Here is a 57,082-nt window from a genome sequence, read left to right on the forward strand (position 1 = left end):
CCGTACGAACACGCTCAAGAAGGCTCCCTGGCCACGGCGGAACGGCGAGTGGTGCGCTCCAGACTTTCACGAGCCCGCCCCCCCCCGGGATCGGCTCTCCTGCGTCCGGGGCGCCGGCTCCTCCTGCCCCGGGGGAATCGGCTCTCGTGCATCCGGGGCGCCCGGCATACGATCCGGCCATGGCGAATGGTCAGTGGTACCCCCCGGAATGGCCCGACCGCATCCGCGCTCTCGCCGCGGGCGAGCTGGTTCCCGCGGCGCCCAGACGGGCCGCCACCGTCCTGCTGCTGCGGGACGGCGCCGAGGGGCAGGGGCCGAGCGTCCACATGCTGCGGCGGCGTACGTCCATGGCCTTCGCGGGCGGCGCGTACGCCTACCCCGGCGGCGGTGTCGATCCGCGTGACGAGCACCCCGTGCGCTGGGCCGGCCCGTCCCGGGAGACCTGGGCCGAGCGCCTCGGCCTGCCGGACCCGGCGCAGGCGCAGGCCGTCGTGTGCGCGGCCGTGCGCGAGACGTACGAGGAGGCGGGCGTGCTGCTCGCCGGGCCGACCGCGGACTCGGTCGTCGGGGACACGACGGGCGACGACTGGGAGAAGGACCGTGCGGCGCTGGTCGCCCGGGAGCTGTCCTTCTCCGACTTCCTCGACCGGCGCGGCCTGGTGCTGCGGTCCGACCTGCTCGGCGCGTGGGCGCGCTGGATCACGCCGGAGTTCGAGCCCCGGCGGTACGACACCTGGTTCTTCGTGGCCGTGCTGCCGGCCGGCCAGCGCACCCGTAACGCCTCGACCGAGGCGGACCGCACGGTGTGGATCCGCCCCGCGGACGCCGCGGCCGGCTATGACCGGGGCGAGCTGACGATGATGCCGCCGACGATCTCCACCCTGCGGGGCCTGGAGCGCTTCGGTACGGCCGCGGAGGCCCTGGCCGCCGCGGAGGACCAGGACCTGGCTCCCGTACTCGCCCAGGCGCGGCTGGAGGGGGACGAGCTGATCCTGAGCTGGCCGGGGCACGACGAGTTCACCAAGCACATCCCGAGCGGGGGCGGGGCCCGATGACGGACGCCGCCGCGCTGCCGGGGCAGCCCAGGGGAGGTGTCCTCTCCGGGCCCGCGACCACCCGGGCCTTCAACGTACTGGCACCCAACCCGTCCGCGATGACGCTCGACGGCACCAACACCTGGATCGTCTCGGAGCCCGACTCCGACCTCGCCGTCGTCATCGATCCCGGGCCGCTCGACGACGGCCATCTGCGGAGGGTCGTGGAGTGCGCCGAGAAGCTCGGCAAGCGGGTCGCCCTCACCCTGCTCACCCACGGCCACCCGGACCACGCCGAGGGGGCGAGCCGGTTCGGGGAGCTGACGGGGACCCATGTGCGGGCGCTGGACCCGGCGTTGCGGCTCGGTGACGAGGGGCTCGGGGCGGGGGACGTGGTCACGGTCGGCGGCCTGGAGCTGCGCGTGGTGCCGACGCCCGGCCACACCTCGGACTCGCTCTCCTTCCATCTGCCCGCCGACCGGGCCGTCCTGACGGGCGACACCATCCTGGGGCGCGGTACGACGATCGTCGCTCATCCCGACGGGCGGCTCGGCGACTATCTCGACTCCCTGCGCCGGCTGCGCTCGCTCACGGTCGACGACGGGGTCCGTACGGTGCTTCCGGGTCACGGACCGGTGCTTGAGGACGCGCAGGGGGTGGTGGAGTTCTATCTCGCCCACCGCGCCGGCCGGCTCGCGCAGGTCGAGACGGCCGTCGAGAACGGCCTGACGACCGCCTCGGAGGTCGTCGCCCATGTGTACGCCGACGTGGACCGCTCGCTGTGGCCGGCCGCCGAGCTTTCCGTGCGGGCGCAGTTGGAGTATCTGCGCGAGCACGGCCTGATCTGAGCGCCGGACGCGGGGGGTTGGGTATCCGGCGCGGGGGGGTAGGGCGTCGGGCGCGAGGGTGGAGCGCAGGGGGCGGGGAGCGGGGGGCCGAGCACCCCGAGCAGTGGATCTTTTGGCCCGTGCTTTACGCTCCGCTTACTTCTGACCGTAGTCCTTCGGGGGGCCGCCCATGTTCGTCCTGTCCATCCTGCTGCTCATCGCGGCGGTGGTGCTCTTCTTCGTCGCCCGCGCCAACGACACGCGCGGGCTGAAGCTGGGCGCCCTCGGTGCGCTCATCGCCGGTGTCTTCTCGCTGACGGGCTCCACGCTCTACATCATCAGCGCGTACGAGGTCGGAGTCCCGGTCGCGTTCGGCAAGGTCGGCTCTCCCATGACCTCCGGCATGCACTTCAAGTCGCCGTTCACGGACGTCACGACCTTCTCGACCCGCCCGGTCGACCTGAACCTCTCCGACAAGGACGTGGTCGAGGTCCGTTCCTCGCAGGGCGGTGTCATGTACGCCGAGGTGACCGTGAAGTGGGCGGTGACCCCGGCCAAGGCCGTCGAGCTCTACCGGCTCGCCGGCAGCGAGGACGCCATCCAGCAGCGGCTGGTCTACCCCGACAGCCGGGAGATCGTCCGCAACGTGTTCGCCCGTCACACGAGCGAGCAGGGCTACGCCAGTGACCGCGAGAAGATCAACGCCGAGATCGGTGACCTGATCAAGGAGCGTCTGGCGCCGCGCGGCATCGCCGTCACCACGGTCAACCTGCGCAACGTGAAGCCCTCGGACGCCCTGCAGGGCCAGATCGACCGCAAGATCCAGCAGCAGCAGGCGACCGAGCGCGCGACCGAGGCCGCCCGTACGGCCAAGGCCGAGGCGGACCGGCGCCGTATCGAGGCCGAGGGCATCGCCCGCGCCAACAAGATCCTCAACGACTCGCTGAGCGACAAGGTCCTGCTGAACCAGTGCATCGAGGCGTTCAAGGAGGCCTCGGCGAAGAACCCGGTCTACGCCGTGCCGTGCGGCGGTGGCAGCGGGAACCCGCTGATCGTCGACGGTACGAAGCGGTAGTCACGCCTGTCCGCATACGGAGAAGGGCCGCCCCGGTCGAGGCCGGGGCGGCCCTTCTCCGTACGTACGGATGCTTACCGCGAGCGCTTCGCGAGGCGCTCCACGTCCAGCAGGATCACGGCGCGGGCCTCCAGGCGCAGCCAGCCGCGCTGGGCGAAGTCCGCCAGGGCCTTGTTGACCGTCTCGCGGGAGGCGCCGACCAGCTGGGCCAGCTCCTCCTGGGTGAGGTCGTGGACGACGTGGATGCCCTCCTCGGACTGCACGCCGAAGCGGCGCGACAGGTCGAGGAGCGCGCGGGCGACACGGCCCGGCACGTCGGAGAAGACCAGGTCGGACATCTGGTCGTTGGTCTTGCGCAGCCGGCGCGCGACCGCGCGCAGCAGGGCGGTGGCCACCTCGGGGCGGGCGTTCAGCCAGGGCTGGAGGTCACCGTGGCCCAGGCCGAGGAGCTTGACCTCGGTCAGCGCCGTCGCGGTGGCGGTGCGCGGGCCCGGGTCGAAGAGGGACAGCTCACCGATGAGCTCGCCGGGGCCGAGGACCGCCAGCATGTTCTCCCGGCCGTCGGGCGAGGTGCGGTGGAGCTTCACCTTGCCCTCGGTGACCACGTACAGGCGGTCGCCGGGGTCTCCCTCGTGGAAGAGCGCGTCGCCACGGGCGAGCGTCGCTTCACTCATCGAGGCGCGCAGCTCCGCGGCCTGCTCGTCATCGAGCGCCGCGAAGAGCGGGGCGCGCCGCAGAACGTCGTCCACGAGTTCTCTCCTATGTCGACCTGCTCAGGGGACCTTGATCCCATGATGCCGGACGCACAAAACAGTGCGATCAATCACAACAAGTTTGACGTACCGAACCGCCCGTCCGTACGTCAGGGGCCCGATTGGGTCCTGATCGGCCGTGCCCGGGGCGGATGTCGGTGGTGCCCCTTAGGCTGGCCGGGTGTCCAACTCGCCGGTGAGAGCGCAGGCCAAGGGGGCTGGGAGAGTGTCCGCCAAGGGTGATTCCGCTGTGGGCGAACAGGGTGTGCCGAAGGCGGCAAATGCGGCAAAACGCCCGGCGGGAGGTGCGGTGAAGGCAGCGAAGAAGGCCCTCGGGACGGCGAAGAGCGCGGCGGCGAAGACCCCGAAGCCGACGACGAAGACGGCCGAAGCTCCGGCGGCGAAGACGACGAAGACGGCTGGGGCTCCGGCCGCGAAGACCTCGAAGACGGCCCGGAAGACCGCCGAGGCCCCGGCGACGAAGAGCCCGAAGCCCGCCCCGAAGGCCGCGAAACCGGAATCCCGGCTGGCCATGGTCCGCCGGGCCCGGAAGATCAACCGGGAGCTGGCCGACGTCTATCCGTACGCCCACCCCGAACTGGACTTCCGGAACCCCTTCGAGCTGCTCGTCGCCACGGTCCTGTCCGCCCAGACCACCGACCTGCGGGTCAACCAGACCACCCCCGCCCTCTTCGCGAGGTACCCGACGCCGGAGGACCTGGCCGCCGCCGTTCCGGAGGAGGTCGAGGAGCTCATCCGCCCGACAGGCTTCTTCCGCGCCAAGACCAAGTCGATCATGGGCCTCGCCGCGGCCCTGCGCGACGACTTCGGCGGCGAGGTCCCCGGCCGGCTCGACGACCTGGTGAAGCTGCCGGGCGTCGGCCGCAAGACCGCCTTCGTCGTCCTCGGCAACGCCTTCGGCGTTCCCGGCATCACGGTCGACACCCACTTCATGCGGCTCGCCCGCCGCTGGAAGTGGACCGACCGGGACGACCCGGTCAAGATCGAGGCGGAGATCGCCGAGATCTTCCCCCGGAGCGAGTGGACGATGCTCTCCCACCGGGTGATCTTCCACGGCCGCCGGATCTGCCACGCCCGCAAGCCCGCCTGCGGCGCCTGCCCGATCGCCCCGCTCTGCCCGGCGTACGGCGAGGGCGAGACCGACCCCGAGAAGGCCGCGAAGCTCCTGAAGTACGAGAAGGGCGGCTATCCGGGCCAGCGGCTCAACCCGCCCCCGGACTACCCGGGCCGCCCGGCGCCGCCGGCCGCGGGCGTGGCCCCGGGCGCGGGAGCGTGACGGGGCCGTGCGGGAACGAAGCCATGCTCCGATCGCGTTGTGAAACACGGGGGTGCCTATGACGCGCACTGACGAAGAGACAGCGGCCGGCACGACGCACGGCGTCGGCACCGGCGGCCTGCTCAGCCGGGCGGGACTGCCCGGCTGGCTGATCCCCGTCGACCGGGCCGCCCGCACCGTCCGGCCCGAGCAGCTCAGCCGCTTCCTGCCGCCCGCGAACGGCGCCGGACGCCAGTCCGCCGTGCTCATCCTCTTCGGTGAGGGCGAGCGCGGTCCCGAGCTGCTGCTGATGGAACGCGCCGGCAGCCTGCGCTCGCACGCCGGACAGCCCTCCTTCCCCGGCGGCGCCCTCGACCCGGAGGACGGTGATCCGGCCGACGGCGGCCTGCTGCGGGCCGCGCTGCGCGAGGCCGAGGAGGAGACCGGCCTCGACCCCTCCGGTGTCCAGATCTTCGGGGTGCTGCCCCAGCTCTACATCCCGGTCAGCGGCTTCGTCGTCACCCCCGTGCTCGGCTGGTGGCGCGTCCCCAGCCCGGTCGGAGTGGTCGACCCCGCCGAGACCGCCCGCGTCTTCACCGTCCCCGTGGCGGATCTCACGGATCCGGCCAACCGCGCGACCGCCGTCCATCCCAGCGGCCACCGAGGCCCCGCGTTCACGGTCGCTTCCGCTCTGGTCTGGGGTTTCACGGCCGGAGTGATCGACAGGATCCTGCACTACGCGGGCTGGGAGAGGCCGTGGGACCACGCGAAGCAGGTCCCGCTCGACTGGCGGTCATGACAGGCTGGCCCAGGGCGACCTAAGACGAATCTGCGAGGCTATTGACGGTGAACGTGCTGGACATCCTGCTGCTGCTCGCCGCCGTGTGGTTCGCGATCATCGGCTACCGCCAGGGATTCGTGGTCGGCATCCTGTCGGTGATCGGGTTCCTCGGCGGCGGCCTCGTGGCCGTCTTCCTGCTGCCGGTCCTCTGGAAGCAGCTGACGGACAATTCGGAGGTCACCACCACGGCGACCATCTTCTTCGTGATCGTCGTCATCGTCTGCGCCTCGGTCGGCCAGGCGTTCACCACCCACCTCGGCAACAAGCTGCGCCGGCACATCACCTGGTCACCCGCGCGCGCCCTGGACGCGACCGGCGGCGCGCTGGTCAACGTGGTGGCGATGCTGCTGGTCGCCTGGCTCCTCGGCTCCGCGCTCGCCCAGACGGCGATGCCCACGCTGGGCAAGGAGGTGCGGAGTTCCAAGGTGCTGCTCGGCGTCGAGCGGGTGATGCCCGATCAGGCGTCCGCGTGGTTCTCCGACTTCACCTCCACGCTCGCGCAGAACGGCTTCCCGCAGGTCTTCAGCCCCTTCGCCAACGAGCCCATCACCGAGGTGCGGCCGCCGGACCCGGCGCTCGTCGGCAGCCCGGTCGCCGCCCGCGCCCAGCGCTCCATCGTCAAGGTCGTGGGTACGGCCACCAGCTGCGGCAAGGTCCTCGAAGGCACCGGCTTCGTCTTCGCCGAGCGCCGGGTCATGACCAACGCCCACGTCGTCGGCGGTGTCGACGAGCCCACCGTCCAGATCGGCGGCGAGGGCAGGCTGTACGACGCGAAGGTCGTCCTCTACGACTGGCAGCGCGACATCGCCGTACTGGACGTGCCGGACCTGGACGCCGTGCCCCTGCGCTTCACCGACCAGGATGCCCGCAGCGGCGACAGCGCGATCGTCGCCGGCTTCCCGGAGAACGGCTCGTACGACGTGCGCTCGGCGCGCGTCCGGGGCCGAATCAACGCCAACGGACCGGACATCTACCACCACGGCCAGGTGCGCAGGGACGTGTACTCCCTGTACGCGACGGTCCGTCAGGGCAACTCCGGCGGCCCGCTGCTCACCGAGAACGGAGAGGTCTCCGGCGTGATCTTCGCCCGCTCGCTCGACGACCCGAACACCGGCTACGCACTGACGGTGGACGAGATCCGGGACGACATCGCCCAGGGCCGCACGGCCAACCAGCAGGTCGACAGCAGGGGCTGCGCGCTGTAGCCGGACGGGCGCGGACGGTCGGTCACGTCTGACGCCCACGGACGGTGGGGGGTCGCCGGACGACCGGACGCCGGGCGGGCGGAGGCGGGTGGCTCAGTCGCGGGTGTGCCGGAGCCGGGCCGACACCCAGCGGGCCCGGCGGCGCAGGATGCGCGGGATCCCCATGTCGTCCCGCGCGGCGGAATGGGAGCGGCCCGGGTCCTGAGGGCCACTCCTCTCCAGATAACCCGGCCCAGCGGCCGAGCGGCGGTTGCTTGCCGTGTCACCGTAGTCGTGCGTCCAGCCCATACCCCGACGTGTGCCCGGGGCCCAAGGTCGGTAACCGCCCCGGAGCCCGCCAATTGGAGTATGCGCGGGGCAATTGGCGTTCGGTGGACGGATGTACGTTCGCCGGATCAGCGGTCGGGCTCGGGGTCCTTGAGCCAGTTGATGAGCTCCGTCGAGAACGCCGCCGGGTCCTCTTCGTGCGGGAAGTGCCCCAGGCCGTCGAAGAGCCGCCAGCGGTAGGGAGCCTCCACGTACTCGCCGGACCCCGCCGCGCTGCGCGTCCGCATCACCGGGTCCATGGAACCGTGCAAATGCAGGGTGGGTACCCGCACCGGACGCTTCATACGCCGGTTGAACTGGATCCCGTCCGGCCGCGCCAGCGAGCGGACCATCCAGCGGTAGGGCTCGATCGAGCAGTGCGCCGTCGACGGGATGCACATCGCCCGCCGGTACACCTCGATCGCCTCCTCGTCGGGCAGTCCCGGGCCCGACCAGTCCTGGATCAGCCGCCCCACCAGCGCCCCCTCGTCCGCCACGAGCTGACGCTCCGGCAGCCACGGGCGCTGGAAGCCCCACACGTACGAACCGGCCCGCGACTGCGAGAAGTCCGAGAGCATCGCCGACCGCCAACGGCGCGGGTGCGGCATCGAGGAGACGGCGAGCCGGCGCACCAGCTTGGGGCGCATGACCGCCGCCGTCCAGGCGAGATAGCCGCCCAGGTCGTGCCCGACCAGCGCCGCGTCCGGCTCCCCGAGGGAGCGGATGACGCCGGTGATGTCGAGCGCCAGATTGGCGGGGTCGTAGCCCCTCGGCGTACGGTCGCTGCCGCCCACACCCCGCAGGTCCATCGCCACCGCCCGGAAGCCGGCGTCGGCCAGGGCGGGCAGCTGATGGCGCCAGGTCCACCAGAACTGCGGGAAGCCGTGCAGCAGCAACACGAGCGGGCCGTCGCCCATCTCCGCGATGTGGAAGCGCGCGCCGTTGGCGGCCACGTCCCGGTGGGTCCAGGGCCCATCGATGCGGACGGGGCTGCCGGTGGTGCCGCTGCCGTTGCTGCTCTCAGGGACGGTCATGCCGACGAGCGTCCCACAATCGCGGGCTTCTCCTGGACGGTGCCCGGCAGGACCGCTCGTTCGGGTCGGGGGTGCGGCTTGGCGTTCTGCAGGATCGCGGCCGTCTGCTTGGCCGAGGCGATCGACTTCTCCGGCGGCTTGACCTTCTTGAACTTGGCGTAGGCGATCAGCCCGAGCAGCCCCGCCAGCAGCACGTTCGCCGCGAAGGACAGCAGGAAGCAGACCGAGATGTGCCAGCCGCTCCACGCCTGGATGCCGTAGGCGAGCGCGAAACTCAGCATCGGCAGCGAGAACAGCAGCACCGCCGCCGCAGCCCCGCCGGCGGCGCCGCCGATGGCTCCGCGCTTGACGTCCTGTCGGATCTCGGCCTTCGCCAGCGCGATCTCGTCGTGCACCAGCGCGGACATCTCGGCGGTCGCCGAGGCGACCAGCTGGCCGAGGCTGCGCTCGGCTCCGTTGACCGGGTCGCTCATCGCTGCTCCCTTTTCTCTTCGACGGTCCGACCTCAGATCATGCCGGACTGTCGGCGTCATCGCGCGGTGCCCCCGCCAGTCGCGCCTTCTCGCGATGTTCGGCGGCCTTCCTCTCGTGGATCGCCGCCATCCTCAGGTGGTACTCCGGGTCGTGCTGCTCGTACACGTCCGGGATGCCGTCCTCGTCCTCGTCGCGCTCCTCTTCGGCGAGCAGCGCCTCGTACTTCCGTACCCGCAGCTTGAGCAGGAATGTGGCCAGTACGGCGGCGATCAGGGAGCCGATCAGGACGGCCGCCTTGACCTCGTCGGTCAGGGCCGCGTCGCCCTCGAAGGCCAGCTCGCCGATGAGCAGGGAGACGGTGAAGCCGATTCCGGCGAGGGTGGCGACGGCGAACACGTCCGGCCAGGCCAGGTCCGGGTTGAGCTCGGCCTTGGTGAAGCGGGCGGCGAGCCACGTGCCGCCGAAGATGCCGACCGCCTTGCCGACCACCAGGCCGAGGACGACACCGAGGGTGACCGGCTGGGTGAAGACGTCGCCGATCGACTTCCCGGTGACGGCGACCCCGGCCGAGAACAGCGCGAACAGCGGCACGGCCAGTCCGGCGGAGAGGGGGCGGACCAGATGCTCGATGTGCTCGCCGGGGGAGTGCCGCTCGCCGTCCCGCCGGCTGCAGCGCAGCATCAGGCCCATGGCGACGCCGGCGATGGTGGCGTGGACGCCGCTGTTGTACATCAGGCCCCAGACGACCAGGGCGAGCGGGACGTACACGCACCAGCCGCGGACTCCCGTGCGCAGCAGCACCCAGAAGACGACGAGTCCGGCGAAGGCGCCGCCGAGGGCGGCGAAGTTCAGGTCGCTGGTGAAGAAGACCGCGATGATCAGGATCGCGAACAGGTCGTCGACGACGGCGAGCGTCAGCAGGAACGCGCGGAGGGCGGACGGCAGGGAGGTGCCGATGACCGCGAGTACGGCGAGCGCGAAGGCGATGTCGGTGGCGGTGGGTACGGCCCAGCCGTCCATCGAGCCGCCGCCGGCGGCGTTCGTCAGGACGTAGACGAGTGCGGGCGCGGCCATGCCGCAGAGCGCGGCGATCACGGGGAGCGCGGCGGCCTTGGGGTCGCGCAACTCGCCCGCGACCAGCTCGCGCTTGAGCTCGATGCCGGCGACGAAGAAGAAGACCGCGAGGAGCCCGTCGGCCGCCCAGTGCTCGATGGACAGATCGAGGCCGAGGGCCGCGGGGCCGATGTGGAGATCCCGTACGGACTCGTAGCTGTCGCCGAAGGGGCTGTTGGCCCAGACGAGCGCCGCGACCGCGGCGAGGAGCAGCAGCACGCCACCGACGGTCTCGGCGCGCAGCGCGTCGGCGAGGAACGTCCGCTCCGGGAGCGGCAGCAGGCCGAGGAACTTGCGGTCGGTGGGGGTGCGGTCGGTGGTGGGTGCGGGCGCGGGCACGGTCGAAGGCCTCCGGTCGGTTGGGCAGCACGAAGCACATGCCGACCAGACTTCCCGGCGCACCTAGGTTCTCTTGTCGCGTCACTGACGCTTTCTTTACCTTACCTAAAGAGCCCGGGTGGTGTCCGGTGATCTTCACGGTAGGCGCCGGCGGCGCGTCCGGCCCGTTGTGGACGCACGAAGGCGCCCGCCCCAGGTGGCCTGGAGCGGGCGCCTTCGTGGCCTTTGTGGCTCAGTCCTCGCTGGAAGCGCTCGGCAGCTTCGTCTGGATGAGTGCCATGACGGACGAGTCCGTCAGAGTGGTGACGTCCCCCAGCTCCCGGTTCTCGGCGACGTCACGCAGCAGCCGCCGCATGATCTTGCCGGATCGCGTCTTGGGCAGCTCCTGCACCGGCAGGATCCGCTTCGGCTTCGCGATCGGCCCGAGCGTCGCGCCCACATGGTTGCGCAGCTCGGCGACCAGGCCGTCGGTCTCGCTCGCCGTACCGCGCAGGATGACGAAGGCGACGATGGCCTGTCCGGTCGTCTCGTCCGCGGCGCCGACCACCGCCGCCTCGGCGACGGACGGGTGGGAGACGAGCGCCGACTCGACCTCGGTGGTGGAGATGTTGTGCCCGGAGACGAGCATGACGTCGTCGACCCGGCCGAGCAGCCAGATGTCGCCGTCCTCGTCCTTCTTCGCGCCGTCGCCGGCGAAGTACTTGCCCTCGAAGCGCGACCAGTAGGTGTCGATGAACCGCTGGTCGTCGCCCCAGATGGTGCGGAGCATCGACGGCCACGGCTCGGTGAGGACCAGATAGCCGCCACCGCCGTTCGGCACCTCGTTCGCCTCGTCGTCGACGACGGTCGCGGAGATGCCGGGGAGGGCGCGCTGGGCCGAGCCCGGCTTGGTGTGAGTGACGCCCGGCAGCGGCGAGATCATCATCGCGCCGGTCTCGGTCTGCCACCAGGTGTCCACGATCGGGGTCTTGCCCGCGCCGATGTGCTCGCGGTACCAGATCCACGCCTCGGGGTTGATCGGCTCGCCGACCGAGCCGAGGACACGGAGGCTGGAGAGGTCGAACTTGGCGGGGATGTCGTCTCCCCACTTCATGAACGTACGGATCGCCGTCGGGGCGGTGTAGAGGATCGTCACGCCGTACTTCTGGACGATCTCCCAGAACCGACCCTGGTGCGGGGTGTCGGGCGTGCCCTCGTACATGACCTGCGTCGCGCCGTTGGCCAGCGGGCCGTAGACGATGTACGAGTGTCCGGTCACCCAGCCGATGTCGGCGGTGCACCAGTAGACGTCGGTCTCCGGCTTGAGGTCGAAGACGGCGTGGTGCGTGTACGCGGCCTGGGTCAGATAGCCGCCGGAGGTGTGCAGGATGCCCTTGGGCTTACCGGTCGTACCGGAGGTGTAGAGGATGAAGAGCGGGTGCTCCGCCTCGAACGGCTCCGGCGTGTGCTCGGCGGACTGGCGGGCGACGATGTCGTGCCACCACACGTCGCGGCCCTCGGTGAAGGTGCTTCCCGCCTCTTCGAGGGAGTGGCCGGTGCGGCGGACGACGAGTACGTGCTCGACCTGCGGGCACTTGGCGACGGCCTCGTCGATGGCGGGCTTGAGCGCGGACGGCTTGCCGCGGCGGTAGCCGCCGTCGGCGGTGACGACGAGCTTGGCGTCGGCGTCCTGGATGCGGGAGGCGACGGCGTCGGCGGAGAAGCCGCCGAAGACCACCGAGTGCGCGGCGCCGATGCGGGCGCAGGCCAGCATCGTGATGGCCGCCTCGGGGATCATCGGGAGGTAGACGGCGACCCGGTCGCCCTTGCGGACGCCCAGCTCGGTCAGGGCGTTGGCGGCGCGGGAGACCTCGTCCTTGAGCTCGGCGTAGGTGATGGCGCGGCTGTCGCCCGGCTCGCCCTCGAAGTGGATGGCGACGCGGTCGCCGTTGCCCGCCTCGACATGGCGGTCGACGCAGTTGTACGCCACGTTGAGCTCACCGTCGGCGAACCACTTGGCGAACGGCGGGTTCGACCAGTCGAGGGTCTCGGTCGGCTCGGTGGCCCAGGTGAGCCGCCTCGCCTGCTCGGCCCAGAAGCCAAGCCTGTCCGCCGCGGCCTGCTCGTACGCCTCCGCCGTCACGTTGGCGTGCGCGGCCAGCTCGGTCGGCGGCGCGAACCGCCGCTCTTCCTTGAGCAGGTTGGCCAGGCTTTCGTTGCTCACGACATCTCCCTTTCCCAGGGCGTCCTATGTGCCTATGTGTCCCGCGTCATACCTCATCAGTCCGGGGCCCGAGTGACAAGAGCCTCCAGGAAATTGGTTTAGACCTATAGGGTGGCGGGCGTGAGGTGGCCCCTTCTCCCCGGGCGGCGGGGAGAAGGGGCCACACACACTCACGGACGGGCGCCCGGGAAGGTTCACGGCGGTTCGGGACAGGTTCGGGGCCTCCTGGGACCAGGCCTGGGATCCGGGCTCGGGTCAGGAGCCGGCCCCGGGCTCAGGTCCCGGTCCCGGAGAGGTCACGACGCGCGGGCCTCCTCCAGGGCGGTGGGCGGGACCCGGTCGAACACGTCGTCGTAGCCGTGCGGCTCGTCCGAGTCGGCCAGCAGATACGCCTGCGCCTCCCCGACGTGGAAGTACATGCCGTGCAGGGTCAGGGTCCCGTCGGCCAGCCGCCGTGCCACCGGCTCGTACGCCCGCAGATGCTCCAGTTGCTGGACCACGTTGGTCAGGCAGAGCTGTTCGACGTCGTCGGCGGGCAGCCGTCCGGAGATCCGGGCCCAGGCGTGCCTGCGGCTCGCCATCCGCTCCAGGCTGGGCAGGCCGTGGCGCAGCCAGCGGCCCAGGGGGGTCTGCGGGGCGCCCGGCCCGCTGTTGAGGAGTGCCTGCATGGCGCCGCAGCCGGAGTGCCCGCACACGGTGATCGAGTCGACCCGCAGTACCTCCACCGCGTACTCGATGGCCGCCGCGACCGAGTCGTCCCCGCTCTCCTCGCCGGGCAGCGGGACGAGGTTGCCGACGTTCCGCACGGTGAACAGGTCACCGGGGCCGCTGGAGGTGATCATGCTCGTGACGAGCCGGGAGTCGGCGCAGGTGAGGAAGAGCTGCGAGGGACTCTGGCCCTCGCGGGCGAGCCGGGCGAGCTCGTCGCGCACCAGCGGGGCGGTGTTGCGCTGGAACTTGCCGATGCCGCTCGCCAGTTGGTGACCGGTCGGGCGCCGGGTCTCGTGGGCCGGCTGCTCTCCCTGGCCGCCGCAGTGGTGGTTGCGCCAGGGCATCCAGGGCCGGCAGCAGGAATGGGGCTCGGCTGCGGGTTCGGCGATACGGACCCCGGGCGGGCCGTTCATCTCGACGGTGCCGCCGTGCGCGAGGTGGCCGGCCTGCCAGTCGTGCAGCGCCTCGTACGCCGCGTGGTCCATGAACGACCCCTCCAGCTCCACCACGCAGGAGGAGCCGGGCGGCACCTGGTGCAGGACCCGGCTCAGCCGGGGCACGGCGAGGAAGGTCAACTGCCCGCGCGCGCGGACCCGGTGGACCCCGTCGGTCTCCTCGACGGTGATCCGGGTGCGGGTCAGCCGGTGCAGCGCCACCGTCACGGCGACCGCGATACCGATCGCCACTCCCTCCAGGACGCCGGCGAAGACGACGGCGACCAGGGTCGCCGCGTACACCAGCACCTCGCGATGGCGGCGCACGCTGCGCAGGTGGGTGATGTTGACCATCTGGACGCCGACGACGGTGACGAGCGCGGCGAGTGCGGCGAGCGGGATCAGATCGAGCACCGGGACCAGCAGTACGGCGGACAGGACCACCCACACGCCGTGCAGGATCGCGGAGTTGCGGCTCACGGCGCCGGCCGCGACATTGGCGGCGCTGCGGACCGCGACACCGGTGATGGGCAGCCCGCCGAGCGCTCCGGAGACCATGTTCGCCGCACCCTGTCCGGCCAGTTCGCGGTCGAGCCGCGCCCGGGGGATGCGGGGGCCCAGTGCCGTACGGGCGGCCACCAGTTTGTCCACGGCGACGGCCGAAAGCAGCGATTCCACGCTGCCGACCAGCATGATGGTGAGCACGGCGGCGAGCAGCCCGAGGAGCGGGCCCTCGGGCATTTCGGGGAGGGCGTGGCTGCGCCAGGACGGCAGATCGACCCGCGGCAGCCGCAGCCCGGCGAACGCGGCCACGGCCGTCGCCAGGGCCACCGCCGCGAGCGCGGCCGGGATCTTCCGCAGGGTCCGCCCGGCGCGGCCCGGGAGCTTCGGCCAGAGCAGCAGGACGGCGACGGTGAGGAGGCTGACCGACAGCGCCGCCGGATGGAGGCTGGCCAACTGGCCGGGCAGACCGAGGACGTTGGCCACGACGGAGCTCTGGGGGCTGCCGCCGAGCACGATGTGGAGCTGGGCGAGGGCGATGGTGACGCCGATGCCGGCGAGCATGCCGTGCACGATCGCGGGCGAGACGGCGAGGGCGGAGCGGGCCACCCGCAGTGCGGCGAGGCCCAGTTGGGCGAGGCCGGCGAGGACGGTGATGGCGCAGGTGGTGCGCCAGCCGTAGATCTGGATGAGTTCGGCGGTGACCACCGTGAGCCCGGCGGCGGGGCCGCTGACCTGGAGCGGCGCGCCTCCGAGGCGGCCGACGACGATGCCGCCGACGGCGGCGGCCACCAGCCCGGCCTGGAGGGGGGCTCCGGTGGCGAGTGCGATGCCCAGGGAGAGGGGCAGTGCGATCAGGAAGACGGAGATGGACGCCGACAGGTCGGCGCCCGCGATGCGGAAGCGGCGGCTGCCGCCCGGCGGGCTGTGGGGTCGCTTGAAGCGGGGGCTGGGCGCGGCCCGGTCGGGCGTGCGGTCAGGGGTGCGGTCGGGTGTGCAGAGGGTCATGTTTCCCGTCTCCTCCGGGGCGGCGCGGTCGCGGCTCGTGCGGGACGAACATGGGGGTCGCGGCCGTGGGGCACGGCGTGCAGCGGCGGGATGTGAGGCGCGGTTCCTCGGGCGAGTATCAACGCTGGGTAAATGGATCGTAATGCAGAGTAAAGACTGCGGCATTATTTTCGGGGCAAACAGGGCAATGATTCACCGGTTCCGGTGATAAGTCGGCGGAGTGCCGCTTGTCGTTTCATCTCTCCGGTGGCCGTGGTGCGACGTTGGCGTCGCTCGCACAGGACGCTCGCACGGACCGAGGAGAGGTGGGCGGATGAACGCCGCCGGGAGAACGACCGCCGGGAGAGGGACTGCCGGGAGCACCGTCAGGGCGGGGGGCACCATGCGCGGGAGAGTGCTCGCCGTCTGCGCCCTCGCCGTCGCCCTGATCGCCGGTCTCGCCGGATGCTCGGGTTCCGAGGAGGTCCCGAAGGGCGCTCCGGGCGCCAAGAAGGCCCCTGGGGCGGCGCCGCAGAACGCGGTGCGCCTGATCGGCGACGGATCGACCGCCTTCACCGGTGCCCAGCCCCACCAGCCGACCTGGCAGCGGCTGAAGCCGGGTCAGCAACCGCCGCAGTTCGTCGTGTTCTCGTGGGACGGCGCCGGCGAGGACAGCCAGCGGCTCTTCTCCCACTTCCGCAAGGTGGGCAAGAAGTACGACGCGACCATGACGTACTTCCTCAGCGGCGTGTACCTGCTGCCCGAGGAGAAGCGCAAGCTGTACGAACCGCCACAGCACGCCGCCGGACGCTCGGACATCGGCTTCAACGACACCGAGGGCATCCGTGCCACCGTCCGCGAACTGCGCGGCGCCTGGCTGGAGGGCAACGAGGTCGGCACGCACTTCAACGGCCACTTCTGCGGCAAGGAGGGCGGTGTCGGCAACTGGTCCGTAGAGGACTGGAAGAGCGAGATCCGGCAGGCCAAGTCCTTCGTGAAGAACTGGAAGACGAACTCCGGCCTGACCACCGAGCAGCCCCTGCCGTTCGACTACGACAAGGAGCTGGTCGGCGCCCGCACGCCGTGCCTGGAGGGGCGCGCGAACTTCGTCCAGGCGGCGAGCCAGCTGGGCTTCCGCTACGACACCAGCGGCGTCAACGACCAGATCTGGCCGAAGAAGGACCACGGCCTGTGGGACCTGTCGATGCAGCTGGTCCCCGTCCCGGGCCGCGCCTTCCAGACCCTGGCCATGGACTACAACTTCCTGGTCAACCAGTCCGGTACGACCCAGGGCGACCCGTCCAAGCACGCGTACTGGGGCAACCAGATGCGCGACGGACTGCTACAGGCGTTCAACCGCTCGTACCACGGCAACCGGGCGCCGCTGATCATCGGCAACCACTTCGAGTCGTGGAACGGCGGCACGTACATGCGCGCCATCGAGCAGACGATCGCCACGGTCTGCGTCCAGAAGGACGTGAAGTGCGTGTCCTTCCGGCAGCTCGCGGACTGGCTGGACGCCCAGGACCCGGCGGTCCTCGCCAAGCTGCGCACCCTGAAGGTCGGCGAGGCGCCGCGGGGCGGCTGGGCGGCCTTCCTGGCCCCCCAGCCGTCGGCCCCCTCGTCCTCGGCGCGGCCGGCCGCCAAGCGGAACTGACGCGGGTCCGGCCTGGTCGGCGAGACGCCCCCTAGGCGGGCTGAGTGGCGCTGAGTCCTTCGCTCAACACGAAATCGGGGTCGACCTGCGCGGCCAGGTCGGCCCCGGTCTTCGCATTGCCCCAGCTCTCGGCGTTCTTCAGGTGGAAGTGGACCATCTGCCGCGTGTAGCGCTCCCAGTCGCGGTGGGCGTACGAATCGTCCGCCGCGTCCTGGAGGGTCTGCAGGGCCATCCGGTTGTCCGCCTCCAGGAGTTCGAAGCGGGGCGGGCGGCCCTTCTCCATCGCGCGCACCCAGTCCGAGTGGCCGACCGCCACCAGCAGGTCGTCCCCCACCTCGGCGCGCAGGAAGTCCAGGTCGTCCTCGCACTGCACCTTGTTGCCGACCACCTTGAGCGCGACCCCGAAGTCCCGCGCGTACTCCTTGTACTGGCGGTAGACGGAGACGCCCTTGCGGGTCGGCTCGGCGACCAGGAAGGTCATGTCGAAGCGGGTGAACATCCCCGAGGCGAACGAGTCGGAGCCCGCCGTCATGTCGACGACGACGTACTCGTCCTGCCCGTCCACCAGGTGGTTCAGGCACAGCTCCACCGCGCCGACCTTCGAGTGGTAGCAGGCCACCCCGAGGTCCGACTCGGTGAACGGCCCCGTCGCCATCAACCGGATGTCACCGTCGTCCAGGCGTACGGTCCGGGCGCACGCCTCGTACACCGGGTTGTCCTCGCGGACCCGCAGCAGCCGCGAGCCCTCCCCGGGCGGCGTGGTCTTGATCATCGTGTCGGCGGAGAGGATCCGGGGGTTGGTGCCGCGCAAATACTCCTTGATCAGCGGCAGGTGCGCACCCAACGCCGGGAGCGCCGCCGCCTCCGTCTCATCGAGGCCGAGCGCGGCCCCCAAGTGCTGGTTGATGTCGGCGTCCACCGCGACGACATGGGCTTCATTGGCGGCCAGGTGACGGATGAAGAGCGAGGACAGCGTGGTCTTGCCGCTGCCGCCCTTCCCTACGAAAGCGATCTTCATGTTCACCTAGCGTAGTGCCATGATCGCGTGCCGTGGTCAAGGTGCGTGAAGAAGACCACTCCAACGTGGGGTGGCGGTCCTGGGCGCGTAGCCTCGCTACCTATGAGTACGCACGCCTCTGACCCCCTGGCCGCCCTCGGCTCCCTGCCGGGCGTCGCCGACTCGGTGGACTCCGTACGCAAGGCCGTGGACCGCGTCTACGGCCACCGAGTGATGCGCCGCCGCAGCAACGAGATCACCTCCGAGGCGGCCCTGCGCGGGGCGCGCGGCTCGGCCGCGCTGTCCGGAGCCGACTGGGCCCTCGAGGAGGTCCGCCGGCGCACCGACTTCAGCGGGGACGCCGAGGCGCGCACGGTGGGCGCGGCCTTGCGGCTGAGCGCCGAGGCGGGCCAGCTGCTCTCCATCTGGCGCCAGTCCCCGCTGCGCGTGCTCGCCCGGCTCCACCTGGTCGCGGCGGGGGAGCCCGGTCGCCCGGGGAGCGAGGCCGATTCCGTCGGCAGGCCGCGGCAGGCCGGTGAGACCGTCGACGAGCCGCTGATCGAGGCGCCGCTGCCGGACCCGGCGGAGGTCGCGGGCCGGCTCGACGGCCTCTCGGAGCTGATCATCGCGGGCGGTACGGCCCCGGCGCTGGTGACGGCGGCCGTGGTGCACGGCGAGCTGCTGGCACTGCGCCCCTTCACCTCGTACAACGGGCTGATCGCGCGGGCCGCCGAGCGGATCGTCCTGATCGGCAGCGGTCTGGACCCCAAGTCGATCTGCCCGGCCGAGGTGGGACACGCGGAGCAGGGCCGCGCCGCCTATGTCGCGGCGTTCGAGGGGTATCTGTCCGGGACGCCGGAGGGGATGGCCGCGTGGATCGCCCACTGCGGGCGGGCGGTCGAGCTTGGGGTCCGGGAGTCGACGGCGGTGTGCGAGGCGCTCCAGCGGGGCGCCGCCTGAGGCGGAGGCTCTCCGGAAACGGATGCTCTGCGGGAGCGGAAGCTCTCCGGAAAGGGTTGCGGCGGCACCAGCACTGGTGCCGCCGCTGGCACGTCTGCCGAGTTACCAAGCGTCCTCGATATGTGCCCATCAGGCGGGGATCTTCGCCCTTCGCCTGGTGCGGCTGGCCCGTAATCGACGGGTCGACGTCGCGTGGGTGCTCGGCTTCAGTGCTCGGTCCGTGGGGCCTTCTTGCTCAACAGGTGATCCTCTCGGATGTCCTAGGTCTCGCGGGCCTGATTCCTTTCTACTCCTGTCGGAGTCGAAGCGAAAGTGCTGGCTCCACTTCTTTTCTTTCAGCTCAAATGCGGGCAAAGCGATCGGCAAGAGCGGCGTGCCGCCGCCGGTTGGCGTACCAGACGAGACCGGCGGTCGCTGCGGCCGCGCCCACCGCCGCGGCGGCGACGAGTGCGGGACGCGGCGGCATCCTGAACCCGGGCAGCCGCTGCTTGAGACGGACCGGCTTCTCGAAGACCAGGATCGGCCAGTCCCGGGCGATGGCCTCGCGGCGCAGCGTCCGGTCGGGATTGACGGCGTAGGGGTGGCCGACCACGTCGAGCATCGGCACGTCGGTCGCCGAATCGCTGTAGGCGTAGCAGCGCGAGAGGTCGTACCCCTCGGACTCCGCGAGCTCCCGGATCGCCTCCGCCTTGGTGGGGCCGTAGGCGTAGTACTCCACCTCGCCGGTGAAGCAGCCGTCGTCGCCGACGACCATGCGGGTCGCGACGACCCGGTCCGCGCCCAGCATCTCGCCGATCGGCTCGACGACCTCGGCTCCGGAGGTCGAGACGATCACGACGTCACGGCCCGCGGCGTGGTGCTCCTCGATGAGGGAGGCCGCCTCGTCGTAGATGAGGGGGTCGATCAGGTCGTGCAGGGTCTCGGCGACGAGCTCCTTGACCTGTGAGACGTTCCAGCCTTTGCAGAGCGCGGAAAGATATTCGCGCATCCGCTCCATCTGGTCGTGGTCGGCGCCGCCCACGAGGTAGACGAACTGGATGTAGGCCGTCCGCAGGACGGCACGGCGGTTGATCAGTCCGCCTTGGTAGAAGGACTTGCTGAAGGTCAACGTCGAGGACTTCGCAATGACCGTCTTGTCCAGGTCAAAGAAGGCGGCTGTGCGCGGCAAGGAGTGGTTTTCCACGAGCCTGAGCATATGTGCCCGCCATTCGGCGTACGCTCGGGCGTGTGGGTTTGCCTGAGAGGCCTCTCGGGTACACCATGGAAGTCACGGATCGTTCGCGACCGTGCTAACCCGGTCCGGCTCCTCCCCCCCCGAGTCGGCCGGAGAGACGACCCCCGCTCTCCCCCCCGGCGGGGGTCGTCGCATGTCCGGACGCGTTTTCGTCCCTCGGGCACTCATTCCCTCTCCCTCGCGGTCGCTCGTGTCGGCCGTGCGGCCGTGAAGTCGCACCCCCTCGATTCGTCACTCACTGTAACTGTCGGGATGCTCTCCGGGAAGCACCGGTATGGGGGACGAAGTTATTCACAGCGCCTGAGTTATCCACAGTTTTAGAGGAAGATCCCCACGATTTCCCGTTCGGCCCCACGGTGATTCCTGCCGCGAAGTTCGCGGACAGCGGGAATCAGCGATCCCGTCCCCGCCACCGGCGCGGACGGGATCACACCGACAGGGGGCGTGTGCTGTGGCGGGATCCATGACGAACGGGACTTTCGGGTCCGCGCGGTCTTCCAGGTCTTGGCGGTCTTCGAGGCATTGGCGGTCCGCGGGGTCTTCGCGAGCCCCGGACGCCGGAGGCTCCTCGGCGCTCCCGGCCTCCACGGCTTTCACGGCCGCTGTGGCCTCCTCCAACCCCTCGGCCTCCTCCCGTACGGCCGGCGGCGGGAGCGTGGACGAGGGACGCCGGGCGGGGCCGCTGATCGTGACCGAGGACCTCGCGCTCCTCGACGACCTGCTCAGACTGTGCGCCGCGGCGGGGGCCGAGCCCGAGGTGCACCACACGGTGCCCGAGCGGCGGGCCGGCTGGGCCGAGGCCCCGCTCGTCCTGGTCGGCGACGATGCGGCGGTCCGCTGCCGAGGGGCCGTGCGCCGCCCGGGGGTGATCCTCGTCGGCCACGACCAGGACGACCCCGAGGTGTGGCGGCGGGCCGTCGAGATCGGCGCGGAGTGCGTGCTGCGGCTGCCCGACGCGGAGAGCTGGCTGGTCGACCGGATCGCCGACGGAGTCGAGGGCGTCGGGCGGCAGGCCCTGACCGTCGGCGTCATCGGCGGCCGCGGCGGGGCGGGCGCGTCGACGCTGGCCTGCGCCCTCGCCCTGGCGGCCGCCAGGATCGGCCGGCGCACCCTGCTGGTGGACGGAGACCCGCTCGGCGGGGGACTCGACGTCCTGCTCGGCGGCGAGCGGACGGAGGGCCGACGCTGGCCCGACTTCGCCGCCTCGCAAGGGCGGGTGGCCGGCGGCGCCCTGGAGGAATCCCTGCCGTCGGTGCGGGGGCTGCGCGTGCTCAGCTGGGACCGCGGCGACTCCGTCCTCGTGCCGCCGGAGGCGATGCGCTCGGTACTCGCCGCGGCGCGCAGACGGGGCGGCGTGGTCGTGGTCGATCTTCCCCGCAGGGTCGACGAGGCGGTGACGGAGGCCCTCGCCCAGCTCGACCTCGGCCTTCTCGTCGTACCGGGAGAGCTGCGGGCCGTCGCGGCGGCCCACCGGGTCGCTTCACTGGCGGGGATGGTGCTGCGGGATCTGCGCGTGGTCGTGCGCGGGCCGTACGCGGCGGGGCTCGACGAGCGCTGGGTCGCGGACGCGCTGCGGCTGCCGCTCGCCGGCGAGCTCCCGCACGACGCGGGCCTCCCGGCGGCCCTGGACGCGGGCTCGCCGCCGGGCGCCGAGGCGCGGGGACCGCTGGGCCGGTTCTGCGGCGAGTTCTGGGAGCGGGCGCTGGCCGCGGAGAGCGCGTCATGAGCGGCGCGGCGCGGGACACGGGTGGCGCCGGCATGCTGGAGGCCGTGCGGCAGCGGCTCGCGGAGAGCGGGGCCGAACCCACACCGGCGAGGGTGGCGGCGGCGCTGCGGGCGCAGGGGCGGCTCCTCGGCGACACCGAAGTCCTGGGCGCGGCCGAGGCGTTGCGCTGCGAGCTGGTCGGCACGGGGCCGCTGGAACCGCTGCTCGCCGACCCGGCGGTCACCGATGTACTGGTGTCGGCCCCCGACCGGGTCTGGGTCGACCGGGGTGGCGGCCTCGAACTCACCGGTGTCGCGTTCTCGGACGCGGCGGCGGTACGACGGCTGGCGCAGCGGCTCGCGGCGGTGGCGGGACGGCGCCTGGACGACGCCCGGCCGTGGGTGGACGCCCGGCTGCCGGACGGCACGCGGATGCACGCCGTGCTGCCGCCGGTCGCCGTCGGCTCCACCTGTCTGTCACTCCGGGTGGTGCGGCCGAGGGCCTTCTCCGTGGGGGAGTTGACGGCGGCGGGCACCGTCCCGCCGGGCGGGGAGCGCGTGCTGCGGGCGCTGATCGACGCCAGGGTCTCGTACGTGATCAGCGGCGGCACCGGCTCGGGCAAGACCACGCTCCTCTCCACCCTGCTCGGCCTGGTCGGCGACGGGGAGCGCATCGTGCTCGCCGAGGACTCGGCCGAGCTGCGGCCCGACCATCCGCATGTGGTGCGGCTGGAGGCCCGGCCGGCCAACCAGGAGGGCGCCGGCCTGGTGACCCTGCGGGATCTGGTCCGGCAGGCGTTGCGGATGCGCCCCGACCGGCTGGTGGTCGGCGAGGTACGCGGCGGGGAGGCGGTCGATCTGCTGGCGGCTCTCAATACGGGTCACGAAGGCGGCTGCGGGACCGTCCACGCCAACACGGCGGCGGACGTCCCGGCACGGCTCGAAGCGCTCGGCACGGCGGCGGGGCTCGACCGGGCGGCGCTGCACAGCCAGTTGGGGGCCGGGCTCTCGGTGGTGCTCCATCTCGTACGGGACCGGGCAGGCGGGCGGCGGATCGCCGAGGTTCATGTCCTCGAACGGGACCGGGACGGGCTGGTGGTGACGGTACCCGCGCTGCGGTGGGGAGCGGGCGGGTTCGAGCGGGAGCGGGGCTGGGAGCGGCTGCGGTCGCTGATCGGGGGTGAAGCGTGGTGAGGGAGCCATGGGTCGTGGCGCAGGGCGCGGCCGTCCTGTGCGCCGGGGCGGCGGCGTGGCGGCTGGCCGAGTACGAGCGGGGCCTGCGCAGGGCACGGGTGGTGCTCGCGGGCGTGGCGGCGCCGGGCGAGCCGGACCGTGAGCCGCCGTGGCGGACGGTCGTCGCGCGCTGGTGGGGCGTGGTGCGGGGCCGGCGCGAGTGGCTGTGCCTGCCGGTGGCGGTGGTGGTCGCACTCCTCGGGGAGTCGCCGCTGCCGCTGGCGGTGGGGGCCGTCGCGGTGCCGCTGGTGGGGCGGAGGCTGCGGACGGCGGCGCTGCGGGGGCGGCGGGAGCAGCGGGCCGGCGGCGTCGTGGCTCTGTGCGGTGCGGTCGCCGCCGAGCTGAGAGCCGGGCGGCAGCCCGCGCAGGCGCTGCTCTCCGCCCTCGCCGAGGCGGGGGCCGCCGGTGCCCTGGGGCCGCGTGAGGAGGCCGCGGTGCTCGCGGCCGCCCGGTTCGGCGGGGACGTGCCGGAGGCGCTGCGGCGGGCCGCCCGGCAGGACGGGGCCGACGGTCTGGCGGGGATGGCGGCCTGCTGGCAGGTGGCGGTGGACGGTGGGGCGGGCCTGGCCGCGGGGCTCGACCGGCTGGAGGCCGCGCTGCGGGAGCACCGCGACCAGCGGGAGCGGATGAAGGCCCAACTGGCCGGCGCCTGGGCGACCGTGGCCGTCCTGGCGGTGCTCCCGGTGGTGGGTCTGGCGCTCGGCACGGCGCTCGGCGCGCGTCCGCTGCACGTGCTGCTGCACACACCGATGGGTCTGGGCTGTCTGGTCGCGGGTGTGGCTCTGGAGGCGGCCGGCCTCGGCTGGGCCGCGCGGATCGTACGAGGGGAGCGGGTGTGACGGGGTCGGCGGGGGACACCGGGGCCCTGGGGGAGCTCTTCCGTGGACCGGGGTCGGTGGGCGTGGTGGTCGCTGCGATCGCGTGGGTGGCCTGGGCCGCTCGGGCGATGGCCGACCGGCGCGAGCGACGGACGCGGAAGCGGATCTCGGCCCTTCTGGAGCACGGGTCCACGGCTGGGCGGTCGCGGAGGGCGGAGTTCCCGGCCTGGTCGCGGACATGGGCCGCACCTTTGGCGGCCGCCGTCGCGGGCTGGGCGTTGTTCGGCGGGGTCGTCGGCCTTCTGGCGGGCGTCGGGGCGGCCTACGCCGTACGCAGGCGGTCCGTGCGACGGGCGGCGACGACGGGCGACGACGGGGAGGCGGCGCGCCAGTTGCCGCTCGCCGCCGATCTGCTGGCGGCCTGTGCCTCCGCCGGCGCCGGGCCGGGAGAGGCGGCGGAGGCGGTCGGACGGTCGCTGGGCGGGCCGGTGGGCGAGCGGCTGATACGGACGGCTGCCGAGCTACGCCTGGGCGGTGAACCGGCCGACGTGTGGCGGCGGTTCGGTGCGATACCGGGCGCCGAGGGTCTGGCCCGCTGTCTGGAGCGGGCCGGTTCCTCCGGGGCGCCCGCCGCGGAGGCGATCGCGAGGCACGCGGCGGGACTGCGGGCGGAGCGAGCCCGTCGGGCGGCCGCCCGAGCGCAACGAGCACAGGTGCTGATCACCGCGCCCGTGGGCCTGTGCTTCCTGCCCGCCTTCCTGGCGGTGGGGGTCGCCCCGGTCGTGATCGGTCTCGCGACCGGCCTGCTGGGGCGCTGAAAGCCGGAGACGACCGTGACGAACACGAACACGAACACGAACGCAAACACGAAACCTATGGGGGCTGGCATGAGGAACAGGAAGAGCGGGGCGGTCATGGCGTCCCTGCGAACGTGGTGGCGGGCTCGGACGACGGCCCGCTCCGACAAGGGCATGACCACGTCCGAGTACGCGATGGGCACGATCGCGGCCGCGGCCTTCGCCGCCGTGCTGTACAAGATCGTCACCAGTGGGACGGTGTCGGCGGCTCTGGAGTCGGTGATCGGGAAGGCTCTCGATGCGCCGTTCTGACCGGGGCTCCGTGACGGTGGAGGCGGCGTTGGCCCTGCCCGCCCTGGTGGTGTTCACCATGGCCCTGGTCTGGGCGCTCGCGGCGGCCGCCGCACAGATCCAGTGTGTGGACGCCGCGCGGGCTGGGGCGAGGGCGGCTGCCCGGTCCGAGCCGGTGGCGGCGGCCGAGGCGGCCGCCAGGGCGGCCGCGCCCGAGGACGCCACGGTCTCGGTGGAGCGTACGGGCGAGATGTGGCGGGTGACCGTGCGGGCGCAGGCTCCGGGGCCGGGCGGGATGGGCCTCACACTGCGCGCCGGGGCGGCCGCGCTCGCCGAGGACGGCATGGGGATGGTCGGGCCATGAGGAGCGATCGGGGGATGGCGACCGTGTGGACCGCGTTCGCGGCCTGCGTGCTCTGTGTGGTGTTCGGGGCCGTGCTGGCCCTGGGGCAGGCCGTGGCAGCCCGGCACAGAGCGGGGGGCGCAGCGGACCTGGCGGCCCTGGCCGCGGCCGACCGCGCCCTGTGGGGCGAGGAGGCCGCCTGCGCGGCGGCCGTGAGGGTGGCGGAGGCGCAGGGCGCCGCCATTGCGCGGTGCTCGGTGCGGGGGGACATCGCCGATGTGACGGCGGCGGTGCGCCTGGGCCCGTACACACCGGCGGTCAGGGCGCGGGCGGGGCCTCCTGGGGCGCTGCCGGGGCTTCCCGCAGCAGTTCCGTGAGAAGCCGGACGGCGCCGCGCTTGTGGAGCGGATCGTTGCCGTTGCCGCACTTCGGGGACTGGATGCAGGACGGGCAGCCCGCCTCGCACTCGCAGGAGGCGATGGCCTCGCGGGTGGCCGTCAGCCACGCGCGGGCCGTGTGGAAGGCCCGCTCGGCGAAGCCGGCGCCGCCCGGGTGGCCGTCGTAGACGAAGACGGTGGGCAGCAGGGTGTCGGGGTGGAGCGGGACGGAGACGCCGCCGATGTCCCAGCGGTCGCAGGTGGCGAAGAGCGGCAGCATGCCGATGGAGGCGTGCTCGGCGGCGTGCAGGGCGCCTCCGAGGATCTCCGGGTTGATCCGGGCAGCGTCCAGCTGGTCCTCGGTGACCGTCCACCACACGGCCCGGGTGCGCAGGGTGCGGGGTGGCAGGTCGAGCTTGGTCTCCCCGAGCACCTCGCCGCTGATCAGACGGCGGCGCAGGAAGGAGACGACCTGGTTGGTGACCTCGACGGAGCCGTAGCAGAGGCGGCCGGCACCCCAGGGAATCTCGGTGTCGGTCTCCAGGACGGAGATGGTGGTGGTGTCCCGGGCGGTGGTGGAGTACGGCGGGCTCGCCTCCTCGACCAGGGCGACCGAGTCCTTCAGGTCCAGCTGCTTCACCAGATAGGTGCGGCCCTGGTGGAGGTGGACAGCGCCGTCGTGGACGGCGGTGTGGGAGGCGGCCTCGTCGACCGTGCCGAGGAGGCGGCCGGTGGCGGCCTCGACGATCTGGACGGGGCTGCCGCCCCCGCCGCGGATGTCGGTCAGATCGGCGGCCCGCTCGCGGCGGGTCCAGAACCAGCCGCTGGAGCGCCGGCGCAGGAGTCCGGCGGCCTCCAGTTGCGGCAGCAGTTCTGGGACGGCCGGTCCGAAGAGGGCCAGGTCGGCTTCGGTGAGCGGGAGCTCCGCGGCGGCGGCGCAGAGATGGGGGGCGAGCACGTAGGGGTTGTCGGGATCCAGGACGGTCGACTCGACCGGTTGCCGGAAGAGCGCCTCGGGGTGGTGGACCAGGAAGGTGTCCAGCGGGTCGTCGCGGGCGACCAGGATCGCCAGGGCCCCTTCGCCGGAGCGGCCGGCCCGGCCGGCCTGCTGCCAGAGGGAGGCACGGGTGCCGGGGTAGCCGGCGATCACGACGGCGTCCAGACCGGAGACGTCGACGCCCAGCTCCAGGGCGGTCGTGGCGGCCAGGCCGAGGAGTTCGCCGGAGTGCAGGGCGCGCTCCAGGGCGCGGCGTTCCTCGGGCAGGTAGCCGCCGCGGTAGGCGGCCACCCGGCGGGCGAGTGAGCGGTCGACCTGTGCGAGCCGTTCCTGGGCGATGACCGAGATCAGCTCGGCGCCGCGCCGGGAGCGGACGAAGGCGACCGAGCGCACGCCCTGCACGGCCAGATCGGTCAGCAGGTCGGCCGTCTCGGCGGTGGCCGTGCGGCGTACCGGGGCGCCCTGCTCGCCGTGGAGCTCGGTCAGCGGCGGCTCCCAGAGGGCGAAGACCAGCTCGCCGCGCGGGGAGGCGTCGTCGGACACTTCCGAGACCGGCAGACCGGTCAGCCGGCCCGCGGCGACGGCGGGCTCGGCGGAGGTGGCGGAGGCGAGGAGGAAGACGGGGTCCGCGCCGTACCGGGCGCAGACGCGGCGCAGTCGGCGCAGCACCTGGGCGACGTGGGAGCCGAAGACGCCCCGGTAGGTGTGGCACTCGTCGATCACGACATAGCGCAGGGAGCGCAGGAAGGAGGCCCACCTGGGGTGGGAGGGCAGTATGCCGCGGTGCAGCATGTCGGGATTGGTCAGCACGTAGTTGGCGTACTGACGGACCCACTCGCGTTCCTCGACGGGCGTGTCGCCGTCGTAGACGGCGGGCCGGATCCGGTTGCCGAGCGGGGCGGCCAGCTCCCGTACGGCCCGCCGCTGGTCGGCGGCGAGCGCCTTGGTGGGGGCGAGGTACAGAGCCGTGGTGCCTCTGCCGTTGGCCGCCTCGGAGCCGTCCAGGAGCGTGGAGAGGACCGGGGCGAGATAGGCCAGCGACTTGCCCGAGGCCGTGCCGGTGGCGATCACCACGGATTCGCCGTCCAGGGCGCGCTCGGCGGCCTCCGCCTGGTGGGCCCAGGGGTGCTCGATCCCGGCCGACCGGATCGCGCTGATCACTTCCGTACGGATGCGATGCGGCCAGACGGCATGCCGACCCGCCCGGGCGGGCAAGTGCTCCGTATGAGTGATGCGCGCGGCCCGGCTCTCGCCCTGTGCGAGCCGGTCGAGGACCACGCTGGGGGACGGGCGGCTGCCCGTGCTTCCGGCGGGTCCACTGGGGCGGTGATTCTTGGCCATCGGCACCGAGTGTGTCACTGGCATGACGGACAATGCTCCCAAGGCGTCGTGCATGGCTGCAGGTAAGTGATTGAATGCCATCGCGGCTGGCGATGCCGTCCCCCGACTCCGCCCGGGAGACCCGAGGGGCGACCGCCCGATAGCAAGGTGCTGGAGGATCCGTGGACCTGTCCCTGTCGACTCGCAATGTGTCCGGCCCGAGCGGCGACCGTACGGTCGTCGAGGTCGGTGGCGAGATTGATGTGTATACCGCGCCCAAGCTGCGCGAGCAGTTGGTCGAGTTGGTGAACGACGGCAGTTACCACCTGGTCGTCGACATGGAGGGCGTGGACTTCCTCGACTCGACCGGTCTCGGCGTGCTCGTGGGTGGACTGAAGCGCGTGCGCGCGCATGAGGGTTCGCTGCGTCTGGTCTGCAACCAGGAGCGCATTCTCAAGATTTTCCGGATCACCGGTCTGACCAAGGTGTTCCCCATCCACACCACGGTCGACGAGGCCGTCAACGCCACCGACTGAGGTCGGAAGAAGGTCGAGGAGAGCCGGGCCTGCCAGGCCCGGTCCTCCGAGTTGCCCGCCCATCCTTCTCTGAGGGGGACCGCATGGCCACCGTCGAACTCCGCTTCAGCGCCCAGCCCGAGCACGTCCGCACGGCCCGCCTGGTGGCGGCTGCTGTGGCGCGCCGGGCCGGGGTCGACGAGGCGGTGCTCGACGAGGTCAGACTCGCCGTGGGTGAGGCGTGTTCCCGCGCGGTCGGGCTGCACCGCAGCCATGGTGTGACCACCCCGGTCCGGGTCGTGCTGACCGAGGAGGAGAAGACGTTCTCCATCGAGGTCGGCGACGAGGTGCCGGGCGCAGGGGTGGCGGCGGCCGATGCCGTCGGTGTGCCCGGGGCGCGGTCCGCGGCGCCGGCCGAGGAGTTCGACGACGCGGACGGTGAGGACGAGATGGGTCTCGCGGTGATCCGCGGGCTCGTCGACGACGTCGAGGTGAGCGCCGGCGAGGAAGGCGGAGTCCTCCGCATGACCTGGCCGACGTCCCCGGCGGCCGCCCTGCCCTGACGCGGACCCGACACGAAGATCCGACGTGACGGAAAGCGATAAGAGGCCCTGCCGAGCAGGGCCTCTTATCATTTCTCTAGATCATGGATCATGTGTCAATGCTTTTGCCCCATTACTGCGTCCGGTGGGGAAGAGTGAGACAATGGGGAATTCCATTTGCGGCGCCCTGTTTTGATCAGGTTCCGCTCCCTACAATCCGTCCACATCTTGAGCTCGCAACGTCAAGGAGGACGAATGGCGGGGCTCTTCAACCCAGAACTGGCCGGACACCCCACTTCTCTCGCCGCCGCGGTACTCACCGACGGAAACCGGACGATCGTGATCGTCATCGCCGCCGTCGCACTCGCGGCCCTGCTCGTCGCCCAGCTGCTGGTCCGTCAGGTGCTCGCCGCGGGCGAGGGAACCGACGCGATGAAGAAGATCGCGGCCGCCGTGCAGGAGGGCGCGAACGCCTATCTCGCCCGGCAGTTGCGCACTCTGGCGATCTTCGCCGTCGTCGTGTTCTTCCTGCTGATGCTGCTTCCGGCCGACAACTGGTCGCAGCGCGCGGGGCGTTCCCTCTTCTTCCTGGTGGGCGCGCTTTTCTCGGCGGCCACCGGATACATCGGAATGCGACTCGCCGTACGAGCGAATGTGCGAGTGGCCGCCGCCGCGCGGGAGGCGACCCCCGCCCTCGGTGAACCGGAAAAGGATCTGACGGCCGTCTCGCACAAGGCAATGAAGATCGCTTTCCGCACGGGCGGAGTGGTCGGCATGTTCACCGTCGGCCTCGGCCTGCTCGGTGCTTCCTGTGTCGTCCTCGTCTACGCCGCCGACGCCCCCAAGGTCCTGGAGGGCTTCGGCCTCGGCGCGGCGCTCATCGCCATGTTCATGCGGGTCGGCGGCGGCATCTTCACCAAGGCCGCCGATGTCGGCGCCGACCTCGTCGGCAAGGTCGAGCAGGGCATCCCGGAGGACGACCCGCGCAACGCCGCCACCATCGCGGACAACGTGGGCGACAACGTCGGCGACTGCGCCGGCATGGCCGCCGACCTCTTCGAGTCGTACGCCGTGACGCTCGTCGCCGCACTCATCCTCGGCAAGGCGGCCTTCGGCGACCTCGGGCTCGCCTTCCCCCTGATCGTGCCGGCGATCGGCGTGGTCACCGCGATGATCGGCATCTTCGCGGTCGCCCCGCGGCGCGCCGACCGCAGCGGGATGACCGCCATCAACCGCGGCTTCTTCATCTCCGCGGTGATCTCGCTCGCGCTCGTCGCCATCGCCGTCTACGCCTACCTGCCGTCGTCCTTCGCCGACCTCAAGGGCGTCACCGAGCCCGGCATCCAGGCCCACGCCGGCGACCCGCGGATCTTCGCCCTGGTCGCCGTCGCGATCGGCATCGTCCTGGCCGCACTGATCCAGCAGCTCACCGGCTACTTCACGGAGACCGACCGGCGTCCCGTCAGGGACATCGGAAAGTCCTCCCTCACCGGCCCCGCCACCGTCGTCCTCGCCGGTATCTCCATCGGCCTGGAGTCCGCCGTCTACACCGCCCTGCTGATCGGCCTCGGCGTCTACGGCGCGTTCCTGCTCGGCGGCACCTCCATCATGCTGGCGCTGTTCGCCGTCGCCCTGGCGGGCACCGGCCTTCTCACCACCGTCGGCGTGATCGTCGCCATGGACACCTTCGGCCCCGTCTCCGACAACGCCCAGGGCATCGCCGAGATGTCCGGCGACGTGCAGGGCGCGGGCGCGCAGGTCCTCACCGACCTCGACGCCGTCGGCAACACCACCAAGGCGATCACCAAGGGCATCGCCATCGCCACCGCCGTCCTGGCGGCCGCGGCCCTCTTCGGCTCCTACCGCGACGCGATCGCCACGGCGGTCGCGGACGTCGGCGCCAGGGCCACCGAGATGAACCTCACCATGGACATCTCACAGCCCAACAACCTCTTCGGACTGATCCTCGGCGCCGCGGTCGTCTTCCTCTTCTCGGGACTCGCGATCAACGCCGTGTCGCGGTCCGCCGGAGCCGTCGTCTACGAGGTGCGGCGCCAGTTCCGTGAACACCCCGGGATCATGGACTACACGGAGAAGCCCGAGTACGGGCGCGTCGTCGACATCTGCACCAAGGACGCGCTGCGCGAACTCGCCACGCCCGGGCTGCTCGCCGTGATGGCACCGATCGCGGTCGGCTTCTCGCTCGGCGTCGGCGCCCTCGGCGCGTATCTCGCCGGAGCCATCGGCACGGGCGCGCTGATGGCCGTGTTCCTCGCCAACTCCGGTGGAGCCTGGGACAACGCCAAGAAGCTCGTCGAGGACGGCCACCACGGCGGCAAGGGCAGCGACGCCCATGCCGCGACCGTCATCGGTGACACCGTCGGCGACCCGTTCAAGGACACCGCGGGCCCGGCGATCAACCCGCTCCTGAAGGTGATGAACCTGGTCGCGCTGCTGATCGCGCCGGCGGTGGTGCAGTTCAGCTTCGGCGACGACGCCAGCGCCGGACTGCGGGCGTTGATCGCGACCCTCGCGGTGGTCGTCATCATCGGCGCCGTCTACGTCTCCAAACGGCGCTCCGTGGCCGTGGGTGACGAAGACAACTCCGGTGCCCCCAGGGCCCCGGCGCCGGACGCGCCGGTGGCGCCGTAACGGCTGGTCAAAGGCGAGGCGGGCGGCGCGGTCTGACGCGCCGTCCGCTTTTCGCGTGGGTGGCGTGAGGCGTGTCTCCCTTGGTGCAAAAGGCTGCAATAAGTGATGAAACAGTCGTACGAAAGGTGGATCTCTCCCGCTTGGCGTGTATGTTCCGGGGCCGAGAGCCTTGGAAGGGACCGATCCGGTGAACAAGAAGCTTGCAGCCGCACTGTCCGGCGGCGCGGTACTGGTGCTCGCGCTGTCCGGGTGCGCCGACGAGGGCGACAAGGTAAACGACTGGGCCAAGACTGTCTGTGACCAGGCGAAGCCCCAGATCCAGAAGCGGGCCGACGCCCAGCAGCTGATCATCTCGACGGCCGCGGACGGAAAGCCCGCGGACATCCAGGCCGCCGACTCGAAGGCGTTCAAGGACATCGCCGACGCCGACCGGGCGCTCGCCAAGGCCATCGAAGGTGCCGGAGCGCCGCCCGTCGAGAACGGCGAGAAGATCCAGCAGGACGCGATCAAGGAGCTCAACGCGACCGCGGTGGCGTACGAGGGGCTGAAGAAGCAGGTCGACGCGCTCGACCCGGGCAATCAGCAGAAGTTCGCGGACGGGCTGCAGGGCGTCGCCGACGGCCTGAAGAAGATCGAGAAGATGGACCAGGACGCGCTGGCGAAGCTCCAGGGCGGCGAACTCGGCACGGCGATGGCGAAGCAGCCCGGCTGCCAGAAGGCGAAGCCCTCCAGCCCGGCCGCCAAGCCGGGCTCGACGCCCTCGAAGGACGCGGGGACGGCGAAGCCGACGCCGGCCGCCAGCAGGAGCGCGGAGTAGCACGCGGCACGCCGACGCGCGCGTGCGGCGAGGTTTTCGGGTTCCGCGCCAAAGCCCCTCGCCGACGCGCGCGTGCCGCGCGGTCTGTGCGCCGATGCCCCGGCCGTGGCCCCGCGCCGATGTCCCTCGCCGACGCGCGCGTGCGGCGCGGGCCTTGCGGTGACGGACTCAGGCCCCCGGCCTGGGCCGCTGGCCGCGACCGGCCGCGCCGCTGCGTCCGCCGTGGTCGGGTCGGGCGGGGAATGTCGGTGGGGGCCGTCACAATGGGCGGGTGAGTACGACCAGCTTGACCACCAGCCTTCCCGTGCCCGCGCACGCCGCCCGACTGCGCGAGGCGCTGCTCGCCGCCGACTTCACCGCCGACGGTCTGCTCGAACTCCTCGGCGCCCCCGCCTACGCCGCGCTCGCCCGCAGCGAGACCGTGCCCGCGCTGCGCGCCACCCGGGGCGACTCCCCGCTGGAGGTCCTCGTCCGGCTGTTCCTGCTCCAAGGGGCCGTCCCCATGGAGCGGGCCGCCGCCGCGCTGCCGCTGGAGGAGGCCCTGGCCGACGGCTGGGTACGGGAGTCGGAGGGCGAGGTCCGGGCCACCGTGGACGTACGGCCGTACGGCGGGCCCGAGGGGCAGGACTGGTTCATCGTCTCCGACCTGGGCTGCGCGGTCGGCGGAGCCGGCGGTATCGGCAGCAAGGACGAAGGCGTCGTCCTCGGCGTCGGCGGGGCCTCCACGACCCTCGCCGGCATCACCGTCCGTACGCCCGTGTCCTCCGCGCTCGACCTCGGCACCGGCTCCGGGATCCAGGCCCTGCACGCCGCCCAGCACGCCACCCTGGTGACCGCGACCGATCTCAACCCGCGTGCCCTGGACTTCACTCGGCTCACGCTCGCGCTCTCCGGCGCCCGCGAGGCCGAGCTGCTCCAGGGCTCGCTCTTCGAGCCCGTCGACGGCGACACGTACGACCTGATCGTCTCCAACCCGCCGTTCGTCATCTCCCCCGGCGCCCGGCTGACCTACCGCGACGGCGGGATGGGCGGGGACGACCTTTGCCGCACGCTCGTGCAGGAGGCCGGGGAGCGGCTCAACGACGGCGGATTCGCCCAGTTCCTCGCCAACTGGCAGCACGTGGAGGGCGAGGAGTGGCAGGACCGGCTGCGCTCCTGGGTGCCGCGCGGCTGCGACGCCTGGATCGTGCAGCGCGAGGTCCAGGACATCACCCAGTACACCGAGCTGTGGCTGCGCGACAGCGGTGACCACCGTGACGACCCGCGGCGCTACACCGAGCGGTACGAGGCGTGGCTGGACGAGTTCGAGGCCCGCGGGACCAAGGCCGTCGGCTTCGGCTGGATCACCCTCCGCAAGAACGCCGCCGTCGCCTCCGGCGCGGTCGAGCCGTCGATCGTGATCGAGGAGTGGCCCCACCCGGTCGAACAGCCGCTCGGGGACACCGTGCGGGCCCACTTCGAGCGACAGGACTATCTGCGGGCCCACGACGACGCCGCCCTGCTGGCCGAGCACTTCACCCTCGCGCCCGAGGTGGTGCAGGAGCAGGTCGGGCTGCCGGGCGCCGAGGACCCGGAACACGTGGTGCTGCGGCAGAACCGCGGGATGCGTCGCGCCACCAAGGTGGATCACATCGGGGCCGGTTTCGCGGGCGTGTGTGACGGGTCGCTCAGCGCGGGCCGCATCCTCGACGCGATCGGCCAGTTGATGGGCGAGGACCCGGTGCTGCTGCGGGACCGCACCCCGCAGGCGATCCGGCTCCTGGTGGAGGAGGGCTTCCTGCTGCCGGCCGGCGACGCGAGCGGCGCCTGACGCGGGGGGCGGTGGGCGAGACTGACCTGACGGGCAGGGACCTGACGGGCATGAACCCGACGGACAGGGACCTGACGAGCGGGGAACGAGCCCTCGACCGGGCTGGAACAGGCTCGCGCCCGAGCCCGGACGATGTTCCGTTTCCGGCCCGCCGCCCACCCCGTCGTGGTCGGCGAAGCCCCCTCCCGCCGTACCCGTCCCCGCCGGGGGACACCGCCCCTGTTCCTCGGAACGCCGCTGGTAGGGCCGCTGCTCAGGTCTTCGTCCCCGTCGTCCACGGCGGGGACGACGGCGTCCCCGCCGACCGGTTCACCCCGGGCCCGCGACGCCGTCCAGGCGGCTTCCGCCTCGCGGGTCCCCGACCGCGCCCGCAGGCCCGTCGCACCCGGTCCTTCGCCGGACAGGTCGTCGGTCCGTCCGTCGGTGAGTACCGGCCATCTTCGTGAAACCGACCGGCGCGCCCGGGCCGTTCACCCGGAATTCGCGCCCCCGACGCCGGAAGGTGCCAACCTCGGCCCCAGTGATGACCGGGGCATGACGGACGAACGGGGTGCGGACCATGGAGAGCGTGCCTGCGATCTTCGCGGGAACGGCGTTCGCGCTGTTCGGGGCCGCGCTGCTGCTGTGGACGGGAGTGCGCGTGATGCACCGCGAGCCCGTGGCCCTCGGCGTCGCGCCGGTGCCCGCGGCCGCCCTCACGACGCTCTTCGGCGCCGCCTCCCTCCTTCTCGGCCTCTGGTGCTTCGGACGTCTCTGACGAGATCATCCGCACCCCTCCGCCCCGCCCGACCCGGAGTCCGGGCGGCAGGAATGCCAGAAGTCGGGTTACCGTTCGAGTGGCCGTTGCGGGCTTTCACCGTTTGACACGGGGGCGGGTTGTACCGTCACACTCCGCAGCGACGGCAGCGTCACCGCACGTGCCGCTGCCATGAGTGCCAGGGCCAGTGCCGTACGTGACCACGTGCGTACGTGCCACCGAGCGTCGACCGGAGAGAAGAGCGAAGTTGTCCCCGACCAGCGAGACCGCACAGGGCGGCCGCCGACTCGTCATCGTCGAGTCGCCTGCCAAGGCGAAGACGATCAAGGGCTACCTCGGCCCCGGATACGTCGTCGAGGCGAGCGTCGGGCACATCCGCGACCTCCCCAGCGGCGCCGCCGAGGTGCCGGAGAAGTACACCGGCGAGGTGCGCCGGCTCGGCGTCGACGTCGAACACGACTTCCAGCCGATCTACGTCGTCAACGCCGACAAGAAGGCGCAGGTCAGGAAGCTCAAGGAGCAGCTGGCCGAGGCCGACGAACTCTTCCTCGCCACCGATGAGGACCGCGAGGGCGAAGCCATCGCGTGGCACCTCCTGGAGGTGTTGAAGCCCAAGGTCCCGGTCCACCGGATGGTCTTCCACGAGATCACCAAGGACGCGATCCGGGCCGCCGTCGAGAACCCGCGCGAGCTGAACAAGCGCATGGTCGACGCCCAGGAGACCCGCCGCATCCTGGACCGGCTCTACGGCTACGAGGTCTCGCCGGTCCTGTGGAAGAAGGTCATGCCCCGGCTGTCGGCCGGCCGCGTGCAGTCCGTCGCCACCCGTCTCGTCGTCGAGCGGGAGCGCGAGCGCATCGCGTTCCGCTCCGCCGAGTACTGGGACCTGACCGGCACCTTCTCCACGGGCCGCGCCGGTGACCCGTCCGACCCGTCGTCGCTGGTCGCGCGCCTCGCGACGGTCGACGGCCGGAGGGTCGCCCAGGGCCGTGACTTCGGCGCCGACGGACAGCTGAAGTCCGAGCAGGTGCTCCACCTCGACGAGGAGAACGCACGGGCGCTCGCCGCCGCGCTCGCCGACACCTCGTTCGCCGTCCGCTCGGTCGAGTCCAAGCCGTACCGCCGCTCCCCGTACGCCCCGTTCCGGACCACCACCCTCCAGCAGGAGGCGAGCCGCAAGCTGGGCTTCGGTGCGAAGGCGACGATGCAGGTCGCGCAGAAGCTTTACGAGAACGGCTTCATCACCTACATGCGTACGGACTCGACGATCCTGTCGGACACCGCCGTCTCGGCGGCCCGGGCGCAGGTCACGCAGCTGTACGGCGCCGACTACCTGCCGGAGAAGCCGCGGGTCTACGCGGGCAAGGTCAAGAACGCGCAGGAGGCGCACGAGGCGATTCGCCCTTCGGGTGATCGTTTCCGCACCCCGGCGGAGACCGGTCTGACCGGCGACCAGTTCCGGCTCTACGAGCTGATCTGGAAGCGGACCGTCGCCTCCCAGATGAAGGACGCGACCGGAAACTCGGTCACCGTGAAGATCGGCGGCCGGGCCTCCGACGGCCGGGACGCGGAGTTCAGCGCCTCCGGCAAGACGATCACCTTCCACGGCTTCATGAAGGCGTACGTGGAGGGGGCCGACGACCCCAACGCGGAGCTCGACGACCGTGAGCGCCGGCTGCCGCAGGTCGCCGAGGGCGACGCGCTGTCGGCCGAGGAGATCACCGTCGACGGCCATGCGACCAAGCCGCCGGCCCGCTACACCGAGGCCTCGCTGGTCAAGGAGCTGGAAGAGCGCGAGATCGGCCGCCCGTCGACGTACGCGTCGATCCTCGGCACGATCCTCGACCGCGGCTATGTGTTCAAGAAGGGCACGGCGCTCGTGCCGTCGTTCCTCTCCTTCGCCGTGGTCAACCTGCTGGAGAAGCACTTCGGCCGGCTCGTCGACTACGACTTCACCGCCAGGATGGAGGACGACCTCGACCGCATCGCGCGGGGCGAGGCCCAGGCCGTGCCGTGGCTGAAGCGCTTCTACTTCGGTGAGGCCGGGCCCGGTGGTGCCTCCGGCGGAGCCGCCGACGCGGGCAACGGCGACGGTGACCACCTCGGTGGTCTGAAGGAGCTGGTGACCGACCTCGGCGCGATCGACGCCCGGGAGATCTCCTCCTTCCCGGTCGGCGACGGCATCATGCTTCGCGTCGGCCGGTACGGCCCGTACGTCGAGCGCGGTGAGAAGGACTCCGACGAGCACCAGCGCGCCGACGTCCCGGACGACCTCGCCCCGGACGAGCTGACGGTCGCGTACGCGGAGGAGCTGCTCGCCAAGCCGAGCGGTGACTTCGAGCTCGGCACCGACCCGGTCAGCGGGAACCAGATCGTCGCCAAGGACGGCCGCTACGGCCCGTACGTCACCGAGATCCTGCCCGAGGGCACGCCGAAGACCGGCAAGAACGCGGTGAAGCCGCGGACGGCCTCGCTCTTCAAGTCGATGTCCCTGGACACGGTCACGCTGGAGGACGCGCTGAAGCTGATGTCCCTGCCGCGTGTGGTGGGCACGGACGCGGAAGGCGTCGAGATCACGGCGCAGAACGGCCGCTACGGCCCGTACCTGAAGAAGGGCACGGACTCCCGGTCGCTGACGGACGAGGAGCAGCTCTTCACGATCACGCTGGAGGAGGCGCTCGCGATCTACGCGCAGCCCAAGCAGCGTGGCCGGGCCGCGGCCAAGCCGCCGCTGAAGGAGCTGGGTGTCGACCCGGTCAGCGAGAAGCCGGTCGTCGTGAAGGACGGGCGTTTCGGTCCGTACGTCACCGACGGCGAGACGAACGCGACCCTGCGGACCGGCGACAGCGTGGAGACGATCACGCCGGAGCGCGGGTTCGAGCTGCTCGCGGAGAAGCGGGCCAAGGCTCCGGCGAAGAAGGCGGCCAAGAAGGCGCCCGCGAAGAAGACAGCCGCGAAGAAGACCGCCACGGCGAAGAAGGCCGCGCCCGCCAAGAAGACGGCGGCGAAGAAGACGGCCACGAAGACGGCCACGAAGAAGACGGCGACGGCGAAGACCGCCACGGCGAAGAAGACCACCGCCGCGAAGACGGCGGCGGCGAAGCCGGAGTAGTACGGCGGGAGCGGTGCCGTGCCGGAGTAGTACGGCGCGATCCGTGCAGGAGGTGCGTGAAGGGGCGGGGTGGGAAACCCCGCCCCTTCGGCGTTTCCCGGCCACCCGACGTTTGTTCGGGTGGAGGCCACGGGGAGTGAAGGGGTCCGGATAGGGTGGACGGATGACGCGAGCAGAGCAGCCGAACTCCGACGTCGCCCTTGTCGCGGACTCCCGCGAGCGTGCCGTACGCGCGCTTCTGCGCCATCAACCACTGCGACGCCTGTGGAGCGCGCAGTTCGCCGGGGGGACCGGGGACGCCCTCGGCCTCCTCGTCCTGGTGCTGTTGGGGTATCAGGTCGCCGCGTCCGAGGGGGCGCTCGGCGGCGGGTACCGGGGCGCCGCGCTCGCCGTCGCCGCCGTCGTCGGCGCGCGACTGCTCGCCGCCGTGCTCTTCGGCGCCGTACTCCTCGGCCCGCTCACCGCGCTGACCGGACCCGGCGGCCCGCTCGACCGGCGCTGGACGATGATCGGGGCCGACGGGCTGCGGCTCGCCCTGCTCGTGGTCGCGCCGCTGTGGATCGACTGGACGGCGGACAACGCCCTGTGGTTCCTGCTCGGCACCGTCTTCGTCGCGGGCGCCGCCGAACGGCTGTCGACCGTCGCCCGCGAGGGCGCCGCACCCGCGCTGCTGCCCGCGCCGCCCCTGGAGGGCGCCGCCGTCCGGCCCCTGCCGGACCATCTGGACGCGCTGCGCCGGCTCTCTCTGCGTACCGGATTCCTCGCGGTCCCGGCCGCGGCCGCCGTACTGCTGGTCGCCACGCTCATCGGGAACCTGATCGCCACCGGAATCGACTGGTTCTCGCTGCACCAGGCGGCGCTCGGCGCGTACGTCGCCGCCGGACTGTTCGCCGCCTCGATCTCCGTCCTGTACTTCATCGCGCTGCCCGGCGGACAGACGCCGCGGCCGCGCTCGCCCCTGGAGGGCCTGCGCCGTCCCGCCGCGGAGAAGGGGCGCACGGGGGTGGCCCCGCTGCTCGTCCTCGCCTGCGCCACCGTGGCGGGGGCCGTCGCGGCCGCCGCGGCCGTCGCCGTCCTGCACGCCCACGACCTCGGCGGCGGCCCCGTCACCTTCGCGCTGCTGATCCTCGCGCTGAGCGGCGCCACCGCCGTCGGGATCCGCACGGGCGGCTCCGTCCTCACCGCGCTCTCCCGCCGGCGCCTCCTCGCCCTCGCGATCACCCTCACCGGCATCGCGCTGCTCGCGATGGGCCTGGTGCCGGACACGGCAACGGTGCTGTTCCTGGCCGTCCTCGCCGGGTACGCGAGCGGGGTCGCCGCCCACACCGGCCACACCCTCCTCGACCAGGAGACCGAGGAGGCCCGCCGACCCCGGGTCACCGCGCACCTCCAGGCCGTCGTCCGGGTCGCCATGGCACTCGGCGCCCTCGCGGCGCCGCTGCTCGCCGCCGCCATCGGGCCGCACCGCCTCGCCTCCGGAAGCTTCGTCTTCGCCCACGGCGGCGCCGCGTTCACCCTCATGCTGGTCGGCGCGCTGCTGCTGCCGGTCGCCGCGCTCGTCCTCGCCAAGACCGACGACCGGGCCGGAGTACCGCTGCGCCGTGATCTGCTCGACGCGCTGCGCGGGGCCGACCCCGTCCAGGCGCCCGCGCCGACCGGCTTCTTCATCGCACTGGAGGGCGGCGACGGAGCCGGCAAGTCCACCCAGGCCGAGGCGCTCGCCGAGTGGATCCGCGCCAAGGGCCACGAGGTCGTCGTCACCCGTGAGCCCGGCGCGACGCCGATCGGCAAGCGGCTGCGCTCGATCCTGCTCGACGTCTCCTCGGCGGGGCTCTCGAACCGGGCGGAGGCGCTGCTGTACGCCGCCGACCGCGCCGAGCACGTCGACTCCCTGGTCAAGCCGGCCCTGGAGCGGGGCGCGGTGGTGATCTCCGACCGGTACATCGACTCGTCCGTGGCCTACCAGGGCGCAGGTCGCGACCTTTCGCCGACCGAGATCGCCCGGATCAACCGCTGGGCGACCGGCGGCCTCGTCCCGCACCTGACCGTCCTCCTGGACGTCGCTCCGGAGACCGCGCGGGAGCGGTTCACCGAGGCCCCGGACCGGCTGGAGTCGGAGCCGCCGGAGTTCCACGCGCGCGTGAGGGCCGGTTTCCTCGCGCTCGCCGCCGGGGACCCGGGCCGCTACCTGGTCGTCGACGCCGGCCAGGAGCCGGAGGCCGTCACCACCGTCGTACGCCACCGGCTCGACCGGATGCTGCCGCTGTCCGAGGCCGAGGTGAGGGCCCAGGAGGAGGCGCGCAGGAAGGCCGAGGAGGAGGCCCGGCTCCGCGCCGAGGAGGAGGCGCGCAGGAAGGCGGAGGAGGAGCGTCTGGAGCGCGAGCGCCAGGAGCAGCTCGCCCGGCTCCGTGCCGAGGAGGAGGAGCGCAAGCGCCGCGAGGAGGAAGAGGCGCGGCAGCGCGAGGCCGAGCGGCAGGCCGAGGAGGCCCGCCGCCGGGCCGAGGAGGCCAGGCTGGCCGCCGAGGAGGAGCGCAAGCGGCGCGAGGCCGAGGAGAAGGCCCGTCGCGCGGAGCAGGAACGGCTCCGTAAGCAGGCCGAGGAGGAGGCCCGGCTGCGCGCGGAGGCGGAGGAGCGCCGCCGCGAGAAGCAGCGCAAGGCCGAGGAGGCGCTGGTCAGGGCCGAGGAGGCACGGCGCGTCGCCGAGGCCGCGGCGGCGAAGGCCGCGGAGGAGGCGGCGAGCAAGGCCGCTGCCGAGGCGGCGGAGAAGGCGGCGGCGGAGCAGGCGGCCGCGCGGAAGGCCGCGGCGGAGAGGCAGGCCGCGGAGAAGGCCGCGGCGGAGAAAGCCGCATCGGAGAAGGCGGCCAAGGAGGCTGCCGAGGCGGAGGCTGCCAGGGCGGCGAAGACCGCCGGGGCCGCGGAGGTGTCGGCCAACGAGGTCACCGTCCCGACGCCGATCGTGAAGCCCGGCGAGGTGGCGCCGGACGACGTCACGCAGACCTTCCCGCGCGTGTCGCCGAACGAGATCACCGTCCCCACGCCGATCGTGCAGCCGGAGGACGCGCGCCCGTCCGAGGACGAGACGACGGTTCTGCCGCAGGTGCGCGAGGCGGACGAGACGGCCGTCCTGCCGCCCGTACGGGACGTGGACGAGACCGCCGTCCTGCCGGCCGTACGGGATGCCGCGCCGGCCGACCGGGTGCCGCCGGGCTTCTTCCGCGACGAGCGGCCCGCCGCCGAGCCGGAGGGCGCGAACGACATGACGCGCGAGCTGCCGCAGCTCGACGAGCAGGGCCGGCCGCGCCGCCGCTCCGACTGGGCGGAGGAGACACCGCTCGACGATCTGCCGACCCTGGCGGACGAGCTGCTCGGCCCCCACGACGAGGACGAGGACGGCGGGCGGCGGCGCCGCCGCTGACGCGGGGCCGGGGGAGAGGCCGGCGTAGGGCGGGAGTACGGCAGGCGGCAGCGCGGCGTACGCCGGGCTTGCGGCATGCGCCCCGGGCGCGTACCCAGGCGCCCGGCGCCCCGCGCGCGGCAGGCGCCTGGCCGGTCCCGGACCCACCTGTCCGGCGCGGACCCACCAGGCCGGCTCGGTCTGTTCGGTGCGGACCCACCTGTCCGGTGCGGACCCGCCAGGCCGGTCGCAAACTCGGCTGGCCGTTCCCGGACCCGCCTGGCCCGGCGCGGACCCGTCGGCCGGACCGGGGGCCGGACGTCGGTCTCCGGCGGGCCCCCGCGACGCGAGATCCGGTGTCAGTCAGGTACTCCACAATGGAGGGCGTACCTGAGGAGGGCACATGGCCGTATGGGACGACCTGATCGGACAGGCGCGGGTCGAGGAGCAGCTCGCCGCCGCCGCGCGGGACGCCGACGCGTTCGTGACCGCCCATGCCGCCGGGGAGCCGGCCCCCGAGGCGTCCAAGATGACGCACGCCTGGCTGTTCACCGGCCCTCCGGGGTCAGGCCGGGCGACCGCGGCGCGCGCGTTCGCCGCCGCGCTGCAGTGCGTGAGCCCCGACCGGGCGCTGGGCGGGGCCCCGGGATGCGGGTTCTGCGACGGCTGCCACACCGCCCTCGTGGGGACCCACGCCGACGTGGAGGTCGTCCGCACGGACCTGCTCTCCATCGGCGTGAAGGAGACCCGCGAGCTCGTCCGGCGCGCCCAGCTCTCGCCGGCGGGCGGCCGCTGGCAGGTGATCGTCCTTGAGGACGCCGACCGCCTCACCGAGGGCGCGGGCAACGTGCTCCTGAAGGCGGTCGAGGAGCCCGCGCCGCGCACGGTCTGGCTGCTCTGCGCGCCGTCCCTGGAGGACGTGCTGCCCACGATCCGCTCCCGCTGCCGCCACCTGACCCTGCGTACGCCGTCGGTCGAGGCGGTCGCCGACATGCTCGTACGCCGAGACGGCGTCGAACCGGCCGCCGCGCAGGCCGCCGCCCGCGCCACCCAGGGGCACATCGACCACGCCCGTCGGCTCGCGACCGACGAACGCGCTCGGGCCCGGCGCGCCGTGGTGCTCAAGCTGCCCATGCGGGTCGGTGACATCGGCGGCTGTCTGAAGGCCGCACAGGAGCTGGTCGACGCGGCGGGCGAGGACGCCAAGCAGGTCGCCGAGGAGGTCGACGTCAAGGAGACCGAGGAGCTGAAGGCCGCCCTCGGGGGCGGGCAGGGCGGGCGGATGCCGCGCGGTACGGCCGGTGCGATGAAGGAGCTGGAGGAGCGGCAGAAGCGGCGGAAGACCCGTACGCAGCGCGACAGCCTGGATCTCGCCCTCACCGACCTGACCGGCTTCTACCGCGACGTGCTGACGCTGCAGCTGCGGGCCGCTTCGGAGCTGGCCAACGAGGACGTACGCGACGCGGTGGAGAGGATCGCCCGGGAGACCACCCCCGAGCGGACCCTGCGCCGGATCGAGGCGGTGCTCGCCTGCCGCGAGGCCCTGGACCGGAACGTGGCCCCGCTGCTCGCGGTGGAGGCGATGACGATGGCCCTGCGCGACTGATGTCCCGGCAGGTGGGGCGCCGATTGGACACACTCCGTACCTGTTTGGATACGCTCGTGTGATGGACTCCAGGCGTTTGCTCCGTACGTCCGCCACCGCCCTGGCGGCGGCCGGGCTGATCCTCTCCGGCTGCACGGGCGGGAGCGACGCGGCCGCGCCCGGGTCGTCGCCCGCGGCCACGGCATCGACCGCCGGCCTGGAGGACTTCTACGCGCAGAAGCCGGTGTGGCGCGACTGCGGCATGCCGAAGTTCGAGTGCGCCACCTTCCGTGCCCCGCTCGACTACGCGAAGCCGGAGGGCGAGGAGATCCAGCTCGCGGTCTCCCGGGTCAGGGCCAGCGGTCCCGGCAAGCGCCTCGGGTCGCTGCTGGTCAACCCCGGCGGGCCGGGCGGTTCCGCCGTCGGCTACCTCCAGGGGTACGCGGGCATCGGTTACCCCGCCCCCGTCCGTGCCCGCTACGACATGGTGGCCGTCGACCCGCGAGGCGTGGCCCGCAGCGAACCCGTCGAGTGTCTGACGGGCCCGCGGATGGACGCGTACACGCAGGTCGACCCGACGCCGGACGACCCGCGGGAGACGGCCGCGCTCGCGGCCTCCTTCAAGGAGTTCGCGGCGAGCTGCGAGCAGCGCTCCGGGAAGGTCCTGCCGCATGTCTCCACGGTGGAGGCGGCCCGTGACATGGACATCGTGAGGGCGGTGCTCGGCGACCGGAAGCTGCACTACGTGGGCGCCTCCTACGGCACTTTCCTCGGTGCCACCTACGCCGAACTGTTCCCGGGGCGCACCGGCCGACTGGTCCTGGACGGGGCGATGGACCCGTCGCTGCCGGCAAGCGAGCTCAACCGCGACCAGACCGCCGGCTTCGAGACCGCCTTCCGGTCCTTCGCCGCGGACTGCGTCGAGAAGCGGGACTGCCCGCTCGGTACGGAGTCGGTCGCCGCCGCCGGTGACAGGCTGAAGGCCTTCTTCCGCGAGGTCGACGCCAAGCCCCTGCCGACCGGCGAGAGTCGACGACTGGGCGAGTCGCTGGCCACGACGGGGGTGATCGCCGCGATGTACGACGAGGCGGCCTGGCCGCAGCTGCGCGAGGCGCTGACGCGGGCCATCGGCGGCGAGGGGTCGGGCCTGCTCGCCCTGGCCGACAGCTACTACGAGCGCGACGCGAACGGCTCGTACTCGAACCTGATGTCCGCCAACGCCGCCGTGAACTGCCTGGACCTCCCGGCCTCCTTCACCGGCCCCGCCGAGGTGGAGAAGGCGGTGCCGTCCTTCGAGAAGGCGTCCCCCGTCTTCGGCACCGGCCTCGCCTGGGCCTCCCTGAACTGCACCTACTGGCCCACCCCCGCGACGGGCCGCCCCCACCGCGTCACGGCCCCCGGCGCCGCCCCGATCGTCGTCGTCGGCACCACCCGCGACCCGGCCACCCCCTACAAGTGGGCCCGCTCCCTCGCCGACCAGCTCTCCTCCGGAACCCTGCTGACCTACGAGGGCGACGGCCACACGGCGTACGGCCGCGGCAGTGACTGCGTGGACACCGCGATCAACGCCTACCTCCTGGAAGGCACGGTCCCCCAGGACGGAAAGCGCTGCTCATAGGGGTGGTCGGAGCACCCCCGGAAACTGTGTAGACTTGGCGAGGCCGCTGCGCCCAACATGGGAACGCACGGCATGCCGCCTTAGCTCAGTTGGCCAGAGCAACGCACTCGTAATGCGTAGGTCTCGGGTTCGAATCCCGAAGGCGGCTCCATGAAAGTCCCAGGCCAGATGTATCTGACCTGGGACTTTGTGGTTTAGGCGGCATTGCTCACGAGGCGGCGGCAGGGATGCCAGTTATCACCGGTCTCAGTTTTGGTCTCAGTAGACCCCGTGGTTCGGTTTGGACGATGCCGCTAGGCGTTGCCCCACGCTTCAAAGAACCTCTTCCGGTCATCCTCTGTGGCCCTTGACCGGTGCTGGGATACGAGGACGTGCCAGGCGGAAACTTCGGCGTCACGCATCCAGAGCTTGCCGAGGTACCGACTAGCTGAACCGATCTCGATGTCTCCTACGGCTCCGCCGATCACGTCGGCGACTGCGTCACGCTGCTGGTCGTCGAGTTCTCCTAGGAAGCTGAGAACGCGGCTAGCGATACCCCCCTCGTTGCCGTTGACCAAGCGGCTGAAGAACGGGCCTCCTGCATTGGCGGGGTCGACATAGAGAGTGGCGAGGCCACCTGCCTCCCGCAGTTCATCCCAGAAGTCACTCCCTTCGGGCGTGCCGGGCAGCGGCAGAAGGGCGAAGAGGTCCGCCAGGTGACCGTTGGCAGCCTGGTTGTAGGAGGCGTCGCACGCCGCCGCAGCAGCGATCTCGGCGACGCGCTCGGTGTTCAGCTCCGCATCCTTCGGCCAGTCCAGTGGAGTGTTGAGCTGCTTGCGGAGGTACTGTGCCAGCTCGTCATCCGCATCGAAGTAGCGCCGAACGATCATAAGTCCCCCAGATTGCTGATGGCTTGGTGCATGGAGACGATCTTTTCCACGGTAGGTGGGCTTCAACCTACGAGGGTGGCTCCACGAAGACTCAGATAAATGGCACCGGCCTACGGGTCGGTGACTAGCGGATCCGACGCCGAAGCCGGGAGCGCGTTGTGCGGCTGTCGGAGTTCTCGATCCGTTCTTGAGTCGGCTCCTGCGGGCGCGGTAGGAGCTGGGGGAGAAACGCGTTTCCCATGCGCTTCATGGCGTCCCGGGACTGCTCGGACCGCCCCTTCACGTACCGCCGCGTCTGGGTGACTTGGGTGTGCCGCAGGATCTCCATGATGGTGACCAGGGGCACCCCCAGCTCGTTCAGGATCGTCCCGGCGGTGTGGCGGCTCCCGTCGTACAGGCGGCGATCGTCGATCCCTGCCTCGGCAAGGAGCTCCTTGAACTCCTCCCAGTCCTGCCGGGGGTCGAGCGGCCGGCCGTCCGGACGCGCGAACACAACGCCGTGGTCCTGCCACAGGTTGCCTGCTGCGGCCCGCTCCTCCTCCTGGAGCGCCCGGAGATCCTTCAGCGGCGGGATGAACGGTGGCGGGATGGGCACCGGGTTCTGGCTCTTCTTGGTCTTCGGGCGGGTGAAGACCAAACCGCCGCCCTTCCGCTCGGGGCAGGCGCTCGCATGTCTTGTGCAGCCCTTCTCGCAGGGCTCCGGGCAACCACGCTTGTACCCCTGGTGGACGGTGCAGACCGGCGGGCACTTCTCGAACCGGTGCAACCGCTCCCCACAGGCATGCGGGGCGGCGCAGCCGTGCCTCCAGGTGAGCCGCTGGAGCTGCCAGCGCGGGTGGAACAGCTCCGCGTCCAGGTCGACGTACTTCCAGCGCATGCCGAGCGTCTCACCCTGCCGGAACCCCATCCCGACGCCGACCAGCCAGCGCATGAACGTGGGCCGCTTGGCCGCCGCCTCCAGAAAGGCTCGCGCCTCCTCCTGCGTGAACGGGTTCGCCTCGGTCTCGTCCACGGTCGGCGGATCGACCAGTGTCGCGACGTTCTCAACGATGATCCGGCGGCGGTGCGCGATCTTCAGCGCCCGCGACAGGATGCGATGAACCTTGAGCACGTGGGAGGGGGCGTGCCCCTCCTCCAGCATCGCCGCGTACATCGTCTCCAGGTGCTCCGGCTCCAACTTGTTCAGCCGGTGCTGACCGATCCCCGGGATGATGTCGTTGCGGGTCTTGGACCAGTAGTCGTCCAACGACCGAGGCTTGAGCTTCAGGCTCGCGATCGTCGTCAGGTACGTCTCCATCCACTGCTGCACGGTTGGCACCCGGCCCGCCTTCGGCGCCCGCTGCTCGTCACGCAGCTTCTCCAGCGCACGGACCTTACGGGCCACTTCGGCCTCGGTCTTGCCCGTCCGGTGGCGGCGGTCCGGGCTTCCGTCGGGCTTCACACCCATGGTCACGCGGCCGTGCCATCGGCCGTCGGTACCCAGGTAGATAGACGATTCCATGTTGGGCTTGCGGGGGCTCATCGCTTCCTCTCATGAGTGAGGCGGCCCCGGCGGAGGGCCGGGGCCGCCTCAAGTGGTTCGGAGGTTCAGGCGGTCTGCTGGGGGAGTGCGGCGGCGAACGCGTCCAGGTCGGTCCGCCGGACGCGGCGGGCGCGGCCGACCTTCACGTACGGCAGGGCGCCGGCGGCCATCAGCTCGTAGATGGTCGAGCGGCCGAGGGAGAGGTAGTCGGCGGCGTCCTTGACGGTGAACAACGCGCGACTGACGGTGGGCTTCACTGCGGTAGTCACCTCGAGCTCCTTCTGGGAACCCGTGGCTCTGCCCGGAGTTGGCAGTAGCCACGACGATGCGGGCGGACGGCGTCTGTCCGAGGTGGGGATTTCTGCGTCATTGCGTCATCAGCGTCACTCAGGGGTGCTGACCTGCGGGTTTGGGTGACGCGGTGGGTTGCGGGCTGTGTCACGGGTGACGGAGCCGTCCGTCATGTGGTGACACAGGTGACGAAGGGTGACGCAGAGATTCGGGTTCTGCGTCACCCTTGTTGGTGCAGGTCGGGAGCGGTTTTCGGGGCCGTGGTGACGCAGGTGACGCAGCGTCTTCCTACTTAGGAAAAAGAGGGGCCTGTGTCTGTTGTTGTGCGCGACTTCAGGCGTGAATGGGGAGCCGCAGATCGGCACGCCCTTTGGGCGGCGGCAAGCCGCCGAAGAGCAAGAGGAGCACCGCCCCGCCGGGGCGCGGGGTGCTCCTCTTGCTTGTGCGGCCGGGCCTAGGTGGCGCGGGGGGCTAGAAGACTTGGCCCTGCTCGTCCTGCGAGGGCTTGGGCCGGGCCATCTCGATGTAGCGGGCGGCGCGGGTGCGGCCCCAGTCGACGAGGACGCCGCGGGCGGCGAGGACGGGCTGGAGGCGCTTGAGACGGTCGGAGAGGACCTTGCCGGTGGTGGGCCACCCCTTGGGGAGAGGCCGGAACTCTCCCTCGCCGGTGTAGAGCTGGGTGAGGCCGTGCAGCCACTCCGCCGATGTCATACGGACCTCGGTGCCCGGCTCGATGTCGGCGGCGTGCTTGAGGACGGTCTGGGCGAGCAGGTCGCCCTCGATGACGTCGTCGTTGAGGTCGTCCAGGCTGGCCCGGTAGGCGTCCAGGGCGCCGAAGTTCCGGGCGGTGTCGAGCTGGGCGCACAGGTGGGCGAAGTCGGCCATCCGCAGGTCGGTGGGGATGTCGGCCTCGGCGGCGCGGACCTCGACGGCCAGGTCGAGGACGGAGCCGAGGATCACGGGGAGAACCTGGGTGAACTCGGCCCACAGCTCCGCCTCGGTCCGCCGCACCTTCGGCCGTTCCAGCCGGAGGGGCAGGAGGCGTTCGGCGAGGTCGGGGCGGATGACGCCGACGTCAATGCCGGTCAGCAGCATCGGCCGGCGGTAGCGGGAGCGGACGACGTCGCCGTCGGTGAACAGGGCCCGCTTGATGTTCTCCGCGCCGGTGACGATGCAGCACATAAGGTCGGACAGGTCCGGGCCGAGGTGGGAGAGGTTGTCCAGGCCGGTGACCCATCCGGCCGCGACGGCCGTGATCAGGTTCTCCTCGTCCTTCGGGGCGCGCCGCAGGTCGCCGCTCATGCCCTCGATGATCCGCACGAGCATTTTCCCGGCGGTGGACTTGCCCGCGCCCTGCGGACCGGTGAGGAACGGGGCGGGGACCGGGACGTCCGGGCCGAGGCAGCCGATCAGCCAGGCCAAGGCCAGGGACTCGGCGCGGGCGTCGGAGAAGTTGCACAGCCGCATGAGCAGGTCGATGCCCTTGCCGTCGGTGTCCTTGACCGGCAGCGGGAGTTCGCCGGTGAGCTGGGTGCGGCGCCAGCAGACCTCGCGCGGGTCGGGGGTGGTGATGTCCCAGCCGGTGGGGTGGATGCGGACGGACTGGCCGTCGTCGCGGCCCAGGTCCAGCCAGGTCGCGCCGTCGAAGCCGGGAGCGACGCGGATGTGGACGGGTTGGACGTCCTCGGTGAGCGCGAATGCTTCGATCAAGTCGAGTGCCTCCTTCAAGGCGGTTCCGTTGAAGACGCCGAGCCCGTCGCGGAACAGGCCGACCATGAGTTCCTGGCGGTGGCTGCCGGTGGTGCCCTGGGAGCGGATCGGGCGGGCGACGGGGTGCCCGTTGCGCTGGGCATAGACAGTGCCGTCGACGGTGCGGAAGTACCGGAAGTTCGCCTGCGCGTAGTCGGTGATGACCTCGCGGGCCGGGTTCTTCTCCTCCTCGGACACGGTCACATCCCCAGAGCCGTGCGGGCGTTGGCCCAGGCGTCCGTGCAGTGCCGCGGGGTCTCCCCCTTGGACTGCGCGGCGGTGAACAGGCGGCCGATGTGGGCCTCGGTGAGGCAGCCGCACCGGCCGTGGGCGGACAGCACCGCCAGGAACGTCCGGTACACCGTGGCGTGCACCGCACTGGCCGCGTCGGTGATGCGCTGCTCCGCCATGGCGATGCCACGTTCCAGGAAGACTGGGGAGCGGTGAGGGCACTGCCCGCCACCGGCCGGAGCGGACACGGTGCGACGCACGCGGCGGACGGCAGCAGGCGCCTTGACGACCAGGGCACGGACGGCTGGCGGCAGTTCCGTGATGGTGCCGGTTCCGCGGCCGAGCCAGCGGGCGTAGGACATGGACGACTTGACGTCCACGCCCGGCCTCACGCCGTTGGCGGACTGCATGGCGCCCCGGTAGATCCAGTGCTCCCCGCGCGTCGTCGCCACGGTCGTGGTCGCCGGCAGGTTCTCACGAGCCCAGGCGATCGCGTCAGCGTCGTCCAGGTCGAGGACCGTCACCCCGGCGCCTCCGGGGTGGTAGGCGACGGCCCCGGCACGGTGCCAGGCGGCCGTCCACGGGTCGGAGGACAGCACGGCGGGGTCGGTGGTGGCGGCGGCCCATCCGTGGCAGGGACGCGGGCACTGGCACGGTCCGGGGGTCTTCATGTTCGGCCGTCCGCCGCAGCGGTTGTCGCGGCAGTCGGGGCAGTTGCCGAACGGCCGCTTGTCGGCGCTCAGCGGAAGGACTGGCAGACCGTTGGCGGCGAGGGTGAGCGCGCTGTCTCGCCGGATCAGTACGGGATGGGTCATGCTGGGTGTCTCCAGTTCTCTTACTCAGTACTGGACATGAGGGCGGCCCCAGACTTTGGCGAGACGGGGGCCGCCCTCGGTGCTGCTACAGGTTGCTGATCGCGGTGATCAGGTCGGTGGTGAGCTGGTTGATGGGGCCGGCGGCCCCAGTCGCGGCGAGGAAGAAGCCGAACCCGGCGGCGGTGAACGCGGAGCCGTAGCCGAGCTCTTTGGAGCGCAGGAGGAAGAACAGGACGAGTCCGAAGACGGCGACGAGCGAGACCGTGACGGCCATGGCGGGGTGTCTCCCGGAACGGTGGGCAGGCCCCAGATCCGGGGCTCCGAGGGGTCCCGGCAGGGGGCGCAAAGGCCCCCTCTACCGGCCTTACCTTGCAGGTCAGAGGCCCTTACCTGCCCCTTGACCGGGGTAAAGGGCCCCCTCTACTTGGCCGACCCCTGAGCGATGGGCGGAGGGGCGGCGGTGGGGGTGGTGATCGTGGGGTGGGGTAGAGGGGACCCCCTCTACCAGTCCATGGAGCGGTAGAAGGGCAACCACTACCTGCCGGCCGAGAGCAGGATTTCGGCGGGGACGGCGGCCTCGATGTCGCGGCGCTGGTAGCCCGCACCGTTGGAGCCGCTGATCTTGACTTGCTTGCTGGTGCGCTTCACCCCGGCGGCCTCCAGCTCGGAGGCGAGCTGTTCGGCGTTGAAGTCGCCGTAGGTGTCCTCGTCGATGTTCACGAGACCTGCGATGAGGTCGATGGTGAACATGCGCGGGGAGTGCCGCATCACTTCGAGGACGTCGGAGACGATCGCGGGCACGGTGATGCCGGCCGCGTCGGCTGCCGCGGTGACATCCCCGGCCGCCTCGCCGGTGAGCTGCCCCGCCTGCTCGCGCAGGGTGCGGCCCTTGCGGCACAGGGACGCGAACGTGGGCCCGTCGAGGTAGTCGGCCCTCACCGTCACGTACGAGGCCGGTCCTGTGACGAGCACGCCGACGCCCTTGTGCTCCTCGGAGAGGACCGAGGCGTCGGCGCCCTGGGCGGCCTTCCCCTTGCCCAACACCATGTCGCTGGAGGCGCGGTCCACGACCTGGGTCGAGTACCGGATGGTGATGATCTCCCGCAGCTTGGTCGGCACGGAGTCCGCATCCGGGCGCTGGGAGGCGTAGTTGGAGATGAACCCGGCAGCCGGTCCCCGGCGGGCGATCCGGCACAGGTCGTTGATGACCTGCTCGCGGTCCTCCCGCTCCATGGCGGTGAAGTACTCCTGCAGCTCGTCGATGGTCAGGAAGATGACCGGCAGGTTGTACTTGACCATGATGTCCGGCGTCAGCTTGCCCTCCGGGCACACCGACGTCGGCAGGTCGCGGAGCAGGGCGAAGCGCCGTTCCATCTCGGTGAGGAGTTCAGCGAGCATCGCCTTCAGCGCCTCGATCGCGTCGTCCTCGGCGCCCATGACGAGCCGGTGGGCGACCGCCTTCATGGGCATCCAGTCGGCGCCGCCCTTGCCGTCGGCGACGTAGTGCCGCACGTACGCATCGAGCAGGCCGGCCGCCGTCAGCAGCCGCTGAGTGAACGTCTTGCCGCGACGGGGCAGGCCGCCGAAGAACATCGACTGCCACATGACCGGCACGTTGATCCGGGTTCCCCGGGCGTCCTGCCCGAACGGCACCGGCTCCCAGATCGAGAACCGCTCGGCCTTCTCCAGCGGCGAGGGGTTCGGCGTGCCCAGGTAGGGGTCGTCGTCGGCAACCCACATGCTGACGCGGCCGGCGTTCCCTCCCTTCGCGGCACGGACGCGGGACATGATGACCTGGATCTCGTCCACGCCGAGTTCCTGCGCGATGACCTCCCGCTTCGCGAGCACGTCGGAAGCGGTCTTGCCGCCACCGCGCGGCAGGTCGAAGATCACCGACCAGCCACGGCCGTCCCGGACGGGGCCCATCGTGCACGACACGCGCGGAAGGTCCTTCTCGTCCTTGCCGCTGCCGCTTTTCAGGAGGCCGGCGGCCCGCAGCGCGTCGTTGAGCTGCTGCGCGGACATGTCCACCCGGATCGGCGGGGCGGCCTGGTCGAGCAGCCGGGTCTCCTCCCCGCGCCCGAGGTGGGCGAGCGGGATGGTGACGGCGGCGGCGACACCGGCCTGAAGCAGCGGGTCGGCGAGCATGACGCCGGTCGCAGCGGCGGCGACACCGGCGGCGGCGACACCGAAGCGCCACTTGCGGGAGCGGGTCCGCTCGGCGTAGGCGGCCTGGTGACGGGCCGCCAGGTCGATGTCCTCGGGGCGGAGCTTGGACTGTGCACGCAGGGCCTTGACGGTGGCGGACTGCTCCTCCGCGGACATCCACGGCCACACGCCTGCCAGTGCGCGGTAGAAGCCGCGGGCGGCGAGCAGCACGGTCTTGAACAGGTACTTCGGGGTGCGCACCGCGTGGTAGCGGGTGTGCCACCACGAAAGGCGGCCGAGCGCGGTGACGTTCTCGCGGATCGATGTCCACGAGCGGGCCCACACCGGCAGGACGGGGGTGTCGGGCACGGTCAGCCAGTCCGCCAGCGGGTTGCCGGGCAGGTCGACCACGTCCACGCCGGCGCCGTCCCCGGCCTCCGTGTCGGCGGGCGGGTTGGGCTTGGTCAGGTCTATGGGCGCCGGTTCGGTACGGGCGGCGCGGTGCTCGTCGAGACTGACCACGGTCGCCTCGGGCAGGGGCTCGGTCATGATGGATGTCTCCTGCTGCTCGTGAGGGTGGTGGGCAGGGCCCGGGGCGGTCGGGATGCTTGGCGGCTGTCGGCCGCCCCGGGGCATCGCTACTTGCGGCTGTGCTTGGCGTTCTTCTCGGCGCGCTTGCGGGCGCCGTCGATGATCCGGTCGACCTTGCGCTCCAGGTCGCCCTGGTAGACCGTCTCGCTCGCGATCGAGCGCTTTGCCATACGGGCGACGTTCCACGCGATCCGGGCGTGCTCACCGGCGGTGAGCTTGGGGTGGTTCGGGTCCTGCTCGTTCTTCTCGCTGACCACGACGGGCCCCCTCTCCGGGGCCGGGGCTGTCCCGACTCCCCTCACCACCCGCACACGTGTCGGGCGGATCGGGCAGCCGTCAGCGGCGGCGCTTGCGGGGCCTGGCCAGGGTCTTGGCAGCGGCCTTGCCGTCCGGGCTACCGACCGACTTCACGACCGTGGTGACACCCCAGGAGAGGGCGACGGCGAGGAACGCGAGAAGTGCGAGGTTGGCGGCGATCGCGGTCAGCGCCCCCACGAGAAGGGGGCCGAAGTAGACACCGGCGGCCACCGCGCCGGCACCCATGCCGGAGCCGAGCGCGACCCTCTGCACCGTCCGGTCAGGCGGCGCCTGGTGGATGTGCTGATGCACGACCTGCGGGGCGGTGGGCTGGTGGATGGTGGGCAGGTGGTCGGTGTAGGCGTGGGTGCCGTCCGGGAGCTGCACCACGGGTGGGGGCTCGGGGAGGTTGTTCATGTGGTTCACGTCCTTTCGTGGCTGCTCAGGCAGCGAGGGAGGGCGTGCCGATGGAGGGTTCGGTGCGGGCGGTCAGCGCGTGGAGGGCGGCTTGGGCCTGTTGGGGTACGACGCCGTTGCCGAGGGCTTTGAGTTGGGCGTTGCGGTCGAGGCCGGGAACGGCGGTGACGTGGCCGGCGGGGAGCCCCATGAGCCATTCGACAAACGGCGGGTTCAGGCGATGTCGATCGTCAGTTGCCCAGGGAGCGGGTCGGCCGAGGACCGTTTCCCAGCGTTCGACGGCGGGAGTGAAGCGGCCCCAATCACGTTCACCACGACCTCGTTGAGCGGCCTGGCGTTGGTGCCGATCAGGTTGGATTCGCCGGACTTCCAGTCCCGGGCGGCTGGGGTGGGCAGCAGGCTGACCGTGGTGCGCAGGTCCATGCCCCCCTCGCCGTGCAGGCCGGGGCCGTTGGTGTCGGAGGTCCGTGGTGTCGGCAGCAGTGGCGAGGAGGAAGAGCCGGTTACGCGGGTGGGGAGCGCCGACCTCCGACGCGCGGACACAGCACCACTCCGCATCGAACCCGAGGCGGGCAAGGTCGGCGAGGACGTCGGCAAACCCAAGTCGAAGGTGGTTTGCGACGTTCTCAAAGACCGCGTAGCGGGGTCGTAGAACGCGAAGGGTGTTCGCGATGTGCGGCCAGAGGTGCCGGGCATCGGCGGTTCCTTTCATGTGTCCGGCCAGGGAGAACGGCTGGCACGGGTACCCGCCGCAGAGGATGTCGACGGGCTCCACGTCGGCCCAGTCGGTTCGGGTGAGATCGCCCAGGTTCACCACCCCGGGGTGGTGGTGGGCCAGGATGCGGGACGCTCCGGGGTCGTTGTCCGCGACCCATGCGAGCGTCCCGCCCATGACGGCCTGGACTGCCATGTCCAGGCCGCCGTATCCGGTGCACAGCGAACCGATCCGCAGCCCGCTCATGCCGCCGCTTGGCGCTCGTCCTTGAGGGTGTCGCGCAGCCACCGGCCCTTCTCCGGCGACGTACGCACCGCCCGCCGGATGCGGTCGGCGGTCAACTGCTCGACCGACCACGACTCCGTGAACTGCCGCGCCTCGGCCAGCAGTTCATCCTTCGTCCGGCGCGGCCGTACCGACTTCGCAGCGGCCGGGACCCGACCGGTCGCCCGACGGCGCGGCGCCAGCTCGGCCGCGACCGCCCGCACCACGACCCGACCGGTCGACTCGACACCGGCAGCGGGCGGGGTGGACTCTTCACCCTCGAACAGGTCGTACGAACTGTGGTCAACCGGCACGGGCTCCAGAGCCGGTACGGGCAGGTCAGAGGTAGACCGTTCCATAACGATCTGGGTGGATTCCTCCGCATTCGCGGAGTCGACCGGTCGGGTGGATCGGTCGACCTCCAGCTCCACCACCGACTCGACCGACTCGGCCATGTTCGGGGCGACAGTCGACGCACCGAACATGGCAGCCAGGGCCGCGTCGGCTCCGGCGGTGACCCGCTCGCGTTGGACGTCGAGCAGCCGATCGCCGAGCGAGAGATCCCCGGTGCCGACCTTCCGAGCGAGCTTCCAAGACTCCAGTTCCGACTTCCGCCGGACCTTCTCGTCGGGGTGCCTGGCGGCCCTGCCCTGGTGGTAGGCGAGGGCCTGCACGATCGCCGCCGCATGGGCCTCGGCCTCGGCGTCGCGGCCGTCGCGGTAGACGACGATCCGCCGGGCCAGGAACGCGGCGCCCTCCGCCGAGGCGGTCATGCCCATCGGGGTCAGTGCGTAGATGACCACCTCGCCGGGACTGGTCGCTGCGGTGGCCGACATGGCCGATGCGGCGGCGGGAAGAGCCCACAGCCCCGCCCGGATCACCTTTGGCGAGGACTGCCCGAGCATCGTCAGCCCGAGCAGCACGATCGCCAGCACGGCGGTCGCCCCCTCACCGGCCGCGACCGCACCGACCGCCGTGCCCGACCCGAACGCCGTCGAGATGTTGGAGTAGGTTCCGACACCGCCGGCCACCCCCGTGCCGACCATCGGCACGAACGCGGCACCCAGCACGATCTTCTGCGCCCTGCTCAGGGCCTTGCCGGTGGCGTTCACTCCGCCCCTCCATCCCGGTGGGCGCGGATGAGGATGTTGTGGACAGCGATGATGCCGAGAGCGGCGATGGCGCCGGCGTAGTGGATGTCCCGGCGGTCGATGACCAGCCCCAGGACCTCTACGGCGACGCACAGGAGCCCGAGGCTCCAGAAGGTGAGGCGGCTCATGCGGCATCGCCCCGCAGCGTCGTGCCAACGCGGTTGGTCAGGGCACGGCGGGCCGCCATGACCTTGTTGCGGGCCCGGCGGAAACGCCGCTCGTCCAGTACCGTGGCCGGCCGGTCGATGGTCATGATCTGCGCGTCGAGCAGGTCGACCTCCGCCAGGATCAGCGGCATCTCGCTCTCGATCGCGTCCAGCTCCGCATTCGACGGCTCACCGTCGAACGCGGTGGCCGTAACAACGGCCTGAAGTGCAGCGATGGACTTCATTGGGTCGTGCTCCCTTCGAGAAGGAACGGCCCGAACGAGGCCCCGGAGGTGCAACTTCGGGGCCTCTCGCCGTTAGAACCAGGGATCTCCGGCTCCCCTCAGCCCCGCCCGTACGAGACGGGCGGAGGAGGCAACCGGCCGCAGGCGAGCGGCTGCGGCGAGATGAGTACTGCGATGTCCCCTTCAGGTCTGCGGCTCCCGTGTCAGGTAGAGCCGCCATGCCTGGCGAAGGCGTATGGGGATGTGACCTTTCGGTCTAAGCCCTCCCGAATGACCAGGGTCGGGTGCGCCCTCGGCCCGCTCTGTCCCGGGCCCCTTTCGGTGTCGCCCAAGGGCAACACCTGCACTCTTACACTCATGTGCAGGAGTGGTGTCCATGAGAGTGCCCAACTCCTGTACATGAGTCAACCCGCCGCGCGATGCTCTGCGGGCGGGTTGGCCTTCATAGCGACACTATTCAGTCACCGGCAGGGATGCGGTATTCCAAAACGAACTGGTCAGCCGCCATGAAGGTGTCGCAGACCTCCACTACTCGGCCATTTGAGGATTCCGCGTTCCGGGTCAAGTGGATGATGGGCGATCCGGGGCTCAGACTTAGCGCCGTGACCTCCTGCTTGGTGGCCAGGCGTACCCGGACCGTCTCGGTGAACTCGACCAGCGAGTGGCCGTGTTCCTCCAGTCGTGCGTAGATGCCTCCGCCGCCCGGGTTCTCCTCGAAGAGCTGTGGGATGTCCTTGGCGACGTCCCACGGCAGGTACGAAATTGCCTCCTCGGTGGGGATGCCATCGCTGAAGTACAGACGGCGCCGAGCGAGGATCTTGGAGCCAGCGGGCACCGACAGTCGCTCGGCGATATCGGCCGGCGCGTCGACTGGGCCGACGTACAGCACACTGACGCTCGGCTTGCTGCCGGACTGCTCGGCCTCGGCCAAGTAGGCGGCCTTGCCTGCTGTTCGATGGGACCGCCTGAAGCGGTCGGACGACTTACGG

At 71.6% G+C, this 57,082-nt stretch carries 50 protein-coding genes, 1 tRNA gene and 1 pseudogene (1 of these 52 cut by a window edge); 26 read left to right on the forward strand and 26 right to left on the reverse strand.

The window, feature by feature from the left end; all coding sequences use genetic code 11:
* Positions 1 to 179: 179 nt before the first annotated feature.
* The 3 genes from ACIRB4_RS22370 (at position 180) to ACIRB4_RS22380 (ending at position 2,936) form a co-directional block, all read left to right on the forward strand.
* Positions 180 to 1,055: an NUDIX hydrolase gene (locus ACIRB4_RS22370; RefSeq protein ID WP_403293700.1), complete on the forward strand. Its 876-nt coding sequence runs from the start codon at positions 180 to 182 to the stop codon at positions 1,053 to 1,055.
* The gene (locus tag ACIRB4_RS22375; RefSeq protein ID WP_403293702.1) at positions 1,052 to 1,882 is read left to right on the forward strand and encodes an MBL fold metallo-hydrolase; all 831 of its coding nucleotides are present in this window, start codon (positions 1,052 to 1,054) and stop codon (positions 1,880 to 1,882) included. The genes ACIRB4_RS22370 and ACIRB4_RS22375 overlap by 4 nt, the downstream gene beginning before the upstream one ends.
* Before the next feature lie 169 nt (positions 1,883 to 2,051).
* Positions 2,052 to 2,936: a prohibitin family protein gene (locus tag ACIRB4_RS22380; RefSeq protein ID WP_403293704.1), complete on the forward strand. Its 885-nt coding sequence runs from the start codon at positions 2,052 to 2,054 to the stop codon at positions 2,934 to 2,936.
* Positions 2,937 to 3,010: 74 nt separating this feature from the next.
* On the opposite strand, the gene ACIRB4_RS22385 is transcribed toward ACIRB4_RS22380, so the two are convergent.
* Entirely contained in the window at positions 3,011 to 3,685 is a 675-nt protein-coding gene (locus ACIRB4_RS22385; RefSeq protein ID WP_015034542.1) for a Crp/Fnr family transcriptional regulator, read from the reverse strand.
* A 229-nt stretch (positions 3,686 to 3,914) separates the two neighbouring features.
* Between ACIRB4_RS22385 and nth the strand changes: the two genes are divergently transcribed.
* From nth to ACIRB4_RS22400, 3 genes are read left to right on the forward strand one after another with little or no spacing between them, the layout of a single operon-like run.
* Positions 3,915 to 4,985, forward strand: a complete 1,071-nt coding sequence (gene nth, locus ACIRB4_RS22390; protein WP_403293707.1) for an endonuclease III — start codon at positions 3,915 to 3,917, stop codon at positions 4,983 to 4,985.
* 58 nt (positions 4,986 to 5,043) lie between these two features.
* Positions 5,044 to 5,763, forward strand: coding sequence for an NUDIX hydrolase (locus ACIRB4_RS22395; protein WP_403293708.1), 720 nt, complete (start codon positions 5,044 to 5,046; stop codon positions 5,761 to 5,763).
* Positions 5,764 to 5,810: 47 nt separating this feature from the next.
* A complete protein-coding gene (locus ACIRB4_RS22400) occupies positions 5,811 to 7,010 on the forward strand; it encodes a MarP family serine protease (RefSeq protein WP_403293710.1) in 1,200 nt (399 codons plus the stop codon).
* Positions 7,011 to 7,103: 93 nt separating this feature from the next.
* Here ACIRB4_RS22400 and ACIRB4_RS22405 read toward each other — a convergent pair whose 3' ends face one another.
* From ACIRB4_RS22405 to ACIRB4_RS22430, 6 genes are all read right to left on the reverse strand, one after another.
* Complete coding sequence (locus tag ACIRB4_RS22405; protein ID WP_403293712.1) at positions 7,104 to 7,298, reverse strand: hypothetical protein; 195 nt, start codon at positions 7,296 to 7,298, stop codon at positions 7,104 to 7,106.
* Between the two features lie 107 nt (positions 7,299 to 7,405).
* Positions 7,406 to 8,350 (reverse strand): alpha/beta fold hydrolase, encoded by a 945-nt coding sequence (locus tag ACIRB4_RS22410; protein WP_403293713.1) that lies wholly within the window; start codon positions 8,348 to 8,350, stop codon positions 7,406 to 7,408.
* Positions 8,347 to 8,823, reverse strand: coding sequence for a phage holin family protein (locus tag ACIRB4_RS22415; RefSeq protein ID WP_403293715.1), 477 nt, complete (start codon positions 8,821 to 8,823; stop codon positions 8,347 to 8,349). The genes ACIRB4_RS22410 and ACIRB4_RS22415 overlap by 4 nt, the downstream gene beginning before the upstream one ends.
* A gap of 37 nt (positions 8,824 to 8,860) precedes the next feature.
* A complete protein-coding gene (nhaA, locus tag ACIRB4_RS22420; RefSeq protein WP_403293716.1) occupies positions 8,861 to 10,276 on the reverse strand; it encodes a Na+/H+ antiporter NhaA in 1,416 nt (471 codons plus the stop codon).
* Positions 10,277 to 10,508: 232 nt separating this feature from the next.
* Entirely contained in the window at positions 10,509 to 12,479 is a 1,971-nt protein-coding gene (acs, locus tag ACIRB4_RS22425; RefSeq protein ID WP_403293718.1) for an acetate--CoA ligase, read from the reverse strand.
* A 296-nt stretch (positions 12,480 to 12,775) separates the two neighbouring features.
* Positions 12,776 to 15,133 carry a bifunctional SulP family inorganic anion transporter/carbonic anhydrase gene (locus ACIRB4_RS22430; RefSeq protein ID WP_403293719.1) on the reverse strand — a complete coding sequence of 786 codons (2,358 nt, stop codon included), beginning with the start codon at positions 15,131 to 15,133 and terminating at the stop codon, positions 12,776 to 12,778.
* Positions 15,134 to 15,515: 382 nt separating this feature from the next.
* Between ACIRB4_RS22430 and ACIRB4_RS22435 the strand changes: the two genes are divergently transcribed.
* On the forward strand, positions 15,516 to 16,769 hold the full coding sequence (locus ACIRB4_RS22435) for a hypothetical protein (protein WP_403293720.1): 1,254 nt from the start codon (positions 15,516 to 15,518) through the stop codon (positions 16,767 to 16,769).
* Positions 16,770 to 16,800: 31 nt separating this feature from the next.
* On the opposite strand, the gene ACIRB4_RS22440 is transcribed toward ACIRB4_RS22435, so the two are convergent.
* Positions 16,801 to 17,787, reverse strand: coding sequence for an ATP-binding protein (locus ACIRB4_RS22440; protein ID WP_403293722.1), 987 nt, complete (start codon positions 17,785 to 17,787; stop codon positions 16,801 to 16,803).
* Positions 17,788 to 17,889: 102 nt separating this feature from the next.
* Here ACIRB4_RS22440 and ACIRB4_RS22445 point away from each other — a divergent pair, with 102 nt between their 5' ends.
* A complete protein-coding gene (locus tag ACIRB4_RS22445; RefSeq protein WP_403293724.1) occupies positions 17,890 to 18,726 on the forward strand; it encodes an oxidoreductase in 837 nt (278 codons plus the stop codon).
* 340 nt (positions 18,727 to 19,066) lie between these two features.
* Here the strand turns inward: ACIRB4_RS22445 and ACIRB4_RS22450 are convergent, their stop codons facing one another.
* Entirely contained in the window at positions 19,067 to 19,921 is an 855-nt protein-coding gene (locus tag ACIRB4_RS22450) for an HAD family hydrolase (protein ID WP_403293725.1), read from the reverse strand.
* Positions 19,922 to 20,564: 643 nt separating this feature from the next.
* Between ACIRB4_RS22450 and ssd the strand changes: the two genes are divergently transcribed.
* From ssd to ACIRB4_RS22485, 7 genes are all read left to right on the forward strand, one after another.
* Positions 20,565 to 21,686 carry a septum site-determining protein Ssd gene (ssd, locus tag ACIRB4_RS22455; RefSeq protein ID WP_403293727.1) on the forward strand — a complete coding sequence of 374 codons (1,122 nt, stop codon included), beginning with the start codon at positions 20,565 to 20,567 and terminating at the stop codon, positions 21,684 to 21,686.
* Positions 21,683 to 22,858, forward strand: coding sequence for a TadA family conjugal transfer-associated ATPase (locus ACIRB4_RS22460; RefSeq protein ID WP_403293728.1), 1,176 nt, complete (start codon positions 21,683 to 21,685; stop codon positions 22,856 to 22,858). Before ssd ends, ACIRB4_RS22460 begins: the two co-directional genes overlap by 4 nt.
* Positions 22,859 to 22,872: 14 nt before the next feature.
* A complete protein-coding gene (locus ACIRB4_RS22465; protein WP_403293730.1) occupies positions 22,873 to 23,736 on the forward strand; it encodes a type II secretion system F family protein in 864 nt (287 codons plus the stop codon).
* A gap of 86 nt (positions 23,737 to 23,822) precedes the next feature.
* Complete coding sequence (locus ACIRB4_RS22470) at positions 23,823 to 24,533, forward strand: type II secretion system F family protein (protein ID WP_403293732.1); 711 nt, start codon at positions 23,823 to 23,825, stop codon at positions 24,531 to 24,533.
* A gap of 69 nt (positions 24,534 to 24,602) precedes the next feature.
* Positions 24,603 to 24,824 carry a DUF4244 domain-containing protein gene (locus ACIRB4_RS22475; protein ID WP_403293734.1) on the forward strand — a complete coding sequence of 74 codons (222 nt, stop codon included), beginning with the start codon at positions 24,603 to 24,605 and terminating at the stop codon, positions 24,822 to 24,824.
* Entirely contained in the window at positions 24,811 to 25,167 is a 357-nt protein-coding gene (locus tag ACIRB4_RS22480; protein WP_403293736.1) for a TadE family type IV pilus minor pilin, read from the forward strand. The genes ACIRB4_RS22475 and ACIRB4_RS22480 overlap by 14 nt, the downstream gene beginning before the upstream one ends.
* Positions 25,168 to 25,181: 14 nt before the next feature.
* Entirely contained in the window at positions 25,182 to 25,523 is a 342-nt protein-coding gene (locus ACIRB4_RS22485) for an Rv3654c family TadE-like protein (protein ID WP_403293738.1), read from the forward strand.
* Here ACIRB4_RS22485 and ACIRB4_RS22490 read toward each other — a convergent pair.
* Positions 25,465 to 27,942, reverse strand: coding sequence for a DEAD/DEAH box helicase (locus ACIRB4_RS22490; protein ID WP_403293740.1), 2,478 nt, complete (start codon positions 27,940 to 27,942; stop codon positions 25,465 to 25,467). The genes ACIRB4_RS22485 and ACIRB4_RS22490 overlap by 59 nt on opposite strands.
* Positions 27,943 to 28,022: 80 nt before the next feature.
* On the opposite strand from ACIRB4_RS22490, the gene ACIRB4_RS22495 reads away from it, so the two are divergent.
* From ACIRB4_RS22495 to ACIRB4_RS22545, 11 genes are all read left to right on the forward strand, one after another.
* A complete protein-coding gene (locus ACIRB4_RS22495; RefSeq protein WP_137988538.1) occupies positions 28,023 to 28,376 on the forward strand; it encodes an STAS domain-containing protein in 354 nt (117 codons plus the stop codon).
* 83 nt (positions 28,377 to 28,459) lie between these two features.
* Positions 28,460 to 28,918, forward strand: coding sequence for an ATP-binding protein (locus ACIRB4_RS22500; protein WP_403293742.1), 459 nt, complete (start codon positions 28,460 to 28,462; stop codon positions 28,916 to 28,918).
* Between the two features lie 234 nt (positions 28,919 to 29,152).
* Positions 29,153 to 31,549 carry a sodium-translocating pyrophosphatase gene (locus ACIRB4_RS22505; protein ID WP_403293744.1) on the forward strand — a complete coding sequence of 799 codons (2,397 nt, stop codon included), beginning with the start codon at positions 29,153 to 29,155 and terminating at the stop codon, positions 31,547 to 31,549.
* A gap of 187 nt (positions 31,550 to 31,736) precedes the next feature.
* Complete coding sequence (locus ACIRB4_RS22510; protein WP_403293745.1) at positions 31,737 to 32,366, forward strand: small secreted protein; 630 nt, start codon at positions 31,737 to 31,739, stop codon at positions 32,364 to 32,366.
* A gap of 271 nt (positions 32,367 to 32,637) precedes the next feature.
* Positions 32,638 to 34,176, forward strand: coding sequence for a methyltransferase (locus ACIRB4_RS22515; RefSeq protein ID WP_403293747.1), 1,539 nt, complete (start codon positions 32,638 to 32,640; stop codon positions 34,174 to 34,176).
* 559 nt (positions 34,177 to 34,735) lie between these two features.
* Positions 34,736 to 34,933, forward strand: a complete 198-nt coding sequence (locus ACIRB4_RS22520) for a hypothetical protein (RefSeq protein WP_403293749.1) — start codon at positions 34,736 to 34,738, stop codon at positions 34,931 to 34,933.
* 247 nt (positions 34,934 to 35,180) lie between these two features.
* Entirely contained in the window at positions 35,181 to 38,045 is a 2,865-nt protein-coding gene (gene topA / locus ACIRB4_RS22525; protein ID WP_403293751.1) for a type I DNA topoisomerase, read from the forward strand.
* A 163-nt stretch (positions 38,046 to 38,208) separates the two neighbouring features.
* Positions 38,209 to 41,460, forward strand: coding sequence for a dTMP kinase (gene tmk, locus ACIRB4_RS22530; protein ID WP_403293752.1), 3,252 nt, complete (start codon positions 38,209 to 38,211; stop codon positions 41,458 to 41,460).
* 382 nt (positions 41,461 to 41,842) lie between these two features.
* The gene (locus ACIRB4_RS22535) at positions 41,843 to 43,045 is read left to right on the forward strand and encodes a DNA polymerase III subunit delta' (RefSeq protein WP_403293754.1); all 1,203 of its coding nucleotides are present in this window, start codon (positions 41,843 to 41,845) and stop codon (positions 43,043 to 43,045) included.
* Positions 43,046 to 43,106: 61 nt separating this feature from the next.
* Positions 43,107 to 44,642: an alpha/beta hydrolase gene (locus ACIRB4_RS22540; protein WP_403293756.1), complete on the forward strand. Its 1,536-nt coding sequence runs from the start codon at positions 43,107 to 43,109 to the stop codon at positions 44,640 to 44,642.
* 74 nt (positions 44,643 to 44,716) lie between these two features.
* Positions 44,717 to 44,793 (forward strand) — tRNA-Thr (locus ACIRB4_RS22545).
* Positions 44,794 to 44,935: 142 nt separating this feature from the next.
* On the opposite strand, the gene ACIRB4_RS22550 is transcribed toward ACIRB4_RS22545, so the two are convergent.
* The 16 genes and pseudogenes from ACIRB4_RS22550 to ACIRB4_RS22625 all read right to left on the reverse strand — a co-directional run.
* Entirely contained in the window at positions 44,936 to 45,577 is a 642-nt protein-coding gene (locus ACIRB4_RS22550; protein ID WP_403293757.1) for a hypothetical protein, read from the reverse strand.
* A gap of 58 nt (positions 45,578 to 45,635) precedes the next feature.
* A complete protein-coding gene (locus tag ACIRB4_RS22555) occupies positions 45,636 to 47,033 on the reverse strand; it encodes a tyrosine-type recombinase/integrase (RefSeq protein WP_403293759.1) in 1,398 nt (465 codons plus the stop codon).
* A gap of 65 nt (positions 47,034 to 47,098) precedes the next feature.
* Positions 47,099 to 47,302, reverse strand: coding sequence for a helix-turn-helix domain-containing protein (locus ACIRB4_RS22560; RefSeq protein ID WP_403293761.1), 204 nt, complete (start codon positions 47,300 to 47,302; stop codon positions 47,099 to 47,101).
* Between the two features lie 493 nt (positions 47,303 to 47,795).
* Complete coding sequence (locus ACIRB4_RS22565) at positions 47,796 to 49,271, reverse strand: ATP-binding protein (RefSeq protein WP_403293762.1); 1,476 nt, start codon at positions 49,269 to 49,271, stop codon at positions 47,796 to 47,798.
* A gap of 2 nt (positions 49,272 to 49,273) precedes the next feature.
* Positions 49,274 to 50,119 (reverse strand): bifunctional DNA primase/polymerase, encoded by an 846-nt coding sequence (locus ACIRB4_RS22570; RefSeq protein ID WP_403293763.1) that lies wholly within the window; start codon positions 50,117 to 50,119, stop codon positions 49,274 to 49,276.
* 85 nt (positions 50,120 to 50,204) lie between these two features.
* Complete coding sequence (locus ACIRB4_RS22575) at positions 50,205 to 50,393, reverse strand: hypothetical protein (protein ID WP_403293765.1); 189 nt, start codon at positions 50,391 to 50,393, stop codon at positions 50,205 to 50,207.
* Between the two features lie 260 nt (positions 50,394 to 50,653).
* Positions 50,654 to 52,816, reverse strand: a complete 2,163-nt coding sequence (locus ACIRB4_RS22580) for a cell division protein FtsK (RefSeq protein WP_403293767.1) — start codon at positions 52,814 to 52,816, stop codon at positions 50,654 to 50,656.
* A gap of 89 nt (positions 52,817 to 52,905) precedes the next feature.
* Positions 52,906 to 53,115, reverse strand: coding sequence for a DUF6257 family protein (locus ACIRB4_RS22585; protein WP_403293770.1), 210 nt, complete (start codon positions 53,113 to 53,115; stop codon positions 52,906 to 52,908).
* A 79-nt stretch (positions 53,116 to 53,194) separates the two neighbouring features.
* On the reverse strand, positions 53,195 to 53,572 hold the full coding sequence (locus tag ACIRB4_RS22590) for a DUF6251 family protein (protein ID WP_403293772.1): 378 nt from the start codon (positions 53,570 to 53,572) through the stop codon (positions 53,195 to 53,197).
* A gap of 25 nt (positions 53,573 to 53,597) precedes the next feature.
* Positions 53,598 to 53,762: a hypothetical protein gene (locus ACIRB4_RS22595; RefSeq protein WP_403294025.1), complete on the reverse strand. Its 165-nt coding sequence runs from the start codon at positions 53,760 to 53,762 to the stop codon at positions 53,598 to 53,600.
* Between the two features lie 23 nt (positions 53,763 to 53,785).
* The gene (locus ACIRB4_RS22600; RefSeq protein WP_403294027.1) at positions 53,786 to 53,995 is read right to left on the reverse strand and encodes a hypothetical protein; all 210 of its coding nucleotides are present in this window, start codon (positions 53,993 to 53,995) and stop codon (positions 53,786 to 53,788) included.
* A 55-nt stretch (positions 53,996 to 54,050) separates the two neighbouring features.
* Positions 54,051 to 54,533 (reverse strand): annotated as a pseudogene (locus tag ACIRB4_RS22605) (DNA cytosine methyltransferase); the annotation flags it as partial.
* Positions 54,530 to 55,663: a conjugal transfer protein gene (locus ACIRB4_RS22610; protein WP_403293774.1), complete on the reverse strand. Its 1,134-nt coding sequence runs from the start codon at positions 55,661 to 55,663 to the stop codon at positions 54,530 to 54,532. The gene ACIRB4_RS22610 and the pseudogene ACIRB4_RS22605, both read right to left, overlap by 4 nt.
* Positions 55,660 to 55,830, reverse strand: coding sequence for a hypothetical protein (locus ACIRB4_RS22615; protein ID WP_403293776.1), 171 nt, complete (start codon positions 55,828 to 55,830; stop codon positions 55,660 to 55,662). Before ACIRB4_RS22615 ends, ACIRB4_RS22610 begins: the two co-directional genes overlap by 4 nt.
* Complete coding sequence (locus tag ACIRB4_RS22620) at positions 55,827 to 56,093, reverse strand: DUF6284 family protein (protein ID WP_403293778.1); 267 nt, start codon at positions 56,091 to 56,093, stop codon at positions 55,827 to 55,829. Before ACIRB4_RS22620 ends, ACIRB4_RS22615 begins: the two co-directional genes overlap by 4 nt.
* A gap of 457 nt (positions 56,094 to 56,550) precedes the next feature.
* Positions 56,551 to 57,082: the 3' portion of a GntR family transcriptional regulator gene (locus ACIRB4_RS22625; protein WP_403293780.1), read on the reverse strand. It continues 248 nt past the right edge of the window; only the last 532 of its 780 coding nucleotides appear in the window; the start codon falls outside the window, past its right edge — the gene reads right to left on this strand; its stop codon occupies positions 56,551 to 56,553.

Source organism: Streptomyces sp. NPDC093600 (genome assembly GCF_044764755.1).
Lineage (GTDB): Bacteria > Actinomycetota > Actinomycetes > Streptomycetales > Streptomycetaceae > Streptomyces.

Coding starts and splice junctions, on each gene's coding strand:
- ACIRB4_RS22430 (WP_403293719.1), bottom strand. CDS start 15,133: ATGACCCTCTGCACACCCGACCGCACCCCTGACCGCACGCCCGACCGG.
- tmk (WP_403293752.1), top strand. CDS start 38,209: ATGACGCGAGCAGAGCAGCCGAACTCCGACGTCGCCCTTGTCGCGGAC.
- ACIRB4_RS22485 (WP_403293738.1), top strand. CDS start 25,182: ATGGCGACCGTGTGGACCGCGTTCGCGGCCTGCGTGCTCTGTGTGGTG.
- ACIRB4_RS22405 (WP_403293712.1), bottom strand. CDS start 7,298: ATGGGCTGGACGCACGACTACGGTGACACGGCAAGCAACCGCCGCTCG.
- ACIRB4_RS22415 (WP_403293715.1), bottom strand. CDS start 8,823: ATGAGCGACCCGGTCAACGGAGCCGAGCGCAGCCTCGGCCAGCTGGTC.
- ACIRB4_RS22595 (WP_403294025.1), bottom strand. CDS start 53,762: ATGGGGCTCCCCGCCGGCCACGTCACCGCCGTTCCCGGCCTCGACCGC.
- ACIRB4_RS22590 (WP_403293772.1), bottom strand. CDS start 53,572: ATGAACAACCTCCCCGAGCCCCCACCCGTGGTGCAGCTCCCGGACGGC.
- ACIRB4_RS22370 (WP_403293700.1), top strand. CDS start 180: ATGGCGAATGGTCAGTGGTACCCCCCGGAATGGCCCGACCGCATCCGC.
- ACIRB4_RS22535 (WP_403293754.1), top strand. CDS start 41,843: ATGGCCGTATGGGACGACCTGATCGGACAGGCGCGGGTCGAGGAGCAG.
- ACIRB4_RS22480 (WP_403293736.1), top strand. CDS start 24,811: ATGCGCCGTTCTGACCGGGGCTCCGTGACGGTGGAGGCGGCGTTGGCC.
- ACIRB4_RS22475 (WP_403293734.1), top strand. CDS start 24,603: ATGAGGAACAGGAAGAGCGGGGCGGTCATGGCGTCCCTGCGAACGTGG.
- ACIRB4_RS22410 (WP_403293713.1), bottom strand. CDS start 8,350: ATGACCGTCCCTGAGAGCAGCAACGGCAGCGGCACCACCGGCAGCCCC.
- ACIRB4_RS22615 (WP_403293776.1), bottom strand. CDS start 55,830: ATGAGCCGCCTCACCTTCTGGAGCCTCGGGCTCCTGTGCGTCGCCGTA.
- ACIRB4_RS22435 (WP_403293720.1), top strand. CDS start 15,516: ATGCGCGGGAGAGTGCTCGCCGTCTGCGCCCTCGCCGTCGCCCTGATC.
- ACIRB4_RS22375 (WP_403293702.1), top strand. CDS start 1,052: ATGACGGACGCCGCCGCGCTGCCGGGGCAGCCCAGGGGAGGTGTCCTC.
- ACIRB4_RS22520 (WP_403293749.1), top strand. CDS start 34,736: ATGGAGAGCGTGCCTGCGATCTTCGCGGGAACGGCGTTCGCGCTGTTC.
- ACIRB4_RS22380 (WP_403293704.1), top strand. CDS start 2,052: ATGTTCGTCCTGTCCATCCTGCTGCTCATCGCGGCGGTGGTGCTCTTC.
- ACIRB4_RS22490 (WP_403293740.1), bottom strand. CDS start 27,942: ATGGCATTCAATCACTTACCTGCAGCCATGCACGACGCCTTGGGAGCA.
- ACIRB4_RS22620 (WP_403293778.1), bottom strand. CDS start 56,093: ATGAAGTCCATCGCTGCACTTCAGGCCGTTGTTACGGCCACCGCGTTC.
- ACIRB4_RS22440 (WP_403293722.1), bottom strand. CDS start 17,787: ATGAAGATCGCTTTCGTAGGGAAGGGCGGCAGCGGCAAGACCACGCTG.
- ACIRB4_RS22570 (WP_403293763.1), bottom strand. CDS start 50,119: ATGACCCATCCCGTACTGATCCGGCGAGACAGCGCGCTCACCCTCGCC.
- ACIRB4_RS22505 (WP_403293744.1), top strand. CDS start 29,153: ATGGCGGGGCTCTTCAACCCAGAACTGGCCGGACACCCCACTTCTCTC.
- ACIRB4_RS22395 (WP_403293708.1), top strand. CDS start 5,044: ATGACGCGCACTGACGAAGAGACAGCGGCCGGCACGACGCACGGCGTC.
- ACIRB4_RS22600 (WP_403294027.1), bottom strand. CDS start 53,995: ATGGACCTGCGCACCACGGTCAGCCTGCTGCCCACCCCAGCCGCCCGG.
- ACIRB4_RS22580 (WP_403293767.1), bottom strand. CDS start 52,816: ATGACCGAGCCCCTGCCCGAGGCGACCGTGGTCAGTCTCGACGAGCAC.
- ACIRB4_RS22450 (WP_403293725.1), bottom strand. CDS start 19,921: ATGCTCAGGCTCGTGGAAAACCACTCCTTGCCGCGCACAGCCGCCTTC.
- ACIRB4_RS22445 (WP_403293724.1), top strand. CDS start 17,890: ATGAGTACGCACGCCTCTGACCCCCTGGCCGCCCTCGGCTCCCTGCCG.
- ACIRB4_RS22555 (WP_403293759.1), bottom strand. CDS start 47,033: ATGAGCCCCCGCAAGCCCAACATGGAATCGTCTATCTACCTGGGTACC.
- ACIRB4_RS22500 (WP_403293742.1), top strand. CDS start 28,460: ATGGCCACCGTCGAACTCCGCTTCAGCGCCCAGCCCGAGCACGTCCGC.
- ACIRB4_RS22460 (WP_403293728.1), top strand. CDS start 21,683: ATGAGCGGCGCGGCGCGGGACACGGGTGGCGCCGGCATGCTGGAGGCC.
- ACIRB4_RS22540 (WP_403293756.1), top strand. CDS start 43,107: ATGGACTCCAGGCGTTTGCTCCGTACGTCCGCCACCGCCCTGGCGGCG.
- ACIRB4_RS22575 (WP_403293765.1), bottom strand. CDS start 50,393: ATGGCCGTCACGGTCTCGCTCGTCGCCGTCTTCGGACTCGTCCTGTTC.